The following is a 57,671-nucleotide window of genomic DNA, read 5'->3' as shown; positions in this document are numbered from 1 at the left end:
AGTATTGTGATCACAATCCTAATGTATGTAAGTATAATGTGATTATAGCTGCATATCTAACCTACACTAATAGTAAAGGTTTTGTACTATCTTTTAATGAGGAGAATGGCAGTTCTAAGAAAATATATTCTCCAGAAGAGCTAAAAGCTTTTATTGTCTACATGAACTTAAAAGGTAAGCATACAATTATTTCTATTGGTGGTAAGTATTCTCATATTGATTGGGAGACGATAAATTTAAATGAGCTTATTAAAATCGTTCAAGAGTTTGGTTTTAATGGTGTAAACTTTGACTTAAGTAGTTCTGATATACCTAAGAATGAGAAAACAGCAAAAATAGCTGCTGATAAAATAAATAAATTAATCGCAACATTAAGGCAAATTAACCGTGGTTTTTGGTTAACTTTCTCTCCTGAGTGGCACTATATAGTTGCGCCATTGGCCAAAAATGACAAAGATAATATTTATGTTAATCATAATTACATTGAATTACTAGAAAATATTGGCATTAATAAAATAAATTATATTTGGCTTAATACATATGCTGATAAACCTTCTGATGGAATTTTAAGTTTTTATAAGAATAAAAATGCAGAGCATATAAAAATTACTCCTGCTGATGGTTATGCTAAGTTTTTGGCAGCACTTGCTTGGGCTTTGACAACACAAGCTGGCTATGATGCAAATATGCCGAAATATGATGAAATTGATAAACCTTTGCATATACCAGCTAATAAATTAGTTTTAATGATTCCTGCAACCAAGGGTACTACTCATGGTGGTATGATGTATGTATTATCAGAAAAAGATATTAAAGAGGCGGTCTCTCTAATGAAAGAAAATAAAGCATCTTTTGCAGGTTTTGCAGTTTGGAGTATCGATTTTGATGCAACTAATATTAACAAAGGTGATTTAGGTAATGACTATAGCCATAAGCCTTGGAGTACAACAGCTGCAATTTTAGATATTAGTTTACCTCCTATAGTGTCACAGATAACTGATCAAACAAAACAAGAAACTAAATTTTTTCGACCAGGACAAGAACAACGTCAAAGTATAGATACTGGAGTTATCAATTATCCTGATAAAATAGGCTCTTATAATGCTGATACTGTCATAAGTTTTCAGGGTAAAAAATATAAGTGTAAATCTAACCTAGAAGTTAAATTTTGTAATGATAAAGGATATATTCCAAATGGTCTTTATGGTTATCTTGCTTGGGATGAGATCAACACTGCTAAACAGATTAAGATAAAATCTAAACAGCTTAAGCGTAAAATTGCTGATGGTGAAATAGTTAAATACCCGAATTTTATTGGGAATTATAAAACTGGACAAATAATTATTGCTGGTGACAGAAAGTTTGAATGTCAAAAACAACAGTTATGTAATGATAAATCATACCGACCTATAGGTAAAAGTGGTTATCTTGCTTGGAGTGATATAACTGATGATGTTGCTCACTTAGTAATTGAAGTTAAACAAATTAAACCAAGAGGTGCTGAGTATATTTATCCATATGGTATAGAGGATTATAAGGCAGGTACTACAGTTGCTGTTGGTCAAGAACTATATCGCTGTAATCTTGGTCCGGAGTCTAGTTTATGTACTAGTGAAGCATATAAACCAACCGGTAAGTATGGTACAGATGCTTGGACAATAATTAGGTAGTAAATAAAAATATTTATACTTTATTTATTTTACTTAACAGAATCAATTAGTTTTTTTAGTTCACCTGATTCATTCATTTCCATAATTATATCACAACCACCTATTAACTCACCTTTTACCCAAAGCTGAGGAAATGTTGGCCAGTCAGCATACTTAGGTAAAACAGCTCTTATATCGGGGTTTTCAAGGATGTTTACAAAAGCAAATGGTTTTCCGCATGATCTAATTGCTGTTGCCGCATGAGCAGAAAAACCACATTGTGGTAGGTTGGGTGAGCCTTTCATATATAAAATAATATCGTTTTCTTTGAGCTGTTTTTCAATTCTATCAATGACTTTTTGTTCTTCTTGAGTATACATTTTTGATTCCTTTTTATTTAAATTAAGCAGGTATGTTTAGAAATTTCACCTAAAAAATGATAACATATTATACCATAGGGGTATAGTATGAAGATACTATAAAGTTAATTCAACAGATTCAAGGAGAATAAGCAAATGAAATTTGAATTACCAAAACTACCTTACAATGTCGATGCATTAGAACCAATAATATCAAAAGAAACTATAGAGTACCACTATGGTAAACATCATCAAACATATGTAACTAATCTAAATAATTTAGTTGAAGGAACAGAGCATGCTGGCAAAAACCTAGAAGAAATCATAAAAATTTCTTCTGGCGGTATATTTAATAATGCCGCTCAAGTTTTTAATCATACCTTTTACTGGAATTGTTTGACTCCAAACAAAACTGAGGCTTCTAGTCAGTTAAAGGCAGCGCTAATTGAGGCATGTGGTTCTGTAGAAAATTTTAAAGAGCAATTCTCAAAAGCAGCTATCGCAACATTTGGTTCTGGTTGGGCTTGGCTAGTAAAAAATACTGACGGCAAGCTGGAAATTTTAACGACAAGTAATGCAGGTTGTCCGTTAACAGAGAACAAGAAACCATTACTAACATTTGATGTTTGGGAGCATGCTTACTATATCGATTATCGTAATGCTAGGCCTAAGTATGTTGAAGCATTATGGGATATCGTAAACTGGGAGTTTGTTTCTGAGCAATTTGCCGATTAGGATTTGCCTTGATGCCAAAAAATAAGACTTCTTTATTCTCTTTCGTAACCGGAGTTTTATCAATAGTAGTTGTAGTGTTTATAGCAATGTTATTTCCCGATTTGCAATTATCAACTACACTTAAGAATATAGTGTTGGTAATTCTTTTCTTGCCTTGGGTAATATTTATGCTATCTCTTTTATTTTCCGATAAAGATAATAAATAAGAATTAGTGTAAATTTGCCATTAATTTTATTCTTGTTCTAAAGATAAATATTAGTAGTGATATAAACATTCCAACTATAAAACTGAAGATAAACAATCCTTCCCATCTGTAGTGTGCTTGAATATATCCAGCTAAAGGTCCTACAAATACTCTTGCTAAGGAGTCTATTGAGCTTAAAATTGCAAATTGAGTAGCTGAGAACTTTACATTAACAAGACTCATGATCATTGCTACTAATATCGCTGTACCCATTGCACCACAAAAATATTCTACACTCACAGAACCCAACATTAGATAGTAGTTTTTGCCAACTATTGCCAGTACTACATAAGTTAAATTTGCACATGCCATAATAATACTGAAGTATAAGAAGCTTTTGTAAACGCCGATCTGTTTTGCAATCAAGCCTCCAACGATTAAGCCAACTAAAGATGCAAATAAAGATAAAGCCTTATATGAAACTGCAATAGTTGTTTTACTAAAACCAAGGTCGATAAAAAAGATTGAGTTCAATGAAAATGCTATTGCATCAGCAAGTTTATAGCTTATAAGAATAATTATTATAATTATTGCAGTATATAAGCCTTGGCGCCTAAAAAACTCAACAAAAGGTAGTACAAAAGCATCCCTGAAGCTTTTAGGAGCCTCTTGATACTGACTTTCTTTAATTATCAAAGTATAAAGAGGACAGATGATAAAAAACGGGATAATCATTAGCCAAGCAAGATTCCAGTTATTATTAAGTTTATCTACTATGATCAAAACTAGTGATCCTGTTACTAGCATACCAATACGATAACCCATGACTGCTATAGCATTTCCTAGTGCTCTTTCAGATTCTAGGAGAATTTCTGTTTGATAAGCGTTTATAGCAATATCTTGTGTTGCTGATACAAAGCATATTAAAAAACCAATAAGAGCAATTATAAAAGGTGAGTTTGCTGGTGAAAGTCGACTCATTATAGCAATGAGGATGATTAACAGCAATTGAGTTAGTAATATCCAGCCTTTCCTACGTCCTAATCTAGGTATTTTTATCTTGTCTAAGAAAGGAGCCCACAAATATTTAAATGTGTAAGGGATTGCGATAAGTGTTAAAAAACCAATATCTTTTGTTTCTATGCCGTTATCTTTATACCATAAAAATAATGAAGAGGCTGTAAGCATAAGGGGAAACCCTGATGCGTAACCTAGTATTAACATAGTAAACATTTTAGCTTCTTTAAAAGGAGCTGAAAGTTTCTCTATAAGCGTTGGCGAGCTAGTCATTTTAGTCATCTAGTGAGTTTTTTATATAAGTAAAATGCTAGTTGAAATAGATAAGAAAGTAAATAAAGAATAAAGCAGAGAAATGAAATTAGAAATTTCTGCTTGTTGCACCTGTATATAATTGTCTTGGACGACCAATCTTTTGTGCTGGATCATTAACCATTTCTAACCACTGAGATATCCATCCTGATGTTCTTGCTAAAGCAAATATGGCTGTAAACATATCTTCTGGAATGCCCATAGCTTTTAAGATAATTCCTGAATAGAAATCAACATTAGGGAAAAGCTTTCTCTCAATAAAGAATTCATCTTGTAAAGCAATTTCTTCTAGTCTTTTAGCTACTGTTAGAAGGGGATCGTCACTATGACCAAGCTTAGCAAGAATTTCTTCGCAGTTCTTTTTCATAGCTGTAGCTCTTGGATCAGTGTTTTTATAGACTCTATGTCCAAATCCCATTAGTCTAAATGGATCATCTTTATCTTTTGCTTTGGCAATGTACTTATCGATATTTTCAGTACTACCAATTTCAGATAGCATTTTAAGTACCGCTTCATTAGCACCACCATGAGCAGGACCCCAAAGTGCTGTAATACCTGCGATAATCGCAGCATAAGGAGAGTTACCAGTTGATCCTGATAATCTTACTGTTGAAGTTGAAGCATTTTGCTCGTGATCAGCGTGAAGCATAAATATTGTATCCATTGCTTTGACATGCAGCTCATCTGGTTTGTAGCTTTCATCTTCAGCAAACATCATATACAAGAAATTCTCAGCATAGCCATATTCCAATTTAGGTTCTAAGAACTTCTTACCCTGATTATGTCTATAAGCTATAGCCGCGATCGTTGCGATTTTTGCTACGATAATTTTAGCAATCTCATCTTGAGATTCTTTTTGTCCAGTGTGCACATGTTCTGCAGCTAGGACATTAACACCAGCTATTAGGCTAGACATAGGATGTGTATGCTGAGGCATTGCAGAAACTGCAGCTTTGATATGCTCGCACACAGGCATTTTAGCAATAATTTCTTGTCTAAAGTTTTTTACTTGCTCATCATTTGGTAGTTCTCCATAAATCAATGCATAGCAAAGAGTCCTATAGTTTGACTTTTGAGTCCATTCTTCGATCGGGTAGCCTCTATGTAAGAGTATACCCTTACCACCATCGATATATGTGATTTTGGATTCGCATGCAGCTGTAGACATGAATCCAGGGTCATAAGTAAAAATTCCATGTTTTACTAATGATGAAACATCTATGCAGTCATTACCTAAGCTAGGAGAATATACTGGTAATTCTATTTCAATATTCTTATCTGCATACTTAAGAGTTGCGTATTTACTCATTAATATGGCCTCCAAGTAAAGAGTTGATCAAAAATATAATGCAAAGTTGCAGTAAAAAGATACCTTTTCTTAAAAGCAAAACATTTGTTAGGTATCATTACTGGGCAATAATAAGCTAAAGAATTCTGTTTTGCAAATAAAAAAATCTCATATTTTATATATATTAATTTTATAATTATCACTAATTGATCGAGCTATTGTGTTTATCTATAGCGCAATTTAAAATCAAAAAATCACTTAAGTATTTGAATTTATTTGAGTAAAAATATATCATTAAGAGTTGTTGTATAACATTAGTTTAAATCCGATTTACTTCTCTACAAAAATTGCTTCGGAGGAATGTCGAGCATGAAAAAAATTACTAACATTGACTTGATGTCAATAAAATCGTATAACTTCCCGATTACAGCCATTAGTTCTATTATGCATCGCATATCAGGAGTGGTATTAATTATTGCAATACCAATTTGTGTAGTTGCAATGAACTATACTCTTGCAGGACCTGATGGCTATCAACAAACAGTTGCTGTATTAACTAAAAGTTGGTTTAGTGTGTTTTTTTGGCTTTTCTTATCATCGATAACTTACCATATTTATGCTGGTATCAGACATATGATTATGGATATGGGCTTTGGTGAGAGTATGAAAGTGGCTAGATTTACATCGTTATTAGTTATCGTTTTAGGTGTTTTATCAGCTATTTTATGGGGGTGCTACTTATGGCTGTAATTTCATTAACTTCTTCTGGAATTAAAGACTTTTTTGTACAAAGAGTTACAGCTGTAATTATTGCTGTATATTTTGGCTATCTTATCGTAGAAGCTTTGTACTTGTCGCATATAGGAGCTCTTAACTATGATAGTTGGAGAGGCTTGTTTACTGATGGTATGTTTTTTAGAGTTGCTACATTGATGGCTTACTTGGCGATGTTTTTTCATGCTTGGGTAGGTATCTGGATCATATGTGGTGATTATATTAAATGTGCATGGGCTTCTGCGCTTGTGATGCTGAGCTTTGTTTTGGTATATGTATTCTGCTTTTTTTGGTTATTTGCAGTTTTATTTTTCTATTAAGAGGTTGTTTTTATGAGTATAGCTACGCAAGAATTTGACGCTATTGTTATCGGTGCTGGTGGTGCAGGTTTAAGAGCTTCTTTCCAGTTATCACAGTCAGGTTTTAAAACTGCTGTTGTTTCTAAAGTTTTTCCAACAAGGTCACATACTGTTGCTGCTCAGGGTGGTATTGCTGCAGCACTTGGTAATATCAAATTTGAAGATGACCTGCCATCAGATGACTGGAGATGGCATATGTATGACACTGTTAAAGGTTCTGATTACATTGGTGACCAAGATGCTATCGAATACATGTGTGAACATGCACCTCAATCTATCATCGAGTTGGAGCATATGGGCATGCCTTTTTCGCGCCTAGAAAATGGCAAGATATATCAGCGTGCTTTTGGTGGTATGTCGAGAAATTATGATCCAGCTAATCAAGCTAAAAGAACATGTGCAGCATCTGATAGAACTGGCCATGCGCTTTTACATACACTTTATCAAGGTAATTTGGCACATAAGACTAATTTCTATACTGAGTGGTTTGCTGTTGATTTAGTCAAAGCAAACGATGGGAGCATTGCTGGTGTTATAGCTCTGTGTATTGAAACCGGAGAGACTGTTTTCTTAAAATCAAAAATTACAATACTTGCAACAGGTGGTGCAGGACGCATATATGAATCTAGTACTAATGCGTATATCAATACTGGTGACGGTATGGGTCTTGCGTTAAGAGCTGGTCTGCCGCTACAAGATATGGAGTTTTGGCAATTCCATCCAACTGGTATAGCTGGTGCTGGGGTGCTAGTTACAGAAGGTTGTCGTGGTGAGGGTGGTATTTTGCGTAACAAAGATGGCGAGAGGTTCATGGAAAGGTATGCGCCAAATGCTAAAGACCTCGCTTGTCGTGATGTTGTATCGCGTGCTTCGCAACAAGAAATTATGGAAGGACGTGGAGATACTTTTGCAGGTTCAAGCTGTGTATGGTTGGATTTGACTCATCTTGGTGAAGATGTTATTGATGAGAGATTGCCTACTGTTCGAGAGCTTGCTAGCACATTTGCAGGCATTGACCCTGTTGAGAAGCCAATTCCAGTGGTACCAACATGCCACTATCAAATGGGTGGGATTCCTACCAATAAGTTTGGCCAAGTAATTACTCAAGAGAATGGCCAGGATAAGATTATTGGTGGTTTATATGCCGTTGGTGAATGCGCTTCTGTGTCTGTACATGGAGCAAATAGACTGGGCAGTAACTCATTGTTGGATTTGGTTGTGTTTGGTAGAGCTGCGGGTATGCATGCTGAACGAAGCCTAAAAGAAGGCTTGGTGATCAAAAAAACTTCACAAGAGAATATTGAGAAAGCTACTGCTAGAATCAAAAAATGGGATACTTCAGAGCAGAGAGGTTGTAAAGAAAAAATTTCTGAATTAAGGAAAGAGCTGCAGCAAATAATGCAAAAATACTTCTCAGTATTTAGGCAAGAAAGTACGATGAAAGAGGGTCTTGATAAGTTGTTTAAACTTAGAGAGAGACTTGATAATGCTGTATTAGAGGATAACTCTAGAATCTTTAATATGATGAGAATTGAAGCACTAGAGCTAGATAACTTAATGCTAACAGCAGTTGCTACAGCAAAACTTGCTTTAGAGCGAAAGGAGTCTAGAGGAGCTCACTCTAGAGTTGATTATCCTGAAAGAGATGATAAGAATTGGATGAAGCATACGCTATACTTCCTAGATGGAGATAGAACATCATGGCGTGATGTGAATATGTCTCCTACTAAAGTAAAAGCTTTTCAACCAGCAGAACGTAAGTACTAATTACAAACAAGGATTTAATATAATGGAAGTAAGATTTAAAATTTATAGATATAATCCAGAAGTTGATAAAAAACCTTATTACGATGAGTATACGGTTGAGGTGGAAAATGAAGGTGTTAAGGTTTTAACAGCTCTTGAGCTAATTAAAGAGCAGGACCCTACACTAGCTTTAAGAAGGTCTTGCCGGGAAGGTGTTTGTGGTTCTGATGGTATGAATATCAATGGTAAGAATCGTTTGGCTTGTATTACTTCAGTTGGTGAGTTAAAACAGCCTATCAAAGTTAATCCTCTACCAGGTTTGCCTGTGATTAGAGATTTAATCGTTGATATGAAACAGTTTTATAGGAACTATGAGAAAGTTAAGCCATATCTTATCAATGATGATGAACCAGCTATTAAAGAAAGACTGCAATCACCAGAGGATAGAGCTAAGCTTGATGGTTTGTATGAGTGTATTTTATGTGCTTGTTGTACCTCATCATGCCCATCGTTCTGGTGGAATCCAGACAAATTTATAGGTCCTTCTGGTTTGCTACAAGCTTATAGATTTATTGCAGATTCAAGAGATACTGCTACAGAGCAAAGACTTGAAGATCTAAAAGATCCATTTAGTCTGTTTAGGTGTAGGACTATTATGAACTGTGTTTCTGTATGTCCAAAAGGACTTAACCCTACAGAAGCAATAGGTAAAATTAGATCAGCATTATTAAAGAAGAGTGTGTAAAAATTAAAACCTGATGTTTAGGTATTTATATGAAAAAAAAACAACCGGATTTTAGTCAATGGCTGGAGACTACCCAGTTCTTTGGAGGTAATCTAGAATATCTTGAGTCAATATATGACGACTATATAGCGGGCAACCATTACGAAATAGATCCTAAGTGGCTGTCCTTTTTTGATTCTATAGCAAGCTCAACTGATACAGTTCATCGAGACTTAGTCTATGAGTTTAAATATTTGGCTAAAAATAAAGCCAATACAACAACAGTTATCGGTGCTGAAGGTGATATCAACTTAAAAGCTAAAGCTCTAGTTAAAGCTTATCGTTCTTATGGTTATAAGTCAGCTAATATCGATCCACTTGGACTGACAAAGTATAAAAGAGACTCAGACTTAGAATTATCAGCACATGGATTAACTGAAAAAGATTTAACTGAGTTAGTTAATTTAGGAAGCTTTACTGATAATAAAGCAGTTCCTTTACAACAGGTTATCAATAAAGCCAAGGGAATTTATGAGTCTAATGTCGGCTATGAGTATAGATATATCGGTAACAAAGAAGAAAAGATTTGGCTTCAAGATAGAATAGAAAATATTACTGCTATTTCTGATGACAACAAAAAATGGATTTTACAGCAACTAGTAGCTGCTGAAGGTTTAGAGAAGTATCTTGCGTTAAGATATGTAGGTCAAAAAAGATTTGGTCTAGAAGGTGGGGAGTCGTTAATCCCGTCTTTACAACATATAGTTGAAAAATCTGTTTCTAAGCATTCAACCCGTTTTATTCAGTTGGGTATGGCACATAGGGGTCGTCTGAATGTATTAGTCAATGTGATGGGTAAAAATCCTAAAGATTTATTTGAAGAATTTGAAGGTAAACAGAGCGAAAAAAGCCTATCTGGTGATGTTAAGTATCATATGGGATATTCTAACTATAGAAGTGTCGATGGTAAAGAAGCTAAAATTGCATTAGCATTTAACCCGTCACATTTAGAAGCTGTTGACCCGGTTGTTGAAGGTGCTGCTAAAGCAATTCAAGACAAACTAAATGGCGATGTTTACAGTAAAGTTTTACCGATATTGATACATGGTGATTCAGCTTTTTGTGGTCAAGGTGTAGTAATGGAGACTTTTGGTTTCTCGCTTACAGAAGCATATGGTACAGGTGGTACAGTTCATCTTGTTGTAAACAACCAGGTTGGTTTCACTACAAGTAGTGCTTTTGGTATAAATAGAAGTAGTAATTATTCTACTGATGTGGCTAAAATGGTTGATGCACCGATATTTCATGTAAATGGTGATGATCCAGAAGCTGTGCTTAAAGTTACAGATATTGCTTTAGAATATCGTATGAAATTCAACAAAGATGTTGTTATTGATTTAGTATGTTACCGTAGAAATGGTCATAATGAGACTGATGAACCATCAGGAACACAGCCCCAGATGTATGAAGTGATTAAAAAACTTCCTTCAACATTGAAATTATATAGCGACAAGTTGATAAAAGAAGGTGTGGTTGATGCCGATTATTTTGTACGTATGAATGCTAATTATCGTAGCAAGCTAGATAATGGTAAGGTTACGATTGATATTCTTGATAGAAAGATAGTTAAAGATAAGCTAAATGTCTGTGATTGGCTTCCTTATCTTGGCAAGCAAGAATCAGATTATAATTATATGCCTATACCAGAAAAGACACTAAGAGAGTTAGCTCTAAAGATGAGTGAAGTCCCAGCTGAGATAGAAATGCAAATGCAAGTTAAAAAAGCTGTTACTGATAGAATCAAAATGGCTAATGGTGAACTTCCTCTAAATTGGGGATTTGCTGAATCACTTGCGTACGCTACATTACTTAAAGATGGGCATCAAGTAAGAATTTCTGGTGAAGATAGCGGTCGAGGAACTTTTTCACATCGTCATGCTGTAGTCAAAAATATGAATACTAAGTCACAGCTAAAAGAGTATGTGCCATTAAAACACATTAATGAAAATGCTAGATTTGATGTTATAGATTCGACTCTGTCAGAATATGGTGTATTAGGCTTTGAGTATGGATACAGCTGCTACAGTCCTGATGCTCTAGTTGTATGGGAAGCTCAATTTGGAGATTTTGTTAATACAGCACAAGTTGTAATTGATCAATTCCTTGTTGCAGCAGAAGAAAAATGGGGTATTCTATCAGGTTTAACTTTATTCTTACCTCACGGTCAAGAAGGTGCTGGAGCAGAACATTCATCTGCTAGATTAGAAAGGTTTTTAAGCTCTTGTGCTAATGATAACATGCAGGTTTGTACACCAACAACACCTGCACAAATTTACCATCTACTAAGACGTCAGGTTATTCGACCGCTTAGAAAGCCTTTGATTGTAATGACGCCTAAGAGTTTGTTAAGAAATCCTATGGCTGTGTCTTCATTACAAGAACTCGCTCACGGTAAATTTGAGGCAATAATTGATGATGCAAATGCCAAAGAAAATAAGGTTAAAAAACTTATACTATGTAATGGTAAGGTTTATTATGATCTTATGGCTAAGAAGCAAGATATTCATCAAGAAATAGCTGTAGTAAGGCTAGAGGAATTGTATCCTTTCCCACAACAACAACTTGCGCAAATATTTGCTAAATATAATAACGCAAATAAAGTAGTGTGGTTACAAGAAGAGCCTCAAAACAAAGGTGCTTGGTATAATATTAGACCTTTTATTGAGAAGTTGATAGGTAAAAACCAAGAGCTGCTATGTGTCGCAAGAGAGAGATCTTCAACCCCTGCAGTTGGATACCATGCTTTATATGTAAAACAACAAGAAGAAATTATTAACAGAGCTTTAGAAATATAAAATTAAATTATTACTAGGAGTAAAAGATGGTTGAATTAAAAGTACCTATGTTCCCAGAGTCTGTAGCAGATGGCACATTAGCTCAATGGAATAAAAGTGAAGGTGACTTTGTAAATGAGGGCGATATCTTAGCAGAGATTGAGACTGATAAAGTTGTCTTAGAAGTGCCTGCAACAGCTAGTGGTGTTTTAAAAGGAATAAAAAAACAGGCTGGTGATACAGTGCTTTCAGAAGAATCATTAGCGATTATTGATACAGCGGCTTCTACAACTGAACCTAAGCAACAAACTACTAATCAAGAAAATACTTCTCAAGCAACAGCTTCTGATCAAGAGATGGATGTTAAAGCTCCTGTATTCCCAGAATCTGTAGCAGATGGTACAGTTTCTGAGTGGCATAAGAAAGAGGGTGAAGCAGTTTCTGAAGGTGATATCTTAGCAGAGATTGAGACTGATAAAGTTGTTTTAGAGGTTCCAGCAACATCAAATGGGGTTTTAACAAAAATATTAAAGCCAGCTGGTGATACAGTACTATCTGCAGAGGTTATTGCTAAGATTACAACAGGAGCAGCTGCTCCTGCTGCAGCAAAGCCGGAAGCTGCAGTAGAAGCTTCTCAAACAAATAATGATCCACACCTAGTACCTTCAGCACGTAAGGCTTTTAATGCAAGTGGCTTAGATTCTGCTGTAAATATCGAAGGTACAGGTAAAAAAGGACGTATAACTTCTGAGGATGTGAAAAAAGCAGCTACATCAGTAAACAAACCTCAACAATTCACAGCACTGGTAAATCAAGGTGCTAGATATGAAAAAAGAGTTAAGATGACACGTCTACGCCAAACTATAGCGAATAGATTGGTTGAGGTTCAACATACTAATGCAATCTTAACTACTTTTAATGAAGTAGATATGAGTGCAGTTATGGAGCTTAGAAATAAATATAAGGATATGTTTGTCAAAGAACATGATACTAAGCTTGGTTTTATGTCTTTCTTTATCAAGGCAGCAACAGAAGCGCTTAAGAAATTCCCAGATGTAAATGCTTCTATTGATGGTGATGAGATTATTTATCATAATTACTTTGATATTGGTATTGCTGTAGGTACTGATAGGGGATTAGTAGTACCTGTATTGAGAGATACAGATACTAAATCTCTAGCTGAACTAGAAGCTGATGTTTTAGACAAAGCAATTAAGGGTCGTGATGGTAAGCTAGGTCTTGAAGATATGCAAGGTGGTACATTTACTATCACAAATGGCGGTACTTATGGTTCGATGTTGTCTACTCCTATTATTAATTCACCACAAAGCGCTATTTTAGGTATGCATAATATCGTTGAGCGTCCTGTAGTAGTTAAAGGTGAGATTAAGATACGTCCAATTATGTATTTAGCGCTATCTTATGACCATAGAATTATCGATGGTGGAACTTCAGTTAGATTCTTGAAGACGATCAAAGAATTAATCGAAGATCCAAATAGAATTCTTCTTCAAGTCTAGTTTTATTCTTTTAAAATTATCCTAAAGGTACTTTTCTATGAACTTAGATTTTATAAAAAGTAAGATCGCGGCTGTGCCTGGTTTTCCAAGACCAGGTATTATGTTTCGAGATATTACACCTTTACTTGCAGATCCACAAGGTCTCAGAAAAACTGCTGAGGCAATGGCACAAGAGCTAAAAAACAAAGGTATTGCCCCAACTGTTGTTGCTGGCACAGAAAGTAGAGGATTTATTTTTGGTGTTGCACTTGCTGAAGTATTAGGTCTAGGTTTTGTGCCAGTTAGAAAGCCTGGTAAACTGCCAAGAGAAACTTATAGTGTCAAATATGACTTAGAGTATGGTAGTGATAGCCTAGAAATACATAAAGATGCTTTTAAAGCTACAGATGAAGTATTGGTGGTTGATGATTTATTAGCAACTGGTGGTACTGCAAAAGCAACCGTACAGCTTATAGAAAAAACTCAAGCAAAGGTTGCAGGGCTTATATTTGTGATGGAACTTGATGGTTTAGGTGGTAGAGAAGTGCTTGCTGGATATAATGTTTCAGCATTGATAAAATTCTAGAGGTTAAATTATGGCAAAGTATTTTGGAACAGATGGTATCCGTGGTGAAGTTGCTAACTCAACAATAACAGCAGAGTTTACACAAAAATTAGGTAATGCGGTTGGCTCATTAATAAACCAAAAGAATTATCCAAAATTTGTGATTGTTGGTCAAGATATGCGTAGCTCAGGAGGGTTCTTAAAATTTGCTTTAGTTTCTGGTTTAAATGCTGCGGGAATTGATGTACTAGACTTAGGGGTCGTGCCAACTCCCGTAGTAGCATTTATGACCGTTAAGCATCAAGCTGCTGCTGGATTTGTAATTACAGCATCGCACAATAAATTTACTGATAATGGTATTAAATTATTTTCTTCTAATGGTTTTAAGCTAGATGATGCTTTAGAAGAAGAGGTTGAAGCTAAAATTGATAGTGATTTTGTTTATCAGCCACAATTCAAGTTTGGTAACTATAAGATATTAGCAAACGCTATAAACGAGTATATCGAGAGCATTTATAGCCGTTTTGGCAATCTAGTCAATTATAAAGGTAAAGTTGTTATTGATTGTGCTCATGGAGCAGCATCACATAATTTTGAGGCTTTGCTCGATAGATTTGGTATAGACTATATCTCTATAGCATCTAATCCTGATGGTTTAAATATAAATGTTGAGTGCGGTGCTACTTGCATTTCAAATATTAAAAAAGCTGTTAAAGAGCATAATGCTGATTTAGGTATTTCTCTGGACGGTGATGCAGATAGAATAATTATTGTTGATGAGAATGGTCAAGAAATTGATGGTGATGGAATACTAAATATTCTCGCTCAATATAGTGATATTTGTGGCGGTACTAAAGGTATTGTTGGCACACAAATGACAAATATGAGTTATGAGAATCACTATAAAGCTAACAATATTCCATTTATTCGTTCAAAAGTTGGTGATAGATATGTCTTAGAAGATTTAGTCAAGTATGGTTATAAAATTGGTGGCGAATCATCAGGGCATGTTATCAATCTAAACTTTGGTACTACTGGTGATGGTTTGTTTACAGCAATACAGCTATTGGCTGTTTTTTCCCAAGCTGATAAACCTGTATCTGAATTTAAACTGCAGGGTGAGTTAATGCAACAAGCATTAATCAATGTTCCGCTGAATAAGAAAGTAACATCTCAAGATTTAGAGAAGGTTGCTGGCGATGTTAATGATGTTGAGAGGCGCTTAGGTAACAGAGGAAGGGTTTTATTAAGGCCATCAGGTACTGAACCTGTTTTAAGGGTCATGGTTGAAGCAGATGATAAGAATCTTGCTACAAACGAAGCTGAGTATTTGGTTGGAAAGGTAAAACAAAAATTGGTGTAGATATGCAAAAATTAATAATGGGTAATTGGAAAATGAATGGCAGCTCTACAAGCATAAAAGAGCTTTGTGGCGGTATTTCACAAGCGAAGTATGATAGTTCAAAAGTAGCTGTTGCTGTTTTCCCATCAAGTGTTTATGTTAAAGAGGTAATTTCACAACTTCCAGAGAAAGTAGGTGTTGGTTTACAAAATATTACTTTTTATGATGATGGAGCATATACTGGCGAAATATCCGCTAGTATGTTACTTGATATCGGTTGTAACTATTTGCTGATTGGTCATTCTGAAAGAAGATCTTTATTTGCTGAATCAGATGTAGATGTTTTTAAAAAGCTTAACAAGGTCATAGACACTGCTATAACACCAGTAGTGTGTATAGGAGAATCTTTAGATGATAGACAAAGCGGCAGACTGGAAGAAGTTTTAGCAACACAACTAAGCTTAATCTTGGAGAATTTGTCTGCTGAGCAGTTAGCAAAAATAGTAATTGCATATGAGCCTGTGTGGGCAATAGGTACAGGGGTTGTGGCATCATTAGAGCAAATCCAAAAAACACATCAATTTATTCGTTTATTGCTAGCTAAAGTTGATGAAATGCTTGCTAAAAATATAAAAATAGTGTATGGTGGTAGCCTAAAAGCTGAAAATGCGAAAGATATATTAAGCTTGCCAGATGTTGATGGTGGTTTAATTGGTGGAGCATCTTTGAAAGCCACTGAGTTTAACGAAATAATAAATCAAGCAAACAAGATATGTACGGAATAATTTTAACTATTGATATTATCGCAGCTATTGCGATTGTAGTACTAGTGTTGCTACAGCAAGGTAAAGGCGCTAATATGGGTGTTTCCTTTGGTGCGGGTGCTTCAAATACTGTTTTTGGTAGTAAAGGAGCAGCTTCATTCTTATTTAAGATAACGGTATTTTTTACGGCAGTATTCTTTGTGTGTTGTCTTACTTTAGGGTACTTAGGTAAAAGCCAAGCGACAACAGCAAACACAAGTATCGCTAGTACTGATAGCTCAATTGCTAGTCAGTATGATCAGTACCAAAAAGAAGTTTCTCAAGCTGTTACAAACTCAAAAACAGCTTCTAAATAAGTTCTATTGCACTGGTGGTGGAATTGGTAGACACGCCATCTTGAGGGGGTGGTGTCCGTAGGACGTGCGAGTTCGAGCCTCGCTCAGTGCACCAAACTATTATAATGTTTCAAATATATTTTTTTGTTGATATTATAATTATAACGTATTAATTTTTTTCTATTCAAATTACATGAGTAACCTTATTAAAGAAGTCGTTGATAAAAATGTTATTGAAGGAACTAGGTATTTTATATCTTTGGTTGAATTAGGTTCATATACTGCTGTCAAGAATCTTTATTCTGTAGAGATAAATACAGTTAGAAGTAAGCTAGAGCTCTTAGAAAATTATTTAGGAGTTAAGCTAACACAACCAAATAGTAATAAAATAGAGATAACAAGAGATGGTAAAAAATATTATGCATCTTGTCATAGGCTATACACAGATTTAGAGAACAGTATCCTTACTAGCAAATATAAAGGCATAGATAATGGGCGTGTTGAAAACTAGCCATATATAGAATAATATTTGTTAAAATATAGTTATATTAATTTTCATATGCTTATCTGATGAATCAACTAGAGATGATAAGTCTTAATGACTTAGTACCGAGAAATCATATATATCGTAAGTTTGTATCGATTTGGAATTTTAAAAATGTTGCTAAGAAATTAAAGAAGTTTGAAAAAGATAACCCTTATAAAGGTTATGGAATGCTACGTTTATTTAAATGTTTACTATTACAATTTATGGAAGATCTTAGCGATAGAGAATTAGAGAAATATCTACAAGAGAATAACGCAGCAAAATGGTTTTGTGAATTTACATTATTAGAAAAAACTCCCGATCATAGTGTATTTTGTAAATTTAGAAAGAATATAGGTACTCGTTTTATATCGGAAATTTTTAATGATTTAAGAAAGCAATTAAAACAACAAGGATTTATCAATGAAGTCTTTAGTTTTGTTGATGCTAGTCACTTAATAGCTAAAGCTAATCTTTGGAAAGAAAGAGATAAAGCTATCAAAGAGAAATATGAAAAGTTAAATAATGAAATACTTCCTAAAGTAGCTATAGATAAGCAAGCACGTATAGGCTGTAAAGGTAAAGATAAATTTTGGTATGGTTATAAGAAACATACTAGTGTAGATATGCAGAGTGGACTGATTAATAAAGTAGCTGTGACACCTGCCAATGTTACAGACGCAAAGGGTATAAAATATGTTTGCCCTGATGGTGGTGCGATTTATGCTGATAAGGGATACTGTACAAAATATGCTAACAAAACTGCCAGGGATAACTGTTGTGACCTTAAAGCTATAAAGAAGAATAATATGCTTGGTAAAAATCATGATCAAGACAGTTGGTTTAGTGCTATACGTTCACCTTATGAAAGAGTGTTTGCTCATCAGGATAAACGTGTTAGATATAGAGGAGTTTCAAAAAATCACTTTGCTGAACTGATGAAATCTATTTGCTTCAATCTTAAGCGACTTGTAGTGCTTGACCCACTCAATTTGTGCTTGAACTAGGATACGTGTATCCAAATATCAGAAATATTAATAAAACATAAAGAAAAACTTTAGAATAGTGGCCTAAGATGCACAGCGTTAAAGAATTAAGCTTTAAACACACAAATTGGGTAAGCTTTCAACAGCCCCATAATCTTAAATATATTAGAATTTTTGGAACACGAGCGTTTATTGACTTTATCTCTCCAAAAATACATCAGGTTGATGAAAGTGGTAAATATACTTTTACATTTGATAGTTATTTTTTATATCAGGCGAATAATTATTTTTATCAGTTAAGCAACTATGATGTTGCAATAGTGACATCAAAAGACTTAGAGAAAATAGATCAAGATCGCTGGATTGTTGCTGCGACTATTGATGGAACAAGAATACCTTCAAAGATTTATGTTAACAAAGATATTTATATTGAATATAACCTAAAAAATGAGCCAAAAAATATATTTAATGTACCTTTTATAATTCGTAGAGATAGTAGTGACTACAACTTAACTATCAATATTGATGATAAGCAACTGACTCCTATATTAAAACATATAAGATACATCGTTGAAGATGATATTCACAAAGCTAAGCTTATTGAAAATGGTTTAGGTGCAGGATGTTTAGTTAATGGATATGAGCATATATTGAACCTAAATATCATTCCATTAGAGGGGGTTGCAGCGGAAACTCTTCTTTACCAGCGGACAGTTATAGTTTCAAAACATTTAGAAAATAAAACTAAATTAGTTAAATTTTTCCGAGAGCAAGCAGATGAATATATAAATACTGCTCTAGGTAAATAACTAACATATTACTACCGCTAAAGTATAATTGATGTTAGTATAACCACATGTTAGATTAATTAAGTGGGTTAGTTTTATATTTATTTTGGAGATTAAATATGAATAAAATAGCTACGTTAATTTCAGGACTTGCCCTAGCAGTAACTGTATTATCATCTAATGCATTTGCTGGTGATATTCCAAACTCGACAGCGCTACCATTAGCTAAAATTGTTAGTAATATCTACTCTCAAGGTTATAGTGGTATTAACAAAGTTGAATATGATGATGGTGTATACAAGGCAATAGTGATTAATAAAAATGGGCAAGAACAATATTTGTATATTGATCCTGATACAGCAGCAGTACCTGCACCAAAGCAAGCCGCTAAAGAGATTAATATGAGTCAGGCTATAGCAGCTATTCCTCAAGTTAGATGTAAGACTATTACAAGTGTAGAGAATTATAATGGCGCATATAAAGTAGAGTGTTTAGATAGTAATAATCATGAAGTTAAAGTTTTGGTCGATGCAGTTAGTGGTAAAATTTCACAAATAAGCTATGATGATTAGCTAAAAAGATTGATACAATCATTTAGAAACAAATAGCCTTTAATTGTTGATTTAACCTGATTATCCTTTAACATTAAAAAACCCTGGTCAATACCTAGTTGTATCTGCTTGCTAATAGTATCTCTTGATAATAAAGTTTGTTGTTCAAAGCTTCTAAGACTAAAACCGTTTTTTAATCTTAGGGCATTAAGCATAAATTCATATATAATTTCATTACTGGTAACTATGTTTGAGTCTTTGATAAATTTAACAGTTTGAGTATATATCTTAGGGTGTTTATGTTTCCAAACTCTTTTGATTTGTTTAGTTTCAAGATTAGTAATTTTACTGTGTGCTCCTGCACCTATACCTATATAATCGCCAAACATCCAGTAATTAGAATTATGAATAGATCTTAGAGTATTTTGAGCAAAAGCGGAAACTTCATATTGCTTAAAACCTGCGTGTGCTAGAGCCTCTTTGCCAGCTATTTCAATGCTCTCGAGAATTTCTTCAGCAGGGAGTTTTGGTGGTTTTGCTGCAAATAAGGTATTAGGCTCAATAGTAAGTTGATACCAGGAAATATGCGTTGGTTGCATTGCTATAGCTTGAGTTATATCAAAATACCCATCATCAAAGCTCTGATTTGGAAGCCCATGCATTATATCAATATTAAAATTTGAGATTTTTGAATTTTTGATTTCATCAATAGTTGTGTAGACATTTTCACAATTATGAATTCTACCCAAAATTCTTAGTTTATCATCTTGAAAACTTTGCACCCCAAGAGATATTCTATTAATACCAATATTTTGATAACTTAGTATTGTACCTCTCTCTACAGTTCCTGGATTCATTTCTAAAGTTATTTCGCAGTTAGTACTAATTTTTGCATTTTTAGTGATATATTGTAAAACCTTATCGAGATACTCAGCTTTAAAAAGCGAAGGAGTGCCTCCCCCAATGAAAATACTTATAATTTCTCTAGCTTGTAAATCATCAAGATGAGTGTCAAAATCAGCGATAAGTTTTTGATAATACTGTGCTGAAAGATAGCTATCATCTCTTATCGGATGAGAATTAAAATCACAGTATGGACATTTACGCACACACCAAGGAAAATGGATATAAATTCCAATTTGTTTGTTTATTTCAAACATTTTATGCCTTAAAGATTAAAAATTTACTTACAACAAAAGTATATATGGCAACTAGTCCCATAGTGATAAATAAAGCTAATAGGTATTGTATTTTTAGTATATGTAATAACACATAATAAATTGATTCATTTAGGCCAAGGCCTATCATAACATTTATAAAAAATTGTGTAGCAGCTTTTTTATGGGACTGAGTAGTTGTCGAAAATGTCAGAAACCGATGTCCAAAATAGCTAACATTAAATGCAATTAAAAAAGCAAAAAAGTTTGCAACTAATGGTCTGAAAATATCTAATTCAACAAGGACCCAAACGATAATAAAGTTAGTTATTGAAGCTAAGACGCCGACAATAATAAATAAAGAAAGTTGTTTTTTTAACATTGTTTATGGAGTTTTATTGCCGTTGTTTATATTATAACTGTTAAAGAGAGATTTATAAGGAAAAGTTAAGTGGAAATAATCAAATATCAACTAGGAATTGTTGAGAACTTGCCATCGTCAGCTGTATATATGATGTTTAATATTAAAAAAAATACTGATATTAAGTTTGGTCTAAAAATTTTGCAAAGATTTGTCGATGGTAAAAGTGTAGTTGCTGGCTTTGGCAATAATCTTCTTAAGATGTTTAAAATACCGGGTAATGAAAATTTTAAAAGAACTAAATTTAATAATCCAAGAATGTGCGATGATGATGGTTATGATTTGGTTCTTTGGTTAAGAGATGATGATAGAGGAGAATTATTTCACAAGGCAATAGCTATTAAAAAAGCTCTTGGAGATTATTTTGATAACGAAAAAGTCATTTCAAGCTATACGTACCGTGGTAAGTATGATTTATCAGGCTTCGAGGATGGTATTGAGAACCCTAAAGGTGTAGAAGTTGTGTCAGCTTCTATAGTACTTGAAGGTGAATTAGAGGGTTCTAGTTTTTGGGTACTGCAGCAGTGGCTTCATGACTTTGATTGGTTAAATAGTGCTAGTCAATCAGCAAAAGAAGAGTGTGTCGGTAGATCTTTGGATGATTCGCACCAGTTTGAGAATTTAAAAGACTTTGCACATATAAGAAGATCAGCAAAAGAAAATTTTGAACCAGAAGCACAAATCTTAAGAAAATCGATGCCATGGTCAGACGATCAATTAAATGGTGGTTTTATGTTTTCAGGATTTGCGCCATCTTTTAGATCTTTTAATTTACAAATGGGTAATATGCTTGGCGGCAGTGATGGCATTATCGATGGTGTCTTTAAATTTTCTAAAATTATCGAAACTAACTATTTATGGTGTCCACCGTTTAAGAAAGGTAAGCTTGACATTTCTCTACTAAGTTAGAACAAGCTACTTGAAATTCTATATTTTATATACAAATAGCCATTAACAGGTTAAAATATATGCGTGTTTTGCAAAAATTAATTAGTATCTACGGAGGTTAGAGCATGTCTGATATTAAAAATATCACTAAGCTGCAAATAGAGAATAAAGGAAAGAAGTATACTCTATATAGCTTAAAGAAACTTTCACAAGAGCTTGATAAAGATGTTACGCGTCTTCCTTATTCGATCAGGGTATTACTTGAAAACCAGCTTAGAAATATAGATGGTTATAAAGTAAAAGAAGATGATATGCACAAAGTTTTAGAATGGGATGCTAAAGCTAGTTCAAGAACTGAGATTCCACATATGCCTGCTAGGGTTGTGATGCAAGATTTCACAGGTGTTCCAGCAGTAGTTGATTTAGCTGCGATGAGAAAGGCGATCAAAGATGCTGGTGGTGATGCAGATAAAATTAATCCTCTTGTAGATACAGCTATGGTAATTGACCACTCAGTACAGGTCGATTTCTATGGAACAAAAACTGCTTTAGCTCAAAACGTAGCTAAGGAATTCGAAAGAAACGGTGAGAGATACAGCTTACTTAAGTGGGCACAAAAAGCATTTGATGATTTCATAGTTGTACCACCTGGAATGGGGATTATCCATCAAGTTAATTTAGAGTACCTTGCAAAAGGTGCTTTAGTTAAAAACATCAATGGTGAAGATATAATTTACCCAGATACTCTAGTAGGTACAGACTCGCATACTACTATGATCAATGGTGTTGGTGTAGTAGGCTGGGGTGTAGGTGGTATTGAAGCTGAAGCTGTAATGCTTGGTCAACCATATTACATGGTTTTACCTGATGTTGTTGGTGTGAAGCTTACTGGTAAATTAAAAACTGGTGTAACAGCTACTGATCTTGTACTTAAGATTACAGAAGTACTTAGAAAGCATGGTGTTGTTGGTAAGTTTGTAGAGTACTATGGCGAAGGTTTAGAAAGCTTATCTTTACCAGATAGAGCAACTATAGCAAATATGGCTCCAGAATATGGTGCAACTATTGGTTTTTTCCCGGTTGATGAATTAACTTTAGAGTTCTTTAACAACACTAATCGTAATGAGCTTGTAGACGCTGCGCGTGAAATGTATAAAGAGCAGTTATTATTTAGAGAAAATCCTGCAGAAGAGCCAGAATATTCTAGTATAGTAGAAATAGATCTAACGGAAGTTGAATCTAATCTTGCAGGTCCTAAGCGTCCACAAGATAGGGTAGCATTCCATGATATGAAAAAAGCTTTTGCAGAAGCTTTGGTACATGAGCAAGGATTACATGGTTTTGGCTTAACTCAAGAGCAATTACAAAATTCAGCTGAAGTAAAAGGTCTTGGTGAAAGAATTACTCACGGCTCACTTGCTATTGCTGCAATTACCTCTTGTACAAATACTTCTAACCCATCACTACTTTTAGGTGCTGGTTTATTAGCTAAGAAAGCAAATGCAAAAGGACTTAAGGTTAAACCTTATGTTAAAACATCTTTAGCTCCTGGATCTCAAGTCGTGACTCAATATCTTGAGAAGGCTAATTTGTTACCAGAGCTTGAGAACTTAGGTTTTAACCTAGTTGGTTATGGTTGTACTACTTGTATTGGTAACTCTGGTCCTCTTGATGAGCCTGTGGTTGAAGCTATTAATGAAGCTGACCTTGTGGTTGCTTCTGTAAGTTCAGGTAACCGTAACTTTGAAGGTCGTATTAATCCTCATGTTAAGGCTAATTACCTTGCATCGCCAATCCATGTAGTTGCTTATGCATTAGCTGGGACTGTTGATTTTGATCCAGTTGAAGATGCTATCGGTAAAGATGCAGAGGATAATGATGTTTACCTTGCAGATATTTGGCCAACCACAGAAGAGATTGCTGCTATACAAGCTGATGTGGTTAACTCAGACATGTTTAAAAAAGCTTATGCAACAGTTCTTGATGGTACTGAAGACTGGCAAAAACTTAAAGCTCCAGAAGGTAAGCTTTACGAGTTTGATGAATCTTCTACTTATATCCAATGCCCTAACTTCTTTGAGAAGTTTGCAGAGGGTAATGATGATTTAGATATCAAAGGCGCTAGAACTCTTCTAATGTTAGGTGATTCTGTAACTACAGACCATATTTCGCCTGCTGGCGCTATTCCAGAAGAGTATCCTGCTGGACAATATCTAAAATCTCATGGTGTTGAGAAGAAAGATTTTAACTCTTATGGCTCTCGTCGTGGCAACCATGAAGTTATGATGAGAGGTACTTTTGCTAATATCCGTATCCGTAACTTACTTTTAGATAATGTTGAGGGTGGCTTTACTAAGTATTATCTTGATGGTTCTCAACAGTATGTATTTGATGCTGCTATGAAATACAAAGAAAAAGGTATTCCATTAGTTATATTAGCGGGTAAAGAGTATGGTACAGGTTCGTCGCGTGACTGGGCAGCTAAGGGTACTTTCCTACTTGGCGTCAAAGCAGTTATTGCAGAGAGCTATGAAAGAATTCATAGGTCTAACCTGGTTGGTATGGGTGTATTACCGCTTGAATATGTTGATGGTCAGAATGCTAAGACTTTAGGTTTAGATGGTTCGGAAATGTTCAATATTAAGAACCTAAATAACATTAAGCCGCGTCAGAGAGTAGTTGTAGAAGCTGTTCATCCAGGTACTGCTCATATAACAACATTTGAGGCTTTAGCTCGCCTGGATGCTGATGTTGATGTCGATTACTTAAAGAATGGTGGTATCTTACAAACTGTTCTTAAAGTCATTATGGGGGATAAAAAAGAGTCTAAGGCTGCCGAATCATCAACTACTAGTAGTTGTGGTAGTACAGATGCTTCATCTGAGACATCTTGCCCATTTGCAAAAATCGCTAATTTCTTTAAGAAACTATTTAAATAATCAATCTCTAAAATTTCTTTAATTGACTATTTTTTTTATCGTTTAATAGCGATAAAGTTTTACTATCACAATTAATTTAAGTTTTATTCTTGATATGATAAGAAAATTATTAACTCTTTGTGTTCAAAAAAAAGCATCTGATTTGCATCTATCCTCTGGTTGTAAGTCTAAATATAGGATAGATGGCGATTTAATTGATATTGAATCATCACCTGTACTGAACGATAAGATGATTTCACAGATGCTTTTAGAAATCATGACAGATGATCAAAAAGATGAGCTGATAGAAACATACGAATGTGATTTCTCGATAGATGATAGGGATAATGATGCAAGATTTAGGGTAAATGCTTTTTTTCATAATCGTGGTTACGGTGCAGTATTTCGTCGCTTGGAAAATACTATACCAACCTTAGACCAGTTTGGTGCACCAAGAATTCTCAAGGATGTGCAAGCTAAAAAGGGCGGTTTGATCCTAGTGACAGGGCCTACAGGTTCTGGTAAGAGTAGTACATTGGCGGCATTAGTTAATGAGATTAATCAAAAAGAGGATTCACATATTTTGACTATTGAAGACCCTGTAGAATTTGTCCATACAAGTCAAAGATCATTGGTTAACCAACGTGAGGTTAAGAGGGATACAAAAAGTTTTAATGCGGCTCTAAAATCAGCACTAAGGGAGGATCCTGATTGTATTCTTGTTGGTGAAATGCGTGATTTAGAAACTATTAGATTAGCGCTAGAAGCAGCTGAAACAGGTCACTTAGTTCTAGGGACATTACATACAATGTCAGCTATAAAAACCGTCGATAGGGTTATATCTGTATTTCCACCTGCTGAGCAAGAGCTTGTGCGTAATATGTTAGCTGAGTCATTACAAATTGTTATATCACAGCGCTTACTGAAACGTAAGGGTGGTGGTCGTGTAGCAGCATATGAAGTTCTTATCTCAAATACTGGTATTAGAAATATGATTAAAGAAAACAAACTCTCGCAGATATATACAGCACTACAAACTGGTACAGCCAAAGGAATGGCAACAATGGAGCAGAGTATTGAGAACCTTCTTAAAGCTGGAACAATTACACCAGAAGAAGCAGCTAAATATATAGTTATCAGATAAAAGCTTAGTAGCTTAATTTTTCTTTAGTTTTTCCTCTGAAAATATAATACGCATAGCTAGTATAAAGCAATAATAAAGGAATCATTATAATTGCTGGGATTAAGGTAAATAGTAATGTTGTATCACTAGCTTGAGCTTGGGTATATGTTATTTGATAAGGGATGAGATATGGGAATATTAATGTTAACATACTTACATAAGTTAGTATGAATATTGCTACTGCTAGCCAGTAAGGTAGAGCATGATTTTTTGCTTCAATAACTTTGATAAGTATTAAGAAGCTAATTATAGTAAGTACAAATAATTCTATTAATATTACCATTTTATATAAGTTATCTAAAGGTAGTTTGACATATAAAGGAGTCATCCCACCAATTATTAGCATTAGAACAGCTAGGATAAGACAGCATACTTTAGCAAGTTGTTTAGATTTTGCAAATAACTCTCCTTCAGTCTTTAATATCAAGCGTGTTGCTCCAAGTAGGCTATAGCCAAATACTAATGTAATACCTGTGACAGCAGAGAAACCAATATTATAAAAGTGAGTATGAGGAAAGCCAACAATTAGTTCACCAACTATATAACCTTGAAGGAATGTAGCTACAAGTGATGAAATAAAGAATAACTTATCCCAATTTTTTATACCTTTTTGTGAAGATTTTAGCCTAAATTCAAAGCATATTCCTCTTAATAATATCATTACTACTAATAGTATTGCTGATAGGTAAATTTTGGGAAAGATATACGCAAAAGCTATTGGAAACATTCCATAGAAACATGCTAGTGCAAACACAAGCCATGTTTGGTTACCATCCCATGTTGGTAGTAATATACTTGTTGCTATATCTTTTTGGTGGTCATCTAAAAGTGGGAATAATACCCCCATTCCTAGTGCAAAACCATCCAAGATCACATATAGTAGTAGTGCAAAAGCAATTATTATTAGCCAAATTAATCCTAAATCCATAACTTACTCCTCTTCACCTGTGTTCTTTTCGACTGATTGGAAATATGAGTAAGGCATTCTTTCTTCTCCATCAGTGCTTGGCCCGCCATTAATAATTCTAAATAAATACTTGAAGTAGAAGTACCCAAATATAATAAAGTAGACAATAATTATTGAAAAGAGTGAGGCAAAAACTTGCCAAAAATTAAGATCACTAACTGAATATTGTGTTCTAAGAATGTTGTATACTACCCAAGGTTGTCTACCAAATTCAGCAGTGAACCAGCCGGTAATAATTGCGACAAACCCTAAAGGTGTGGTTAATGTACAAATTTTTAGAAACCACTTTGATGATTCTAATTTCTTTCTTGATAGCAACAAAGTTCCAAATAAGCCTATTAATATCATTAATATACCTATACCAACCATTATTCTAAAGCTATAAAACACTACAGCTACTACAGGCCTATCTTTCTCAGGTACTGATTTTAGTCCTATAAGCTTACCATTAAGTTCATGTGTATTAATTAAAGACGCTAATTTAGGGATTTCTATAGCAAACAAGTTCTTCTCTTGTGCTTCACTTGGGTAAGCAAAGATTACAAAAGGAGCACCTTTTTGGGTATCCCAAACACCTTCTATGGCAGCTGTTTTTAGTGGTTGGTTCTTATGAACTTCTCTACCAACATCATCACCGATTATAAGCTGGCTTACACTTAGTATAAGAATTAAAGTTACTGCAAATTTAATACAAATTTTGGCAAAAGCATGATATTTATTTTTGATAAGATAGTATGCACTAACCCCTAAGATTACCATTAAGGTACTTAGGTATGCCGCCATAAGCATATGGATAAATCTAGGTATCACTGAAGGATTAAATATGACATGGTACCAACTATAAACTTCAAATTTGCCATTTATATAATTCACACCATCTGGAGTTTGCATCCAAGAGTTTGCTGATAATATCCAGAAAGCTGAGAGTGTAACTCCAGCAAATATAGTAAAGTTAGCTAAGAAGTGAACATACTTGTTAATTCTTCCCCAACCAAAAAGCATTATCCCTAAGGCACCTGCCTCTATAAAGAATGCTGTTAATACCTCATAAGTGAATAATGAACCAAGCACAGGACCTACTTTTTCAGCAAATCCAGCCCAATTGGCACCAAACTGGAACTCCATCACAATTCCAGAGACAACACCCATACCAAATGTTAAAGCAAATACTTTTGTCCAAAATTTGACAATAGACAAATATTTATCATTTTTTGTAAATAGCCACAGAGCTTCAAAAATCATCAAAAATGTTGATAACCCGATACTAAATGCTGGGAATAAAATATGAAAGCTTACAGTGAACGCAAATTGTATTCTTGATAGAATCTCGACCCAGTACATATGAGAACCTCATTTATTCTTGAATAACCTTTTACGTAAAGATTGTCATAACTTAGAAATATTCTCAAGCTTACTCTAGTAATATTAATAAAATATAATGTTATTTAGGCTATTTTTATCAATATAATATAACTTATAAAGATTAGGCAAAAAATTTTGGAGAAGTGTTATGAGAATATTAATAGCGGGAGGCTCGGGTTTTATTGGTGGAGAGCTATCTAAATATTTAAGCAGTAGACATGAGTTAACACTATTAACTAGAATAGCAAAACAAAATTTAGGTGCCTACAAATATCTCATAACATGGCAGCAGTTGACACAAGAAAATATTGCTAATTATGATATTATCATAAACTTATGCGGCTATAATATTGGTAAGAAACGCTGGGGTAGAACGGTTAAAAACAAAATATTATCAAGCCGTATAGAACCAACAAATAAACTTATACAGCTGATAGGTGATAAAAATATCTGGTTAATAAATGCCAGCGCAATTGGCTACTATAACTTTTCTAAATTAGCACAAGATGAAGATAATCATGATAGAAGTTATGATGGGCTTAATTTTGGTCAAGAAGTTGTTGATCAATGGGAGAAGTGTTTAGTTGATTCTCAGTTACAAAGGTATACTATTCTGCGCTTTGGGGTTGTCATTGGTAATGGTGGGGTGCTTGGGAAAATGGCACTACCAGCTAAGTTTGGCTTTTTAATTATGTTTGGCGATGGCCATAACTATATGAGTTGGGTAAGTGCGTATGATTTATCACGAGCTATTGAATTTATCATCGATAAGAAACTAGACGGTAAAGGAGTATTTAACTTAACTGCACCAAACGCATCTCAGCATAAGCTCTTAGTTGAACTTCTAAGAAAATATCTAGCTAAAAAGCGTATTATCAAAATACCCGCAGCTATAGTAAAGCTTATATTTGGCCAAATGGGTGAAGAGTTACTTCTTTCAAACCAAAATATCAAGCCTACAAAATTACAATCTTTGGGGTTTATTTTTGAAGATTCACAGCTACAGCAAGCTTTAGAAAGGTATATTTAATCTTCGTGCCTATGATCTATAGGGATTTTGACAGTGACAGTTATACCTTTTTGGCAAATATTGTTTTTAGCAAAAATACTGCCATTATGAAGTCTAACAATTTCTGAAACAATTGCTAAGCCTAGGCCACTACCTTCTTCTCCAGTGCCTGTCTCACGATAGAATCTATCAAAAATGCGCTCAATATTTGCTGGAGGTACACCAATTCCATTATCTTTTATTTCAACGATTATATTATTTTCTTCTTGGTATGAGCTAATTTCAATAAGACCGCCTTTTTGTGTATATTTGATAGCGTTTGAGATTAGATTTTTAAATAGTATTCCAAGTAGATAATCGTTACTATAACAATGTAAAAGCTGTTGTGATGGATAAAAGACTATTTCAATATTCTTCTCTATAGCTTTGATAGCGTTCTCAGCAATAAAAGTCTCGAGAACTTTATTTATCATAAGCTTTTTGCCAAATGTAATCTGTTCATTAGGTTGAATTCTACTTAATGTCAATAGCTGGTCAATAATATGAGAATATCTATTTGTTGAGTTTTTGATCCGTTCAAGCTTTTGTTTGATTTCATCTATATCATTTGATGCCAGAGCTATTTCAACAAGCGTTTTGACTCCAGCTATTGGAGTTTTAAGCTCATGAGCTGCATCGCCTGAGAAACGTTTTTCTCTTTCAAGAGTCTCGTGGAACTTTTCTATTAGCGAATTAATTTGGTCAACAATAGATTTTATCTCATATGGTATAACATCTTCATCGAGCTTTTCATTTTTACGAGGATTTATTTTAGCAACACGTTTATTTATACGCTCTAGCGGGTGAAGAGCTGTCTTTAGGATATAGTAGATAAATCCAATAAGTACGATATAAGTTGATGCTAAAAGTATCGCAAATTTAAAGATTATTTGGCGTGATATTCTGTCTTTGATAGTGTTATTAGCAAAAACTGTAATAAGGTTACCATTATCAGTCTTTAGAGTATAGGTATACCAATTTTTCTGTCTTTCTTCACCTTCAGTATATACCCATTCAAACCCTGTTGTAGATGTTATACCATCATAGTTTTTATGAAACCTTGGTAAATTAGAAGTTTTTAGTAAGAGTTTTTTGTGTTTACGATCGTATATAATAAAACCGACACTTTTATTATAGTTTTTTATATTTAAGAAAGAATGTGAGATTCTATTCATTATCATATGAGTAGTATTTTCATCATCTTCTAGAGGATAGATCTTTAGTATAGTTTCAATAACTTCAGCAGCAGTTTTTAGCTGATAATCAAATAGTGAATCATTTTGGTGCTTAACTTGGTAGAAGCTAAAAATTGATATAACCAGCATAAACACAGCAAAAAAGCTTGCGAACGAAACGACAAGAAAACTTAGTATCGAGCTTTCTTTTTTGTTTTTAAAAAACATATTTAACTAAAACAATTTACATTTAGCACAATTATAATCAATTTTGAATTTTATTATTAGTTTTATAATTGCTATAATTAAACATAATTATTTATAAATTATAAGAAGTATAGTTTTTGTTAAATCGTGTGAATATGATAACCAAACCCTTTTATACAAAATACTATGAATGTGCAGCTTTATATTTCTATACCCAAGAAAATCTAAGGTTTGATGTGGTTATCACATGCCCTCATGCCGAGCTTGGTAGGAGTTTTGTTGAGTTTGATTTTCCTGCTATTGGACAGCTTGTTAAGCTTAGCAAGGAGGATTTTAATGATTTTTTGGCGATAGAGTATGATTTTGGTACTCACTCACTTAGCCATGCGATAGCCGAAAAACTCTATGTAAAATATGGCTTATATACCTTAGTTGCTGAACCTTCTTTTCCTCGTTCAATATTAGATGCTGGAAGATTGTTTCCTAACTGCTTAAGAAATATTATCGATTATGATCAGCATCCAGAATTAAAACAAGCACTTATCAAGCTATATGATCAATATATGCAAAAATTATGTCATATTGTAGCCGTGGCAAAAAGCTACAATGCTATTTCGATAGATTTGCATACAATGTCTAGCTATTCTCCAAATGTAATACAAGAAAGATATTCTGAAGCAGTTATAGAAACACCACATACACTAAATGAGTATATACAGTTATATAAAAATGCTCATAAAGAGGGTGAAAAAAGAGTCACAGAGCTTTTTACTGGAGATGCACGTAATGGCATATTTGCCTCTAAAGGATTACTGGAGAATTTATCATATGAGCTTCAACAAATTGGTATTGAGGTAGAGTACGATAAACCGTATATTCTCGCAGAGCATTTAGTAGCACATTATCTTGTTTGTGAATTAGAGACTGTCTGTATTGATATACCTAAGGATCTTTTGTCTAAAACAACAACAGATGATGAGTACTATGATATAGCTAATCTAGAAATAGATCAAAATAAGTTAATTCTGATAGCGGAAGCTTTTGCTAAAGCTATTGTGAGTATGCAAAAACAAAAAAATTAAAAGGTGCATAGTACAATGACAAAAAAGACAACAAACGCTATTTCTGAGAGAATTTGGGGCAAAAAAGCTATCCATATACCAAATACTACCGATATATATGGTGCTGACCTTGTAAGCTCATTTGTAAATAAATATGTTACGCGTACATTATGTCTTTTAGCGAAAGATCATAAGATAATATTGCCTAAAAAAACACAGCCTGAAGTTGAAAAAATTATTAGCTATTTTAATGATATTGGCCTTAGTTATATAACTATGGATAATTTCATCTTTTTGGATAAGTTAATGGAGCACTATAGATTATCAACTATAGTAATGAATTACGCAGATCAGATACAAGAGTTTAGTGATTCTGAATATACGCATTTAGTCCCATTTACTGCAGCAACAGCTATTGAACTACTTGGTATAAAATACAATAAAAATTATGGCTTGCCTGAAGCATTATCACAGTTTTTAAATGATAAGTCTTTTCTTAGACAGATGCTTCATGATAAGGGGATACTAGTTCCTAGTGTTAATATAGTATCTACAGTCAGTGATGATGATTACGTTAAAAAAGCTCTAGAAATATATCGTGAGTATGAAAATAAAGGAATCTATGAGTGTGCAGTAATTATGCCACGAGCATGTTCTGGGTACGGTATTCATAGGTTTGAGAGTGAAAAAGAGCTAAGGGATATTTTAAAGCTTATGCGCAGAGTCGAAGTATTTATGATAGATCCCTGGCTTGATAACCTTGGTTCACCAGCCTTTCAAGTAAGTATTGCCGATATAAAAGAAGATGATATTTGTTTGGGTTTAAGTGATCAGATGCTTGATGGTCAAACTCATCTAGGTAATAAATACAAGTCCAAGTTTAGTCAAGAACCTACTGTGATTGAGTTGTGTGCACAGATGACAGAAATATTGCGTGATATGGGCGTCAGAGGTATAGTGGGAGTTGATCTTCTTATACGAGAAATTAATGGTCAAATAGTTCCTTATGTACTTGAGGTAAATGCAAGACAAACAGGGGCAATATATGCAGGGTTCTTAGCTTATGAGTTGCGTAACGGTGAGCATAAGCCTTGGGTAGGACATAATAATGTCTTAGTACCTAAAGGCTCAACTATTGATGATTATCATCAATATCTTAAAGCTAATGGTGTTGATTATAACTATGGTGACAGTGAAGGGGTCATTATTACTTGTATTGGTAATCTTGATTTAAATAATAAGGTTATGATCCTAGTTATAGCAGATACTGACGAGCGTCTTGATGAAATTCTTAATATTGCGACATCTTTCAAATAAATCTCTTTATTAACTTACTAACTGATTTATAAACTAATTAATAGTATTAATGTAAAGAGCTTTGGATAAAATACTAGCAAATCTAGGCACAGTATACACATTTATCTTCAAGGCTGATGGACTTTTTGCTAGAGCACAGTATGACCCACACTTAACAATTGAAGATGATGGCAAACTAACTGATAAGAATTTGCTTGGTCATTTTTTACGTAACTCCAGTTACTTAACCAACAAAGTTACTTAAATCCATACCTTGAAAGTTTGAAATATATACAGGATTAAATATTTTTTAGTGATCAAGGTCAGCTTGTATTTGTTTAGGTATAAGCATAGCAATTGGTAGACACACTAACAAGAATATTATTACCATATCCAGAGCATTTTGATAACTTGTGATGGTATATATAGTCTTTGAGTTTGCTATAAATGTGCCAAAGTGAGTAAGGATGTATCCAACAAGTGGTAGTAAAATAATTGGTACAAAGTTGTTTATCATATTTACACCTGCTGTTGCCGAGCCAGTAGTTCCTTTGGGAGAGATTATTTTAGCTATTCCAAATGTTACAGCTTGAGGACCAGCTGCAGCTCCAAGTAAGAAATACAATACTGTAAACATCGATAAATTCATTGGTACATAAAGTATAATAGCTAAAATGACAGCAAGCGAGACTATACTTAAAACTAGCATGAGGCGATATCTATTTGTCAGTGAAGCAATAATTGCAGCAATTGTAAAGCCTACAGCAGCTCCTATAAATAGCACGCCATTAAAATGTGATGCAAGTTCTTGGCTTAGACCAAATTTAGCTTGAATTAGCCCTACACCCCATAAAGAGCCTAAAACATTAATTGGAATAAACAGTACTGCACCAATAATACTTGCTGCCCAGAATTTTAGTTTACAGAAGATTTTTACTACTTTAACTATAGTTTCTTTAAAATTAGCTTCACTTAAATGCGTAAATTTCACAACATGTTTAGGATTATCACGAATAAATATAATGATAAGCAATAATATACCAATACCAATATATGTAAATACAGCGTTACCATCTCTCCAGCCAAGCTCAGAAACTAAGCTAGAAAGCATCATATCCGTGACTAAACCTCCTAGTATACCAACAACTGTTGCAAAGCCTATAAACGTGGAAAAAAACTTCTCCGGAAGCCACATTCCAGCCATTTTTGCAGCTCCTATAAAGCCAAATGCAGAACCTGCTCCCATCAGTATTCTACCTGTGAATGCTATTTCATAGTAGTTAGTAGCTGAAAATAAGTAGTTCCCTAACACACAAAAAGCAGTAGCAAAACTAATCACTAATGTACGATTATATTTGTCGAGTATAACTCCTGCTGGTATTTGCATGATTGTATAAGATACAAAGTATGCTGATGATAGCATACCTAATTCTGTATGGCTAATCCCGAAATCACTAATTAAATCATTACCCATAACGCTTGGAGCAGCACGAATAAAAAAGTCATAACTGTAATTAAGCGTTGCAATTAGGCATATTATCCAAGCCAAAGTGACCAAGGTTTTTGTATTTGGTAAATGTGATTTATTCATAATTTGCTTTAGATTGATGTCTTAACATTATTAAGGATACCAAAGAGTTATTAATTATCCAAGTAATAAGATAATTATGCTTTGGTTTTTCATCTAATATTTTATAGTTAAGAAATAGATAATTAGAGTAGTGAATTATTTTATTTGATCAATTATTTTTTGCTGTTCAGCGTCAGTTTTGACTGATTTAGATTTATCACTAGCTATATACATATATACTACAGGTAGTACGAATAATGAGAATATCGCACCAATAACTAGACCACTTGAAATAACTACACCAATACAGTTTCTACTGATAGCACCAGCTCCAGATGAGGTTACAAGAGGTATTACACCAACTACCATTGCTGATACAGTCATTAATATTGGTCTTAGACGTTGAGAAGATGATGTAACAATTGCATCATATTTGTTCATTCCTTCATGTTTTTGTAGGTGGTTGGCAAACTCAACGACCATGATACCTTGCTTTGATATTAAGCCTATTAAAGTAACCAGACCTAGCTGAGTATATATATTTAAAGACGCCCAATCAGCTCCTAAATATTGTCCAACATAGAGTGGAATTAACGCTCCAGAAATTGCCATTGGAATAGTAACTAGGATTACCAATGAGTCTCTAAAGCTTTCAAATTGTGCTGATAATGCCAAGAATATAAGTACAATCGCAAATGCAAATGCGACCATCATCGTATTACCATTTTCGATATATTGACGCGCTGAACCTGAGAAGTTATACGAGAAACCTTCTGGTAACATGCTTCTAACGACACTTTGAACATATTCAATAGCTTGTCCTTGAGTTACGCCGGGAGCCATAACAGCTGAAATTGTTGATGCGTTTAACTGTTGGAAAGTATTTAGAGTAAGAGGCTGTCCTTCTGTTTTGAAAGTTATTAAAGCTGATAATGGCACCTCAGAGTCAAATAAATTACCGATCTCATCGGAACGAATATAGATATTACTAAGTTGTTCTTGAGTAAGCATTTCATTCCTAGCTAATTGCGGAATAACTTGGAAACTATAACCTTTTAAGAAGAAGTAGTTAATATAACCTCCAGCATATGAGTAACCTAGAGTTTTAGCAATATCAGACATTGTAATGCCTAAAATTCCGGCTTTATCACGATCGATATTAATATCAACAACTGGATTATCGAACTTAAGGTCGCTTTGAGCAAATACAAACAAGCCACTTTTCATCATTTTATCAATGATTTTATTGGTAATTTCATCAATAGCTTCATAGTCATTAACACTTTGTACAACTAATGAAAGTGGAGCCCCACGTGGGATACCTGGTAAAGCAGGTGTTTGGTATGTATATGTTTGAATACCAGGTAATTCGGTAACTTTTGCTTGAGCAATATTTGCAGCTTGCTGTTGTGATACTTTTCGCTCATCCCAAGGCTTCATAATAAAGCCGCCAAAAATTATATTAGAACCCATTACACCATTAAGAATGAAGGTATTTTGTCTGCCTGGAACATCATCAAGTGTGCTTGCTAATTTTTTACCAAAAGTTTCTAAATAGTTGATGTTTGCTGATGAAGGTGCTTGTCCCATAATTCCTAAAAAGCCCATATCTTCATTTGGAGCTAATTCAGATTTGATACCTTTACCCATTATAAAGCAACTAGCTAAAACTATAACTCCAACGATTGCTATAGCTGGTTTGATATCTAAAACAAACTTCAGTAAAGACTTATACTTTGCTGCGAGTTTACTAAAAACATTATCAATAACTTTAACTAACTTATTACTCATCATTTCCCGGTTAAGAACTTTTGAGCACATCATTGGTGAGAGTGTATAAGCAACCACACCAGAGATAAGCACAGCACCAGCAAGTGAGTAAGCAAACTCTGTGAAAAGTTGCCCAGTAAAACCACCCATCATACCAATAGGAGCATATACGACTATTAATGTTAATGTCATTAGTATAACTGGATTGGCAATTTCTCGCGCACCTTTAATTGCAGCAGCAAAAGGCTCCATGCCTTCTTCAATATGACGGTAAATATTCTCTAGAACAACAATTGCATCATCAACCACTAATCCTATAGCTAGAATCATCGCTAATAATGTAAGTAGATTAATTGAGAATCCCATAATACTCATAAGGAAAAAGGAGCCTATAATTGATAAGGGAATAGCAATTATTGGTACAATAATAGCTCTTAATGATCCTAAAAATAGGAACATTACTACTGATACGATAATTACAGCCTCAAGAAGTGTATGTAAAACTTCATCAATCGAACTTTCAATATATAAAGTACTATTGTAAGCAACATTAACATCTAAGCCATTAGGTAGAGAGGCTTTAATATCTGGGAGACTTTTAACCAACCGATCGACAACTTCTAGAGGATTATCTTCAGGTGAAACAACAGCACCAGCAAGTACTGCATTTTTACCATCAAAGTATACCGAAGAGTTATAGTTTTGCGCACCTAGTTCTACTTTAGCAACATCTTTAAGGCGGACTATTTGATTATCACTTTTCTTAATAATCAGATTTCTATATTCTTGAGCAGTAGACATGCTGGTCTCAGGATTTAGCGTATAGTTCAGGTATGGTCCTTGGATTTGTCCACCTGCTGAGACTAAACTATTTGAGCCTATAGCTGTAGCTAGTTCAGTGGGTGTTATACCATATTCAGCCATACGAGTCTTATTTGGATAAATACGCATTGCATATGGCATATTACCCCATACATTAATTTCTGATAAACCACCTTGAGCAAGTAGTTTTGGAGTAAGTTCGGAGTTGATATATGCAGAAATTTCTGAGGTATTCATGGTTTTGCTAGTGAAAGCTAAAATCAAAGAAGGGAAATTATCTGCAGGATTTAGTTTGATAGCGGGAGAGTATGCATCTTGTGGTAGCTGATTGAGTACAGAGTTAACATTTTGTACCACTTCTGAAAGTACATCATTTGTATTGTATCCAAGTTTTACATATACAGTGATTGTACTAGTCCCTAGCGCAGACTCAGAAGTCATATAGTCAATACCTTTTGATGAACCAACTGCAGCTTCTAAAGGTCTAGTGACAAACGCTTGAATAGTTGCGGGGTTTGCTCCAGGATATGATGTTGTAACTGTAATTGTTGCACTATCCATGTAAGGATACTGTCTAACCTGAAGTTTAAAAAATGAACCAACCCCAACAACAATAATCATAAAGCTTATTGAAAGGGATAATACTGGCCTTCTGATAAAAAGATCAATCAGACGCATTACTAAATTCCTTGCTTATATATGTTGTTGTCAATTTCTACACTATTATTTAAAATAGCATTCATTCCTTTATGCACTTTATTTTGACCGGATGTGACAATAGTTGTGTCTGGCTCTAGACCTTTAACTAAAGCTAAATTATTTCTTGTCTCAAGTACTTCAATATTTACTTGTCCTACTTTATATAGTGTTTTATCAGTATTGATAGTTTTCATACCACCATCAGCGGTAGATGTATAAGACGCTTTTACTGGCTGACCATCTTTTATTTCAGGTTCTAAGGTAAATACTGATTGACCGTAGAGACTATATGAAATAGCATTGCGAGGTATCACGATAGAGTCCTTTCTCACCGGTAAGCTAACATGAACAGTTAAAAACATTCCAGGGACAATCTTATGATGAGAGTTTGCATAAGTTGCTTGGACAGTAATTGATCTGTTAGAGTCATTAATAAAAGAGTTAATTGCAGTTATTTTTCCAGTAAAAGTTTCACCAGGGTAAGAGTCAGAGTAGAAATTTATCTCCTGGCCAACATTTATCATACTTACTTTATTTTGAGGTACTGGGAATGTAATAAAAATAGGGTCAATTGTAGTAAGTGTTGCAGCGTTATCACCATTGTTGAAATATTGTCCTAAACTAATATTTCTAATACCGATCTTACCATCAAAAGGCGCTCTAACTTCTTTAAAGCCTATTTGTGACTCTATATTCTCTACTTGGGCTAGTGCAGATAAATAATCAGCATTAGCTTTATCTGCTGACTCTTTGGAAGTTGCTCTTTGCTCAACGAGCTTGTTGTAACGATCTTTAGTTATTTTTGCTAATTTGAGTTTTGATAAAGCTTCTTCAAGGTTAGCTTTAAGCTGGCTGGTATCTAGTTTAAAGAGTAGATCGCCTTTTTTAACTTCTTGACCACTCTTAAAATGAATTTCGCTAACAATACCACCAGACTGAGAAGATATTCCTGTAGATTGAACTGCTTGAGCTTCACCGATAGTGTTAATAATCTGTTTCCAGTCAGTTTTCTCAACTACTGATGATGTTACTGCAACAGGTTGAGGTACATATGCTGCCATGCCTTTTTTAATCATGCTTTGAATAAATTCAGCAAAACCAAAAATACCACCAAAAAGTATTAGTGTTGCAACTACAACGGCAATTGATGCAATTCTCTTATTTTTGAGTTTAGAGAGTTTGTTTTTAACATAGTTGATTTGGAAGATGAAATACACAATTGCTAAAGATATTCCAAGCTTTCCAAGCACAAGCCAGGCTAGTATTATAGTTGCTGCGACAAAAATAAAATAGTTTCTTTTGCTTGAGTTGATTTTTTGTCTAATGTCTAAAAAAGCTTTCTTAAAATCCACAGTTTTATCCCACTATTTTTTTAATATTCTAACTAAAAAGTCTATACAATTTATGATTAATAATGATACAAAAAATATAAAACTATATACAGCTAAACTAATGCCAGATATTTTTTCAGAAATATCAGTGCAACTATTGATTGTTCCTGTTATCGATTTGGTAGCATCGAGTAAAAATGCGTTACTAATAGCCTCACAACTAGCATTATTATTAGTTGTGTCTGTCAAGAAATACTGCATATAAGCTTGATCAGCGGCAATATAAGCACCTAATACTATTAATATAATAGTTGCTAGTTGTATAACTGTAGAAAAGCTATTGAAATTTTTTATTGCTAATGCTGATAAACTAAGTATCATAATGCAAAATACACATAATTGCTGTAGTAGACACATAGGACATGGTTTCCAATCTAAAACAGTAATGGTAAAAAAAACTATTCCTAAAGCTACAAGGCAAACTAAAGTATTAAGTATAAATATATAGTTACCTAATTTTTTCATTAATATTCTACAATGTAAAAATAATTTTCGTAATTGTATCATAGTTTTAAATGCTTTTTTATAATATCTGTATATAGCTTATCTAGAGTTTTTTTGAGTTTATCTTTAGGTGTTTTTGCTATTAACTTATCAATATTTGTGCTATTTATAATCTTAATGGCAGTTTGTAATAGCTGATAATTCCTAGGTGGGGTTTTAAGGCTGCGTATGCTTAGGTATTTTTTGTAGACATTTAAACTAACCTCAAATAAATTTTTATCGCGTAAAATATTTGAACTTTTGATTAGTTGAAATATATCTTTAGCAGTTATGGTTTTATCTTCGAGTATTTTGCTGATAGTAATGCTTGCTTTTAAAAGTTTGTACTGCTTATTTGTTAACAAAAGCTCTTTCTTAATAGTATCTAATACTTGCTGTGGAACCTGAAGCAAGCAGAGGCTTATTTTCTCATCGACGTTAGAGTCTTGGTAGTTAGTATTTTCAAAAAAAGATCTACCAGGTATTGATGGTAAAATTTTACTAATGTTTGGAAATATTATTTTTAAAGCTTCTAATTCAGCTAAGGTGGCAAAGAAAATATTAGGATTATTAAGAGCTTTAGTAAACTCTATATGTAATCTTTCTCGCGTTAGATGATTTAATTCACCTGATTTAACTAATTCTCTTGCAAGTGTGAGCGTTTCTTGAGCTATTAAGAAGTTAAAATCACTAAGTTGAGCCTTAAAACGAGCCAGCCTAACTACACGCAGTGGATCTTCAATAAAAGCTTCAGATGTATGGCGTAAAATTCTATTTTGGATATCTATCTGGCCATGAAAAGGATCAATAATGTTATTATTTCTATCAATCGCTATCGAGTTGATTGTAAGATCTCTACGCTTTAGATCATCCTCTAGGGTTATTTCCTTTGAGAGATTGACTTCAAATCCATGGTAGCCTGTAGCTATTTTGTTTTCTGACCTGGCTAGAGCATACTCTTGTTTGGTTTGTGGATGTATAAAAACAGGAAAGTTAGCAGGTATTTTTATAAAGCCATTTGCTATCATTTGGGCTTCTGTTGCACCAACAACTACCCAATCCTTATCTTTAGGTTTTATGCCTAATAACATATCTCTAACAGCACCGCCGACTAAATAAAATTTCATTGTTAAATAAGTTAAACATCTCTTTGATTACTTTATGTTAGCAGAAAAAAGTGTATAATTATTTGTTATTCGTGTCTCTTTTAAAACAACTTTTTAAATTTTATGGCTAATATGATTGATAAAATAGATCTTAATTCTCCAGAATCTAGTAATCTAAGTGGAGAAATGACAAATAAGCAAAAAGTGGGCACTCTTTATAAAAGGTTATTACTCCAAGTTAAACATTTATGGCATTTTCTAGTTTTGGCTGCTATCGGAAGTATATTCTTCTCAGCTGCTGATGCCTCAATGATATATCTTATTAATCCGATATTAAACTATGGTTTTGGTCCCGGTGGTGGTATTACAAAACAAAGTGCTTCGATACTGATGCTTATGGGGGTCGGTATGGTTGGTTTATTAGCACTCAGATCAGTCGGTTCATTTGTGTCACAGTATTTTATAGGTTCTTTAGGTCAAAAAGTTGTCTATAAGTTTAGAAAAGACATCTACAAAAGATTTATGGATCTGCCGGCTAGTTTTTTTGATAAGCATTCAACAGGACAGATCATCTCAAGGTTACTATACAATGTTGATCAAGTTACAGAGGCTACCTCAACAGCAATTATAACAGTTGCCCAAGATGGAACTTTTGTTATCGGTCTAATTATCGTAATGTTTGTCTCAAGCTGGCAATTATCATTATTTTTGATAGTTATAGGACCATTCTTGGGATTATTTATATCGATTATTAACAAAAAGTTTAGATCTTTAAGTAGAAATACTCAATCATCAATGGGTAATGTTACACATACAGCTGAAGAGACGATTAGAAACTATAAAGAAATAAGAATTTTTGGTGCGCAACAGAAACAACAAAATAAATTCTTTAAAAATCTTGATTATACATATTCGCAGCAAATTAGAACGATAGCTCTAGATGCGTTAACATCTCCAGTGATACAGATTATTGCATCATTGGTTCTGGCTTTCTCATTATTCACGATAGCTATATTTGGTACTAATGAAGGTGGTGGCTCATCTTGGTTAACAGCTGGCTCTTTTGCTTCATTCTTTGCAGCAGCAGCAGCTATCTTAAAACCGATTAAGAACATTACTAAGGTAAATGTTGTTATCCAAAAAGCTGTAGCTGCAACTGAAGATATATTTTATATTCTTGATTATCCTGCAGAGAAAGAGACTGGCAACAAACAGCTAGGTAAAGTTGATGGTAATGTGACTATAAAAGATTTAAGTTTTGCATTTGGTGGTCATAAAGTTCTTAGTGGTGTCAGTATTGATATCCAAGCTGGTCAAACTGTAGCATTTGTTGGTAAGTCAGGAAGTGGTAAAACTACCTTGACTAGTATTATTTCAAGGTTTTATACTCAGCGCGAAGGCGAGATTCTTCTTGATGGAGTCGATACAAGAGAATTAACTTTAGAGAATCTAAGGTCACACTTGTCAATAGTTTCTCAGAACGTTCATTTATTTGATGATACAGTCTACAATAATATAGCGTTTGGTCTTTCAAGAGAGGTTTCAGAGCAAGAAGTAATCGATGCGCTAACAAGAGCTAATGCATATGAGTTTGTCCAAGACTTATCAGAAGGAATTAATACTAATATAGGCAATAATGGCTCAAAACTATCAGGAGGTCAGCGTCAAAGGCTATCAATAGCAAGAGCTTTGTTAAAAAATGCTCCAGTACTGATATTTGATGAAGCAACTAGTGCTCTTGATAATGAGTCCGAGAGAGTAGTACAACAAGCACTGGAAAGTTTGACTAAATCATGTACTACTATAGTAATAGCGCACAGACTTAGTACAGTTGAAAATGCTGATAAGATTGTTGTTATGGATGGTGGTAAAGTTGTTGAAAGTGGTAAGCATCAAGAATTACTAGAGAAAGGCGGGCTTTACACGAGGTTGTATCAATCAGGACTTCAATAGCACTTATGTTAGATAAAATTTGGTACAAATCTAAGCCAAGTTTAATTAGTTGTTTGCTAAGGCCAATATCTTTGGTTTTTACAAAATTTGCAAATAAACGTAAAATAAAACAGCAACTCAATCAGTATAAATCAAAAATTCCTATAATAGTGGTTGGTAATATTTCTATTGGCGGTACAGGTAAGACTCCAGTGGTTAGAATGTTAGCTCAGCACTATTTAGTGCAAGGTAAAAAACCGGCTATAATCAGTCGTGGTTATGGTGCAAAGGCAGATAATTATCCTTTTGAGGTAACAAGTAGCACTTTGGCAAATCAATGTGGAGATGAGCCTGCAATGTTGTTTGATGCTTTACAAGCAAAGGTTCCAATAGTTATCGCACCACAGAGAGTTGAGGCTGTTAAGTATATCGAAAAGAATTTCCCAGATACAGATATAATTATATCTGATGATGGCTTGCAACACTATAAATTAGCTCGAGACAAAGAGATCGCAGTTGTAGATGCTAGTAGAATGTTTGGTAATAAGTTATGTTTGCCTGCTGGTCCGCTTAGAGAACCGATTGAGAGACTCAAAAAGGTTGATCAAATTATAGTTATAGGTAACTGCTCAGATAAAGATAAGCAGCTGCTTGCAAGCTATAATAATGTAAGTTATGCAAAAGTAGTAGCTACTGAATTTGTTAATTTGCTTACTGCTGAAAAAGTTTCTATGACTAAGTTTTATAATAAACATGTAATTGCTATAGCAGGTATTGGTAATCCAACAAAATTTTTTGAGACTTTAGAAAATAACGCAATAACTATAACAGCTAGGAAAGTTTTTAAAGATCACCATAAATTTACTCAGAGCGATTTTGATGATATTGATAACACTCAAGCTGTAGTGATGACATACAAAGATGCTATTAAATGTAAAACTTTTGCTAAAGTTAATTGGTGGTATCTAGATATAGCCTTAGATGTTGATGTTTAAAAATCTTCTCAATCACAACAAGCATTACAACAAATGAATTTGCTATCCTAAGGCATATATATTACTATTAAGATGATAAAAAAAAGCAATAAGATCTATGAAAAAAATTGTTTTAGTCGATGGCTCTTCATACCTTTTTAGAGCCTATCATGCCTTACCACATCTTACTAATAGCCAAGGTGAGCCTACAGGAGCAATTATTGGTGTTATCAATATGCTCAAAAAATTGCCAATAATGTATGATACGGAATATGTTGCAGTTGTATTTGATGCAAAAGGTAAGAATTTTCGTCATCAATTATATCCACAATATAAAGCACACCGTAAAGATATGGATGATGAGCTAAGAGCTCAAATTCAACCGTTGCATCAGATTATTGAGAAAATGGGTTTCCCTGTTATTGTCGAAGATGGTGTCGAGGCTGATGATGTAATAGGCACTCTAGCGCAAAACCTTCAAAAACAAGGTTATCAAATTATCATCTCTACTGGTGATAAAGATATGGCTCAGTTAGTTACAGATAATATAGTTTTATATGATTCAATGAAAAATATCACCACAGATGTTGCAGGAGTATTAGAAAAATATCAAATTAGCCCACACCAGATGATAGATTATCTAGCATTAATGGGAGATTCAACAGACAATATTCCAGGTATTCCAAAAGTTGGACCTAAGACTGCTGTTAAATGGTTGCAAGAATACCAAAATATTGAGGGCATAATTGCAAATCAGGCGCAAATTAAAGGGAAAGTTGGCGAGAACTTACGTAATAATATTGATTTGCTGAAACTATCTTACCAGTTAGCAACAATTAAATGTGATCTTGAGTTTGATTTAGCTGTAGAAGATTTAAAATGTAAAGCAGCTGATAAAGCATATCTTATTAAAGCTTATACAAGATATGAGTTTAAATCTTTATTAAAAGACTTAGATGACGGCGCTATTAAGTTAGTATCTAGTCAAGCGCAAGCCGCTGATATTACTATTGAATATATTACTGTTACCACACAACACCAGCTAGAGCATCTAATCGCAGAACTAAATAAATCTGATGGCTTTGCTTTTGATACTGAAACTGATTCTTTAAATACCTATGAAGCAAACCTAATAGGTTTATCTTTTTGCGCTAAAGAGGGGCAAGCTTTTTATATCCCGTTACAACATAGATATTTAGGAGTACCACAGCAGCTAGAACTAGGTTTTGTTGTGGATAGACTAAAGCCACTATTTGCAGATCCTGAGAAAGCAAAAGTGGCACATAACTTTAAATTTGATGAAAAAGTGCTATCAAAATATGCAGTTGAGATAGACGGTCAAGTCAATGATACGATGATTATGGCGTATGTGCTAAAAAGTAGTGGTAAGCATGATATGGATAGTCTTTCTAAAGAACATCTTGGTATAGAGCCAATTGCGTATACTGCAATAGCCGGTACTGGTAAACAACAACAAACTTTGGATCAGATAGATATCGAGGTTGTTGCTAAATATGCTGCTGAAGATGCTGATATCACATTTAGGCTTTTTAACTATTTTAGAACTTTATTAAAGCAAGATGAAGTTCTTTATAAACTTTATTCTGAGATTGAGATGCCTTTGACTATTATTCTTAATCAGATGGAAAAGTTAGGTGTAAAGATAGATGCTACTAAGCTTATACAGCAGAGTGCTAGTCTTGCAATATCTATCAAAGAGCTTGAAAGCAAATGTTATAATCTTGCTGGGCAAGAGTTTAATTTATCTTCGCCATTACAATTAAGAGAAATTCTTTTCGGGAAGCTGGGACTTCCTCCAGTTAAAAAAACAGCAAAGGGACAAGTATCAACTTCTGAGGAGGTGTTAGTTCAACTAGCTGAAGATTATGAAATCGCAGCTTTGTTAATGAAATATCGACATTTATCAAAACTTAAAAATACATATACAGATAAGCTACCTAAGATGTTAGATGCAAACGGTCGTGTGCATACTTCATATAACCAAACAGGTACGGTAACAGGTAGATTATCTTCTTCTGATCCTAATTTACAAAATATACCTATAAAAAGTCCTGAAGGGCGTAAAATTAGAGAGGCTTTTATAGCCGAAGATGATTATTGTATAGTCGCTGCAGATTATTCGCAAATTGAGCTTAGAATCATGGCACATCTATCAAAAGATAACAATCTTCTCAAAGCTTTTAATCAAGGTTTAGATATCCATAGTGCAACAGCTGCTGAGGTTTTAGGTATTAGTATAGATGAGGTTAGCAGTGAACAAAGAAGAAGAGCTAAAGCAATAAACTTTGGTCTTATCTATGGGATGAGTGCTTTTGGATTAGCTAAACAGTTGGAAATACCTCGAGCAGAAGCACAAGAATATATTGATATATATTTTAATCGTTATCCAAGTGTTAAAGAGTATATGTTTTCAGCAAAAGAGTTTGCTAAGCAAAAAGGCTATGTTGAAACTATACTAGGTAGAAGATTGTATCTGCCAGAAATTAACTCAAAAAATGTAATGCAGCGTAACGCTGCAGAGCGAGCAGCAATTAATGCACCGATGCAGGGCACAGCTGCGGATATTATCAAAAAAGCTATGATAGAAGTTAATACGATGATTTCCCAGGAATATAATAACGAGGTTAAGATGGTGATGCAGGTACATGATGAGCTTGTTTTTGAAGTTAAAAGAACTAAGCTTGAAAAGGTTGCTGCAAAGATAAAAGTTATAATGGAGGCGGCTGTAAAGCTTAGTGTGCCTTTAGAAGTAAATGTTGATGCTGGTGAAAACTGGGATCAAGCTCATTAATTAATTTATAGGATAATTTATGTTATTAGTAATGGATGTGGGTAATTCTCATATACATATTGGTGTGTTTGAGGGTGAGAAAATGGTTTCTCAAATTAGGTATGCAACTTCGTCTGTAGACTCAACCTCAGACCAGATAGGCGTATTTCTTAGGCAGGCGCTAAGAGAAAATTTAGTAGATTTAAGTAAAATTGATGGCTGTGCAATATCCTCTGTAGTACCACACTTAAATTACTCTCTTGGATCAGCTGTTATCAAATATTTTGATATAAAGCCATTTTTCATAAGTATGGACACTACCGAATTAGATATGTCTGCAGTGGAAGCACATCAAGTTGGAGCTGATAGAATAGCTAGTTGCATTGGTGCGATAGCTGATCACCCTAACAAAGATTTATTGATAATAGATTTAGGTACAGCAACTACTTTTGATTTGGTAACTAAGAATAAAAAATATCTGAGTGGTTCAATCATGCCAGGAGTGAAACTCTCTTTGAATGCTTTGTGCCAAGGTGCTTCGCAACTATCATCAGTAACTATTGTCAAACCAGAAGTTGCTATTGGTTATGACACTAAAACAAATATCCGTTCTGGGTTATATTATGGTCATCTAGGCGCATTAAGAGAGCTTAAAAGAAAAAGTATCGAAGAGTTCGGTAGTCCTGTTTATACTATAGCTACAGGTGGTTTTGCTGGATTATTTAAAGAAGAAGGTATTTTTGATGAGATTTCGCCTGATTTGATATTGCGTGGCATTAGAATTGCATTTTTAGAAAATAACAAGAAAGGTATTTAGTAATATGTTAAAAAATAAAAAAGTTGTTATTTTACTCTTTGATTCATTTGGTATTGGACAAGCTCCTGACGCTGTTGATTTTGGCGATGAGGGATCTGATACCTTAGGCCACATCATTGATTATTTTACTAAAAATGGTATGAGTATTAGACTGCCAAATTTATCAAAAAAAGGTCTTAAAAAAGCTGCAGAATATAATAGATGCAAAGAGTTTAGCCAAGATATCACACAATCTCAGCAAGTTGAAAACGCAAAATATGGTTATTGTGCAGAAATGAGTAAGGGTAAGGATACTCCAAGTGGTCACTGGGAGCTTGCTGGAGTGCCGATTATGTTTGATTGGTATTATTTTACAAAAAAACAAGACCAGAGTTGCTTTGATAAAGAGTTTATTGATAAATGGGTTGAGAGGGCTGGAATTACAGATGGCTTTATTGATGCAGGACATGCTTCTGGTACTGAGGTGCTAAAAGTGCATGGCTGTGAAAGCTGCGTGACTAAAAAACCGATTGTTTATACATCTGCTGATAGCGTTTTTCAGGTTGCTGCTCACGAGGATTATTATGGTTTAGATAAACTTTTGAAAATTTGCCAAATAGCTAGAGAAGTACTAGATGAAATGGGTATGAAGGTTGGTAGAGTTATTGCTCGTCCATTTATTGGTGAATCAGCTGATGAGTATGTACGTACTGGTAATCGTAGAGATTTTTCAATCTTACCTCCAGCACCAACTCTACTTGATAAGTTAGCTAAGACAGGAGGAGAAGTTATCTCAATAGGTAAGATTGCTGATATTTATGCAAATCAAGGTATTACCAAGAAAGTTAAGGCAACAGGTTTAGAAGAGTTATTTGATAAGACTATACATGAATATAATTTAGCAAAACAAAATACAATAATATTTACAAACTTTGTTGATTTAGACTCACTTTTTGGTCATCGTAGAGATCCAAAAGGCTATGGAAAAGCATTAGAATATTTAGATTCAAGAATACCTGATTTAGATGCTAAATTAGATGATGATACTATTGTTGTTTTAGCAGCTGACCATGGTTGCGATCCAACTGCTCCAGGTTCGGACCATACTAGAGAGTGTGTACCATTTTTACTTTGGGGTAAAAATATCAAGTCAGAATTTATTGGTGCAAGAGATACTTTTGCAGATATTGGACAAACTATAGCTGACTTTATGGGTATCGAGGCTCTAGAATATGGTAAATCAATCTTTGGAGCTAGTTATGATAACTAAGCAAAAAATAGTATCCTTGATAGATTTAACACAACTTGGAGATAATGATACACAAGCAGATATCATTAGTCTTTGTGCTAAAGCAAGAAACCCTCTTGGTGAAGTTGCAGCAATCTGTGTTTATAAGCAGTTTATTCCTATAGTAAAAAAACAGCTTGGTAATAACTTTAAAGTTGCGACTGTAGTTAATTTCCCAAATGGAGAGAACACCATTGAGGATGTGGTTACAGAAGTTAAGCAAGCTTTGTCTTTAGGTGCTAATGAGATAGATTTAGTTATAGATTACAAAGAGTATCTTGAACAAGGTTTTTCTGAAAAGTCTTGTCAAATGATGGTTGAAGTTAAAAAACTGTGTAAAGATAAAACTCTTAAAGTAATAATCGAGTCTGGCGAGCTTAAATTACAAAGTTTGATTGCCAAAGTTTGCCAAGATGTGATAGAGGCTGGAGCAGACTTTATCAAAACATCAACAGGTAAAACTTCTGAGGGTGCAACATTGACAGCTGCAGAGTTGATACTCAATACTATCAAGCATGGTGGTAAAAAAATTGGTTTTAAAGCATCTGGTGGGATAAGAAATTATTCTCAAGCAGTTGCATATACCAAATTAGCTGCTAATATACTCTCTAATAATTTTGTAAACCCGCAAACCTTTAGGTTTGGTGTAAGTGGTCTTTTAGATAACTTGCTTAACGAGCAACAAGAGCAAATAGATGGTTATTAAATCGCTATACTTTATATTAGGTCTTATCGTTATTTATTTTTTAGCTTATATTTGGAGTAATAATCGTAAAAATATTAGATATAAAAATCTTATAATTATTCTAATAGTTCAGCTTATTTTAGCCAAGTTTATGCTAAGTACTTCAATAGGTATAGATATTATCAATTATGTTAATAAATGCTTTGAGGTATTACTTGATAGTACTCATATTGGCGTGACATTTGTTTTTGGTAATTTAGCTAATACAAAAGAGTTTATATTCTTTTTTAATGCTGCTATGCCAATTGTAGTAATGTCGGCAGTAATAGGGATTTTGCAATATTTTAGAATATTGCAGTTTCTTGTGGTTGCTATAGGAAGTATTTTAACGAAAGTAACAGGTATGGGTAAACTAGAGTCATTCAATGCTTTAAGCTCATTAAGTGTTGGTCAGTCTGAGAATTTTCTATACTACAAAAAGATAATTAAGTATTTGCCTTCAAATGTCTTATATACAATGGCTGCAACAGCTATGTCAACTGTTTCGATAGGTACGGCAGCAGCATATATGACAATTATAGATCCAACATATGTTTGTGTCGCTATTGTGATGAATATGTTTGGCGCATTTTTTGTGTTAAATATAATTAACCCTTATGAAAAAACCAAGGAAGTTACATATGAGTTTTTAACTGACCAAGTTGAGGATTATGAGAGACAAAGATTTTTTGAAATGTTATCTGAATATATCCTTGATGGCTTTAAGGTTGCTATTATTGTATGTGTTATGATAATGGGATATATTGCCTTTCTTAATTTAGCTGATGGTGTTTTCTCAAGTTTAGTAGGGATATCATTACGAGATATTCTTGGTTATATTTTTTATCCTATCGCTTGGATTTTAAATATCCATGGCAGTGAAATATTTTTATCAAGTCAAATAATGGGGACAAAGATTGTTACTAATGAATTTGTTGCGATGCAAGAGTTAGCTAAGTATTCTACGCAGCTTTCTCAGCATACAAAAGCGGTTGTCTCAGTATTTTTAGTATCGTTTGCAAATTTTGCCTCCATAGGAATTATCATTGGAGCCATTCAAGCTTTGAGTAAAGAAGCATCAGTCAAAGTTGCAAGATTTAGTTTAAAAATTCTCTATGGCGCAGTTTTAGTGAGTTTTTTATCCGCTAATATTGTTGGTTTTATTATATAAATATTTAGGAAAGTAAGTGTGTTTGTAAAGATTTTATATTTTTTGTTAGGATTAGCGACAGTCTTTATACTAGCTTTTATTTGGAGCAGTAATAGAAAAAAAATCAAATATAAGCAGTTAGTTGTCATTTTATTTTTTCAGCTATTAGTTTGTTTTTTTATATTACAATCTAGTGAAGGAATAAAGCTTGTTTCTCTTATATCTATTGGTTTTGATAAGATATTACAACATGCTCATGAAGGTACTACATTTGTTTTTGGCAGCCTTGCTGATACTAATAAAAATGGTTTTGTTTTCTTTTTCAATGTTGGTATGCCAATAGTGCTTATATCTGGAATAATAGGCGTACTTCAATACTTTAGAATACTACCTCTTATTATTAGAGGAGTTGGCTTTATTCTAACTAAAATCACAGGAATGGGTAAGCTAGAGTCATTTAATGCAGTAAGCTCTTTAACAGTCGGGCAGCAGGAAAATTTTCTTATTTACAAAAAAATAATTGGTCATTTACCAGCAAATGTATTATATACAATGGCTGCAACAGCAATGTCTACAGTGTCATTGGCAATAGCAGGCTCGTATATGTCTATAATCGAACCTAAGTATGTATGTACAGCTATTGTATTAAATATGCTAAGTACATTTTTTGTCTTACATGTAATAAATCCATACGATAAGGATCCTAGTTTAAACTATGATACTCTGCATGCTGATTATGAAACAGGTAGACAGAGTTTTTTTGAAATGTTATCAGAATATCTTTTAGATGGTTTTAAAATAGCGGTAATCGTTTGTGCGATGCTTATAGGTTTTATCGCACTATTAAATCTCGTTGATGGTATTTTTCAGGAAGTATTCGGTATTACGTTTAGACAAATTCTTGGCTATATTTTTTATCCTATCGCATGGGTTTTAAATATTCATGGTAGTGAGATATTTTTATCAAGTCAAATAATGGGAACAAAGATTGTCACAAATGAATTTGTCGCAATGCAAGAGTTAGCTAAACATTCGCAACAGCTTTCAGAACATACAAAGGCGGTTGTTTCGGTATTTTTAGTATCGTTTGCAAATTTTAGTTCAATAGGCATAATAGTCGGAGCAGTACAAGCTTTAAACAAAGAGGCATCAATCAAAGTTGCAAGATTTAGTCTAAAAATCCTCTATGGCGCAGTTTTAGTTAGTATACTATCTGCATGTGTTGTAGGACTTATTGTTTAGCAAGCGAAGAAAATGCAAAGTAAATTTATTGTAATAGAAGGTCTTGATGGTGCTGGTAAAAGTACAGCTATTAGCTTTGTTAGGAAATATTTAGAACAAAATAACCTAGCAGCAATTTATACTCGTGAACCAGGTGGAACTAAAATAGCTGAAGAGTTAAGAAACCTAGTTCTACATAATAAATATGATGAAGAAATTCATTCAGATAGTGAGCTACTAATGATTTATGCCGGAAGAGTACAGCATTATAGAAATCTTATTGCACCAACTTTAGCAAAGGGTATTAATGTAGTCTCAGATAGATTTTACTGGTCAAGTATGGCATATCAAGGTGGTGGCCGTGGAGTTGAGCTAAAGAAAATTAGAGCCTTAAATGATAATTTTCTTAATGGTTGTGAGCCAGATTTAGTAATCTATCTTGATATTGATCCGAGATTGGGTTTACAAAGAGCTCAAAAAGTCGGTAGTCCTGATAGGATTGAAAAGGCCGGATTAGAATTCTTCATCAGGACACGTAAGGTTTTCAAAGATCTTGCCAAAGAGTCAGAGAATGCTATTGAAATTGATGCTGCACAGCCTATCCAAGAAGTTGAAAAGCAAATATATCTGTCATTAGATAAGCATTTTAATTTTCAAAATTAATCTATTTCTAGTAAACTTCTCTTCATTAAATATTATCTTCAAACAGCTAGAAAGAATTATTATGAGTGAATATCTACACCAAATTGCTAAGCGTAGGACTTTTGCAATTATTTCCCACCCAGATGCTGGTAAAACAACGATTACAGAGAAAATGCTACTTTTTGGTAATGCTATCAAAACAGCAGGTACTGTTAAAGCCAAAAAAAGTGGTATACATGCGACATCTGACTGGATGGAAATGGAGAAACAAAGAGGAATTTCAATCACAACCTCAGTGATGCAATTTCCATATAATGGTCGTATTATAAATCTACTTGATACTCCAGGGCATGAGGATTTCTCCGAAGATACCTATAGAACACTTACTGCGGTGGATTCGGCACTAATGGTTGTTGATGCGGTTAAGGGTGTTGAGGATAGGACTATTAAACTGATGAATGTTTGTCGCCTAAGAGATACTCCTATTGTAACTTTTATGAATAAGTTTGATCGAGATACTCGTGACCCTCTAGAGCTTTTAGATGAAGTTGAGAATATCCTTAAGATAAAATGTGCACCGATGAATTGGCCAATTGGTATGGGTAAATATTTCAAGGGAGTTTATGATTTGTATAATGATGAGGTTACTTTATTTGAAACAGGTCATGGTCATGAGATATATCCATATAAGAAGATCAAAGGTTTAGAAAATGCTAAAGATGCGATAGGCATAGATCTCTATGAAGATCTTGAGATGGAAATTGATTTAGTGCGTGGTGCAAGTCATGAATTTGATGAGCAGGAATTTCTAGAGGGCAATCTTACGCCAGTATATTTTGGTACAGCACTAAGTAATTTTGGTGTTAAAGAAATGATGGATGGTTTTACAAGATATGCTCCAGCACCGCAACATCGCGAAGCTGATCAAAGAGTTGTCGCTGCTGATGAGCAAAAGCTGACAGGTTTTGTATTTAAAATACAGGCGAATATGGATGAAAAACATCGTGATAGAATCGCATTTTTTAGAATTTGTTCTGGTAAGTATGAAAAGGGTATGAAAATCTTTCATGAAAGAACTAGTAAAATGATGCAAATCTCAAAAGCACTAACTTTTATGGCAGGTGAAAGAGAGCAGGTTGAAGAGGGCTATGCTGGAGATATTATTGGTTTGCATAATCATGGTAGTATCCAGATTGGCGATAGCTTTACTCAAGGAGAAAAACTAAAATTCAAAGGAATACCAAATTTTGCTCCTGAGATTTTCAAAAGAGTTAAATTAAATGATCCATTAAAAATGAAAGCTTTACAAAAAGGTTTGGTACAGCTATCAGAAGAAGGAGCTACACAAGTTTTTAAACCTTTTATATCTAATGATTTGGTACTTGGGGCTGTTGGTGTTTTGCAGTTTGATGTGGTTGCTCAGCGTTTGGCATCAGAATACAATGTCAAGTGTTCTTATGAAGGAGTAAATGTTACTTTAGCACGTTGGATTTTTTGCAATGATGAGAAAAAACTTAATGATTTTAAGAAAAAGTATGAGGTAAATTTAGCTTATGACGGAGCAGGATATCTTACATATCTTGCGTCAACAGGGGTTAATTTACAGCTAGCGCAAGAAAAAAATCCAGATATCATATTTAGTGCAACAAGAGAGCATTAAAATCATATACTTTTTAACTAGAAAAAATATGCTATAATTTTTTAGTCTTTGTTTATAATTTATTAGGGTGCTAAATGTTAAAAGGTATCAGTAAAGTTCTTGTAGCTGGGTTTGCTTTAGCGATGGTAACTCCGGTTTTCTCAATGGAAATATATACTGTTAAGTCAAATGATTATCTATATAAAATAGCAAAAAATCACGCAGTAATAGGTGTAAGTACAACTGAGCTAACAGATGCTATTAAAGGTATCAATAAGTCTGAAATACCAGGGATTATTGATAATAGGATAAAAATTGGTGATAAGCTTGCTATCCCAACTACTAAGGCTGAGGTTGAGGATGGCTTAACACTGATGAGAAATCAGATAATTCAAAGTTCATACCAACAACCTAGTAGTGATACAACGTCACAACAAACTAGTTCATCTAATGCTGAGCTTAGTGATAATACTGCAGTTGCTAACGATACTGATGATAGCTCAATTCCAAGTGTGGTAAGTCAAGATAAAATTCCAGTACTAATTCCTACTGATGATAACAATCCTCCAGAGACCTATAAAAGTAATTTAGATACTCAAATAAGCTCGGATAATATTCAAGAAACAGCCTCCTATGAACAGCGGTCAACGCAATCTTCAGGAGCTTTGGGGTCATTATTTAGATTTATTATCTATATCTTAATATTAGCGGTAGTTATTATCGTTGGTAAAAGATTTTGGGAAACTAGGAATTCAAGAAAAGAACAAGAGCTTGAGCTTATTTCAAAAAAGAAAAGAGATCATCTGATGTCGCGAATATCCCCGGTTGTTTCGGATAACGAATTTTACAAATCTGATAAGGTTAATAATAGCCCGCAAGAAGAGTTTGATTTCTTTGGAACCACAAAAGTATCCAAACCACAAACAACTACAAGCGCTGAGCAGGCTCAGTCATATCAAGAATTTGACGATGTTTTTGAGCAGTCTTCTCAGAGTGAGCAAGATTTATTCGCTGAGAGAGATAAAAATATTATTGTTAAAACTGATAAGGGTGTGGTTTTTGAGACAAACACAGATGACACACTTGTCAACTCTACAGATGATGATAGTAAAGTTGAAGAAATTGATTCACATCAGCAAGCAGAGCAAGAGCTACAATATGTAAATGAACTTATTGAGCAATTCTTAGATAGTGAGAAGTATGTTGAGGCTAGTATCACTATCCAAGATTCATTAGAAAAAGATCCAAATAATATTGATTTACGTTATAAGCTTTTAGAAGTCTATGCTCGTGCAGGTGATGAGATAGCTTTTGAAGGCGAAGTTCATTTTATTAAGTCTAAAAATATTGTCAGCATGTTTGATCCATTACATCAAAAAATTGCTAAACTTAGAGATAAATATTTTGAGTGATTATTTGCTTAAATAAATTTTTTAGAGAGAAAGATGTTTTTCAAGAAAAAAAAGAATACAGAAGTTGAGACAGTTATAGAAAGAGTACAAGAACAAGAGAATAAAAAAGGATTATTTTCTCGGCTTCAAGCTGGTCTATCAAAAACAGCAAATAAGTTTGGTAGTGGTTTAAGTACTATACTTATGGGCCAAAAAATTGTCGATGAAGAGCTTTTAGAAGATATCGAGATGCAACTATTGACAGCAGATGTGGGTGTTGAAGCAACTGATGAGATAGTTACCTACTTGCGTGGCAAAGTTGCTAGAAATGAGCTGCAAACAGCTGATAAACTTAATCAGATAATCCAAGGGAAACTTACAGAAATAATTTTACCTTGTGAGAAGCCACTACAAGTTGATACGCAAAAATCACCATTTGTGATATTGGTTGTAGGGGTTAATGGTGTTGGTAAAACTACAACTATAGGTAAACTCACAAAGAAACTACAATCACAGGGTAAATCAGTAATTTTAGCTGCTGGAGATACTTTTAGGGCTGCTGCAGTGGAGCAGCTTCGCGAATGGGGGAATAGGAATAATACTCAAGTTGTTTATCAGCATGAGGGAGCAGATAGCGCTTCGGTTATTTATGATGCTATAAGCTCAGCTAAGTCAAAAGGGATTGATGTGGTGATTGCTGATACCGCAGGTAGACTACACAACAAAGATAATCTTATGCAGGAACTTAAAAAAGTCGTCAAAGTTATCAAAAAAACTGATGAGTCAGCACCGCATGAAATTATGCTTGTTGTTGATGCAACAACTGGGGGCAATGCGTTAAGCCAAGCAGAGGCATTTAATCAAATTGTCAACTTAACTGGTATAACAATTACTAAGCTTGATGGCACAGCAAAAGGTGGTATTGTATTTTCAATTGCTAAAAAACTTGGTTTACCACTTAGATTTATAGGGGTAGGTGAAAAAATTGATGACCTACAAGTCTTTAATGCTAGAGATTTCACTAGTGCATTGTTTAACTTTAATGATTAACGCTATACAAACTAATTTCTGAAACTTAGCACTATCTGAAAATTTTTTGTTAAAATACTATTTATCTAGTTATATAAATATAAATTTCTAATGTCTAGTTATGACTTTCTCTTAGGCTTAAATCCACAACAGCAAAAAGCAACATTACTAGAGGATCGTAATGCGTTGATTCTTGCAGGTGCTGGTAGTGGTAAAACAAAAGTTCTGACATCACGAATAGCACATCTTTGTCGTGATAAAGGTGTATCTGTTGAGAATATTCTTGCTGTAACATTTACCAATAAAGCAGCAAAGGAGATTCAGCAGCGCGTTGAAAAGATGCTTGGGATTTCTACATTTGGTATGTGGATAGGTACTTTTCATGGTATCGCACATAGGTTATTGCGTAAGCATGCCCATGAACTTGGTTTGGATAAAAATTTTAGAATACTTGATCAAGATGAGCAAGCCCAGTTGATTAAAAAAGTAATTAATAGCCTAGATCTTGATGATAAAAAGTATCCCCCTAAATTATTGCAGAATTTTATCAATAAACAAAAAGATAAAGCTATCCTTAGTAATAAGCTTGCTAAGCAATATGATACTAATTTTGCTCATATTTATACTGCTTATGAACAAAGACTCCAGCTTGATAATGCTTTGGATTTTGCAGACTTGCTTTTACATCTTTATGAACTTTTTTCTCTTAACCAGCAGCATAGAGAATATTATCAAAACAAATTTAAATATATTTTGATCGATGAGTTTCAAGACACTAACCATGTTCAATACATGTGGCTAAAGCTACTTGTAACTGATAATAACTATATGATGGCGGTTGGAGACGATGATCAGTCAATATATGGTTGGCGTGGTGCTGTCGTAGATAATATCCATAACTATGTAAAAGATCTCAAAAACGTTGAGATTATAAAACTAGAGCAAAACTATCGTTCAACAAAAAATATCCTAAAAGTAGCTAATTCAGTAATCAAGAATAATGATAATAGAATGTCAAAAGAGCTGTGGTCAGCAGCTGAAGATGGCGAAAAGGTAGAGCTTTATTGTGCTGTTAATGAACGTGATGAGGCAAAATATATTATAGATAAAATTCGCCAGTTACATAAAGACGGTGTTGATTATAGTGATATGGCTATTTTATATCGTTCAAACTACTTATCGCGTGTCTTAGAGGAAAGTTGTATTTATGCAAGTATTCCATATAGGATTTA

At 34.0% G+C, this 57,671-nt stretch carries 49 protein-coding genes, 1 tRNA gene and 1 pseudogene (2 of these 51 cut by a window edge); 38 read left to right on the top strand and 13 right to left on the bottom strand.

Annotated elements, in window-relative coordinates; genetic code table 11:
* A protein-coding gene (locus CGC45_RS08205) for a glycosyl hydrolase family 18 protein (protein WP_071629801.1) crosses the window boundary here: on the top strand, window positions 1-1,670 show its 3' portion. Its footprint begins 1,180 nt before the window's first position; the window shows 1,670 of its 2,850 coding nt (coding positions 1,181-2,850); its start codon lies off the left edge, out of view; it ends in the stop codon at window positions 1,668-1,670.
* Window positions 1,671-1,699: 29 nt separating this feature from the next.
* Here the strand turns inward: CGC45_RS08205 and grxD are convergent, their stop codons facing one another.
* Window positions 1,700-2,029, bottom strand: a complete 330-nt coding sequence (gene grxD, locus CGC45_RS08200; RefSeq protein ID WP_071629800.1) for a Grx4 family monothiol glutaredoxin — start codon at window positions 2,027-2,029, stop codon at window positions 1,700-1,702.
* A 135-nt stretch (window positions 2,030-2,164) separates the two neighbouring features.
* Between grxD and CGC45_RS08195 the strand changes: the two genes are divergently transcribed.
* Complete coding sequence (locus CGC45_RS08195; protein WP_071629799.1) at window positions 2,165-2,743, top strand: superoxide dismutase; 579 nt, start codon at window positions 2,165-2,167, stop codon at window positions 2,741-2,743.
* Window positions 2,744-2,754: 11 nt separating this feature from the next.
* A complete protein-coding gene (locus tag CGC45_RS09040; RefSeq protein WP_071629798.1) occupies window positions 2,755-2,949 on the top strand; it encodes a hypothetical protein in 195 nt (64 codons plus the stop codon).
* 3 nt (window positions 2,950-2,952) lie between these two features.
* On the opposite strand, the gene CGC45_RS08185 is transcribed toward CGC45_RS09040, so the two are convergent.
* Window positions 2,953-4,218: an AmpG family muropeptide MFS transporter gene (locus CGC45_RS08185; protein WP_071629990.1), complete on the bottom strand. Its 1,266-nt coding sequence runs from the start codon at window positions 4,216-4,218 to the stop codon at window positions 2,953-2,955.
* 88 nt (window positions 4,219-4,306) lie between these two features.
* A complete protein-coding gene (locus tag CGC45_RS08180; protein WP_071629797.1) occupies window positions 4,307-5,566 on the bottom strand; it encodes a citrate synthase in 1,260 nt (419 codons plus the stop codon).
* Between the two features lie 348 nt (window positions 5,567-5,914).
* On the opposite strand from CGC45_RS08180, the gene sdhC reads away from it, so the two are divergent.
* The 15 genes and pseudogenes from sdhC to CGC45_RS08100 all read left to right on the top strand — a co-directional run bounded on the left by sdhC (window position 5,915) and on the right by CGC45_RS08100 (window position 19,359).
* Window positions 5,915-6,295 carry a succinate dehydrogenase, cytochrome b556 subunit gene (gene sdhC, locus CGC45_RS08175; protein ID WP_071629796.1) on the top strand — a complete coding sequence of 127 codons (381 nt, stop codon included), beginning with the start codon at window positions 5,915-5,917 and terminating at the stop codon, window positions 6,293-6,295.
* Window positions 6,271-6,639, top strand: a complete 369-nt coding sequence (gene sdhD / locus CGC45_RS08170) for a succinate dehydrogenase, hydrophobic membrane anchor protein (protein WP_114702124.1) — start codon at window positions 6,271-6,273, stop codon at window positions 6,637-6,639. Before sdhC ends, sdhD begins: the two co-directional genes overlap by 25 nt.
* A gap of 12 nt (window positions 6,640-6,651) precedes the next feature.
* Window positions 6,652-8,445 carry a succinate dehydrogenase flavoprotein subunit gene (gene sdhA, locus CGC45_RS08165; RefSeq protein ID WP_071629795.1) on the top strand — a complete coding sequence of 598 codons (1,794 nt, stop codon included), beginning with the start codon at window positions 6,652-6,654 and terminating at the stop codon, window positions 8,443-8,445.
* A gap of 22 nt (window positions 8,446-8,467) precedes the next feature.
* Window positions 8,468-9,169: a succinate dehydrogenase iron-sulfur subunit gene (locus tag CGC45_RS08160; RefSeq protein WP_071629794.1), complete on the top strand. Its 702-nt coding sequence runs from the start codon at window positions 8,468-8,470 to the stop codon at window positions 9,167-9,169.
* A gap of 29 nt (window positions 9,170-9,198) precedes the next feature.
* Window positions 9,199-12,003 carry a 2-oxoglutarate dehydrogenase E1 component gene (locus CGC45_RS08155; RefSeq protein WP_071629793.1) on the top strand — a complete coding sequence of 935 codons (2,805 nt, stop codon included), beginning with the start codon at window positions 9,199-9,201 and terminating at the stop codon, window positions 12,001-12,003.
* A gap of 26 nt (window positions 12,004-12,029) precedes the next feature.
* The gene (gene odhB, locus CGC45_RS08150; protein ID WP_071629792.1) at window positions 12,030-13,502 is read left to right on the top strand and encodes a 2-oxoglutarate dehydrogenase complex dihydrolipoyllysine-residue succinyltransferase; all 1,473 of its coding nucleotides are present in this window, start codon (window positions 12,030-12,032) and stop codon (window positions 13,500-13,502) included.
* Between the two features lie 37 nt (window positions 13,503-13,539).
* Window positions 13,540-14,067, top strand: coding sequence for an adenine phosphoribosyltransferase (locus CGC45_RS08145; RefSeq protein WP_071629791.1), 528 nt, complete (start codon window positions 13,540-13,542; stop codon window positions 14,065-14,067).
* A 10-nt stretch (window positions 14,068-14,077) separates the two neighbouring features.
* Window positions 14,078-15,409 carry a phosphoglucosamine mutase gene (glmM, locus tag CGC45_RS08140; RefSeq protein ID WP_071629790.1) on the top strand — a complete coding sequence of 444 codons (1,332 nt, stop codon included), beginning with the start codon at window positions 14,078-14,080 and terminating at the stop codon, window positions 15,407-15,409.
* Window positions 15,410-15,411: 2 nt separating this feature from the next.
* On the top strand, window positions 15,412-16,173 hold the full coding sequence (tpiA, locus tag CGC45_RS08135) for a triose-phosphate isomerase (RefSeq protein ID WP_071629789.1): 762 nt from the start codon (window positions 15,412-15,414) through the stop codon (window positions 16,171-16,173).
* Window positions 16,161-16,508, top strand: a complete 348-nt coding sequence (gene secG / locus CGC45_RS08130) for a preprotein translocase subunit SecG (RefSeq protein ID WP_071629788.1) — start codon at window positions 16,161-16,163, stop codon at window positions 16,506-16,508. The genes tpiA and secG overlap by 13 nt, the downstream gene beginning before the upstream one ends.
* A gap of 8 nt (window positions 16,509-16,516) precedes the next feature.
* Window positions 16,517-16,602: transfer RNA gene (locus CGC45_RS08125), tRNA-Leu, on the top strand.
* A 78-nt stretch (window positions 16,603-16,680) separates the two neighbouring features.
* Window positions 16,681-16,980: pseudogene (locus tag CGC45_RS08120) on the top strand (LysR family transcriptional regulator); the annotation flags it as partial.
* A 77-nt stretch (window positions 16,981-17,057) separates the two neighbouring features.
* Complete coding sequence (locus CGC45_RS08115) at window positions 17,058-18,020, top strand: transposase (RefSeq protein ID WP_071628504.1); 963 nt, start codon at window positions 17,058-17,060, stop codon at window positions 18,018-18,020.
* Between the two features lie 68 nt (window positions 18,021-18,088).
* Window positions 18,089-18,808 (top strand): hypothetical protein, encoded by a 720-nt coding sequence (locus CGC45_RS09395; protein WP_257211278.1) that lies wholly within the window; start codon window positions 18,089-18,091, stop codon window positions 18,806-18,808.
* 98 nt (window positions 18,809-18,906) lie between these two features.
* Window positions 18,907-19,359, top strand: a complete 453-nt coding sequence (locus tag CGC45_RS08100) for a PepSY domain-containing protein (protein ID WP_071629786.1) — start codon at window positions 18,907-18,909, stop codon at window positions 19,357-19,359.
* Here the strand turns inward: CGC45_RS08100 and hemW are convergent.
* Together hemW and CGC45_RS08090 are read right to left on the bottom strand one after the other, a co-directional pair.
* Complete coding sequence (hemW, locus tag CGC45_RS08095; protein WP_071629785.1) at window positions 19,356-20,498, bottom strand: radical SAM family heme chaperone HemW; 1,143 nt, start codon at window positions 20,496-20,498, stop codon at window positions 19,356-19,358. The genes CGC45_RS08100 and hemW overlap by 4 nt on opposite strands.
* Before the next feature lies 1 nt (window position 20,499).
* Window positions 20,500-20,877, bottom strand: a complete 378-nt coding sequence (locus CGC45_RS08090) for a GtrA family protein (RefSeq protein WP_071629784.1) — start codon at window positions 20,875-20,877, stop codon at window positions 20,500-20,502.
* Window positions 20,878-20,946: 69 nt separating this feature from the next.
* Here CGC45_RS08090 and CGC45_RS08085 point away from each other — a divergent pair, with 69 nt between their 5' ends.
* The 3 genes from CGC45_RS08085 (at window position 20,947) to CGC45_RS08075 (ending at window position 25,866) form a co-directional block, all read left to right on the top strand.
* A complete protein-coding gene (locus tag CGC45_RS08085) occupies window positions 20,947-21,825 on the top strand; it encodes a Dyp-type peroxidase (RefSeq protein ID WP_071629783.1) in 879 nt (292 codons plus the stop codon).
* A gap of 104 nt (window positions 21,826-21,929) precedes the next feature.
* On the top strand, window positions 21,930-24,743 hold the full coding sequence (gene acnA / locus CGC45_RS08080) for an aconitate hydratase AcnA (protein ID WP_071629782.1): 2,814 nt from the start codon (window positions 21,930-21,932) through the stop codon (window positions 24,741-24,743).
* 94 nt (window positions 24,744-24,837) lie between these two features.
* Window positions 24,838-25,866, top strand: coding sequence for a type IV pilus twitching motility protein PilT (locus CGC45_RS08075; RefSeq protein ID WP_071629781.1), 1,029 nt, complete (start codon window positions 24,838-24,840; stop codon window positions 25,864-25,866).
* A 4-nt stretch (window positions 25,867-25,870) separates the two neighbouring features.
* Here CGC45_RS08075 and CGC45_RS08070 read toward each other — a convergent pair whose 3' ends face one another.
* Window positions 25,871-26,833, bottom strand: coding sequence for a cytochrome d ubiquinol oxidase subunit II (locus CGC45_RS08070; protein ID WP_071629780.1), 963 nt, complete (start codon window positions 26,831-26,833; stop codon window positions 25,871-25,873).
* 3 nt (window positions 26,834-26,836) lie between these two features.
* Window positions 26,837-28,213, bottom strand: a complete 1,377-nt coding sequence (locus tag CGC45_RS08065) for a cytochrome ubiquinol oxidase subunit I (RefSeq protein WP_071629779.1) — start codon at window positions 28,211-28,213, stop codon at window positions 26,837-26,839.
* A 169-nt stretch (window positions 28,214-28,382) separates the two neighbouring features.
* On the opposite strand from CGC45_RS08065, the gene CGC45_RS08060 reads away from it, so the two are divergent.
* Complete coding sequence (locus CGC45_RS08060) at window positions 28,383-29,264, top strand: TIGR01777 family oxidoreductase (protein ID WP_071629778.1); 882 nt, start codon at window positions 28,383-28,385, stop codon at window positions 29,262-29,264.
* Here the strand turns inward: CGC45_RS08060 and CGC45_RS08055 are convergent.
* The gene (locus tag CGC45_RS08055) at window positions 29,261-30,685 is read right to left on the bottom strand and encodes a sensor histidine kinase (protein ID WP_071629777.1); all 1,425 of its coding nucleotides are present in this window, start codon (window positions 30,683-30,685) and stop codon (window positions 29,261-29,263) included. The genes CGC45_RS08060 and CGC45_RS08055 overlap by 4 nt on opposite strands.
* Window positions 30,686-30,801: 116 nt before the next feature.
* Between CGC45_RS08055 and CGC45_RS08050 the strand changes: the two genes are divergently transcribed.
* From CGC45_RS08050 to CGC45_RS08035, 3 genes are all read left to right on the top strand, one after another.
* Window positions 30,802-31,746 carry a hypothetical protein gene (locus CGC45_RS08050; protein WP_084387455.1) on the top strand — a complete coding sequence of 315 codons (945 nt, stop codon included), beginning with the start codon at window positions 30,802-30,804 and terminating at the stop codon, window positions 31,744-31,746.
* Between the two features lie 15 nt (window positions 31,747-31,761).
* On the top strand, window positions 31,762-33,042 hold the full coding sequence (locus CGC45_RS08040) for an ATP-grasp domain-containing protein (protein WP_071629776.1): 1,281 nt from the start codon (window positions 31,762-31,764) through the stop codon (window positions 33,040-33,042).
* 61 nt (window positions 33,043-33,103) lie between these two features.
* The gene (locus CGC45_RS08035; RefSeq protein WP_071629775.1) at window positions 33,104-33,286 is read left to right on the top strand and encodes a hypothetical protein; all 183 of its coding nucleotides are present in this window, start codon (window positions 33,104-33,106) and stop codon (window positions 33,284-33,286) included.
* A gap of 45 nt (window positions 33,287-33,331) precedes the next feature.
* Here the strand turns inward: CGC45_RS08035 and CGC45_RS08030 are convergent, their stop codons facing one another.
* From CGC45_RS08030 to CGC45_RS08010, 5 genes are all read right to left on the bottom strand, one after another.
* Window positions 33,332-34,612: an MFS transporter gene (locus CGC45_RS08030; RefSeq protein ID WP_071629774.1), complete on the bottom strand. Its 1,281-nt coding sequence runs from the start codon at window positions 34,610-34,612 to the stop codon at window positions 33,332-33,334.
* A 135-nt stretch (window positions 34,613-34,747) separates the two neighbouring features.
* Window positions 34,748-37,861, bottom strand: coding sequence for an efflux RND transporter permease subunit (locus tag CGC45_RS08025; RefSeq protein ID WP_071629773.1), 3,114 nt, complete (start codon window positions 37,859-37,861; stop codon window positions 34,748-34,750).
* Between the two features lie 2 nt (window positions 37,862-37,863).
* A complete protein-coding gene (locus CGC45_RS08020) occupies window positions 37,864-39,234 on the bottom strand; it encodes an efflux RND transporter periplasmic adaptor subunit (RefSeq protein WP_071629772.1) in 1,371 nt (456 codons plus the stop codon).
* Window positions 39,235-39,246: 12 nt separating this feature from the next.
* Entirely contained in the window at window positions 39,247-39,738 is a 492-nt protein-coding gene (locus CGC45_RS08015; protein WP_071629989.1) for a disulfide bond formation protein B, read from the bottom strand.
* A gap of 38 nt (window positions 39,739-39,776) precedes the next feature.
* On the bottom strand, window positions 39,777-40,883 hold the full coding sequence (locus CGC45_RS08010; RefSeq protein ID WP_071629771.1) for a CCA tRNA nucleotidyltransferase: 1,107 nt from the start codon (window positions 40,881-40,883) through the stop codon (window positions 39,777-39,779).
* A 102-nt stretch (window positions 40,884-40,985) separates the two neighbouring features.
* Here CGC45_RS08010 and msbA point away from each other — a divergent pair, with 102 nt between their 5' ends.
* The 13 genes from msbA to CGC45_RS07945 form a co-directional block, all read left to right on the top strand.
* Window positions 40,986-42,815 (top strand): lipid A export permease/ATP-binding protein MsbA, encoded by a 1,830-nt coding sequence (gene msbA / locus CGC45_RS08005; protein ID WP_071629770.1) that lies wholly within the window; start codon window positions 40,986-40,988, stop codon window positions 42,813-42,815.
* A gap of 5 nt (window positions 42,816-42,820) precedes the next feature.
* Complete coding sequence (gene lpxK / locus CGC45_RS08000; protein ID WP_071629769.1) at window positions 42,821-43,789, top strand: tetraacyldisaccharide 4'-kinase; 969 nt, start codon at window positions 42,821-42,823, stop codon at window positions 43,787-43,789.
* Window positions 43,790-43,886: 97 nt separating this feature from the next.
* Window positions 43,887-46,580 carry a DNA polymerase I gene (polA, locus tag CGC45_RS07995; protein ID WP_071629768.1) on the top strand — a complete coding sequence of 898 codons (2,694 nt, stop codon included), beginning with the start codon at window positions 43,887-43,889 and terminating at the stop codon, window positions 46,578-46,580.
* Between the two features lie 19 nt (window positions 46,581-46,599).
* Window positions 46,600-47,376 (top strand): type III pantothenate kinase, encoded by a 777-nt coding sequence (locus tag CGC45_RS07990; RefSeq protein WP_071629767.1) that lies wholly within the window; start codon window positions 46,600-46,602, stop codon window positions 47,374-47,376.
* 4 nt (window positions 47,377-47,380) lie between these two features.
* On the top strand, window positions 47,381-48,625 hold the full coding sequence (locus CGC45_RS07985) for a phosphopentomutase (protein ID WP_071629766.1): 1,245 nt from the start codon (window positions 47,381-47,383) through the stop codon (window positions 48,623-48,625).
* Complete coding sequence (gene deoC, locus CGC45_RS07980; protein ID WP_084387454.1) at window positions 48,588-49,349, top strand: deoxyribose-phosphate aldolase; 762 nt, start codon at window positions 48,588-48,590, stop codon at window positions 49,347-49,349. The genes CGC45_RS07985 and deoC overlap by 38 nt, the downstream gene beginning before the upstream one ends.
* Window positions 49,339-50,538, top strand: coding sequence for a NupC/NupG family nucleoside CNT transporter (locus CGC45_RS07975; protein ID WP_071629764.1), 1,200 nt, complete (start codon window positions 49,339-49,341; stop codon window positions 50,536-50,538). The genes deoC and CGC45_RS07975 overlap by 11 nt, the downstream gene beginning before the upstream one ends.
* Before the next feature lie 18 nt (window positions 50,539-50,556).
* The gene (locus CGC45_RS07970) at window positions 50,557-51,759 is read left to right on the top strand and encodes a NupC/NupG family nucleoside CNT transporter (RefSeq protein WP_071629763.1); all 1,203 of its coding nucleotides are present in this window, start codon (window positions 50,557-50,559) and stop codon (window positions 51,757-51,759) included.
* A gap of 12 nt (window positions 51,760-51,771) precedes the next feature.
* Window positions 51,772-52,401, top strand: coding sequence for a dTMP kinase (gene tmk / locus CGC45_RS07965; protein WP_071629762.1), 630 nt, complete (start codon window positions 51,772-51,774; stop codon window positions 52,399-52,401).
* A gap of 61 nt (window positions 52,402-52,462) precedes the next feature.
* The gene (locus CGC45_RS07960) at window positions 52,463-54,040 is read left to right on the top strand and encodes a peptide chain release factor 3 (RefSeq protein ID WP_071629761.1); all 1,578 of its coding nucleotides are present in this window, start codon (window positions 52,463-52,465) and stop codon (window positions 54,038-54,040) included.
* A gap of 74 nt (window positions 54,041-54,114) precedes the next feature.
* Complete coding sequence (locus CGC45_RS07955) at window positions 54,115-55,431, top strand: LysM peptidoglycan-binding domain-containing protein (RefSeq protein ID WP_071629760.1); 1,317 nt, start codon at window positions 54,115-54,117, stop codon at window positions 55,429-55,431.
* Window positions 55,432-55,464: 33 nt separating this feature from the next.
* On the top strand, window positions 55,465-56,460 hold the full coding sequence (gene ftsY / locus CGC45_RS07950; protein ID WP_071629759.1) for a signal recognition particle-docking protein FtsY: 996 nt from the start codon (window positions 55,465-55,467) through the stop codon (window positions 56,458-56,460).
* A 90-nt stretch (window positions 56,461-56,550) separates the two neighbouring features.
* Window positions 56,551-57,671, top strand: partial view of a UvrD-helicase domain-containing protein gene (locus CGC45_RS07945; RefSeq protein WP_071629758.1) — the 5' portion only. It continues 1,102 nt past the right edge of the window; 1,121 of the gene's 2,223 nt are visible here — the first part of the coding sequence; its start codon is at window positions 56,551-56,553; the stop codon falls past the right edge of the window.

The sequence above is a fragment of the Francisella opportunistica genome (assembly GCF_003347135.1).
Lineage (GTDB): Bacteria > Pseudomonadota > Gammaproteobacteria > Francisellales > Francisellaceae > Francisella > Francisella opportunistica.
Note: the sequence above shows the minus strand (reverse complement) of the source record. Positions and strands in the feature narration are given on the sequence as shown.

What these genes read in the sequence shown, in the direction of transcription:
- CGC45_RS08010 (WP_071629771.1), bottom strand. Translation starts at nt 40,883, where the DNA reads ATGAAATTTTATTTAGTCGGCGGTGCTGTTAGAGATATGTTATTAGGC.
- CGC45_RS07955 (WP_071629760.1), top strand. Translation starts at nt 54,115, where the DNA reads ATGTTAAAAGGTATCAGTAAAGTTCTTGTAGCTGGGTTTGCTTTAGCG.
- acnA (WP_071629782.1), top strand. Translation starts at nt 21,930, where the DNA reads ATGTCTGATATTAAAAATATCACTAAGCTGCAAATAGAGAATAAAGGA.
- msbA (WP_071629770.1), top strand. Translation starts at nt 40,986, where the DNA reads ATGGCTAATATGATTGATAAAATAGATCTTAATTCTCCAGAATCTAGT.
- secG (WP_071629788.1), top strand. Translation starts at nt 16,161, where the DNA reads ATGTACGGAATAATTTTAACTATTGATATTATCGCAGCTATTGCGATT.
- polA (WP_071629768.1), top strand. Translation starts at nt 43,887, where the DNA reads ATGAAAAAAATTGTTTTAGTCGATGGCTCTTCATACCTTTTTAGAGCC.
- CGC45_RS08185 (WP_071629990.1), bottom strand. Translation starts at nt 4,218, where the DNA reads ATGACTAGCTCGCCAACGCTTATAGAGAAACTTTCAGCTCCTTTTAAA.
- CGC45_RS08040 (WP_071629776.1), top strand. Translation starts at nt 31,762, where the DNA reads ATGACAAAAAAGACAACAAACGCTATTTCTGAGAGAATTTGGGGCAAA.
- lpxK (WP_071629769.1), top strand. Translation starts at nt 42,821, where the DNA reads ATGTTAGATAAAATTTGGTACAAATCTAAGCCAAGTTTAATTAGTTGT.
- CGC45_RS08090 (WP_071629784.1), bottom strand. Translation starts at nt 20,877, where the DNA reads ATGTTAAAAAAACAACTTTCTTTATTTATTATTGTCGGCGTCTTAGCT.
- CGC45_RS08100 (WP_071629786.1), top strand. Translation starts at nt 18,907, where the DNA reads ATGAATAAAATAGCTACGTTAATTTCAGGACTTGCCCTAGCAGTAACT.
- sdhC (WP_071629796.1), top strand. Translation starts at nt 5,915, where the DNA reads ATGAAAAAAATTACTAACATTGACTTGATGTCAATAAAATCGTATAAC.
- CGC45_RS09395 (WP_257211278.1), top strand. Translation starts at nt 18,089, where the DNA reads ATGCACAGCGTTAAAGAATTAAGCTTTAAACACACAAATTGGGTAAGC.
- CGC45_RS08025 (WP_071629773.1), bottom strand. Translation starts at nt 37,861, where the DNA reads ATGCGTCTGATTGATCTTTTTATCAGAAGGCCAGTATTATCCCTTTCA.
- hemW (WP_071629785.1), bottom strand. Translation starts at nt 20,498, where the DNA reads ATGTTTGAAATAAACAAACAAATTGGAATTTATATCCATTTTCCTTGG.
- CGC45_RS08160 (WP_071629794.1), top strand. Translation starts at nt 8,468, where the DNA reads ATGGAAGTAAGATTTAAAATTTATAGATATAATCCAGAAGTTGATAAA.
- CGC45_RS08070 (WP_071629780.1), bottom strand. Translation starts at nt 26,833, where the DNA reads ATGGATTTAGGATTAATTTGGCTAATAATAATTGCTTTTGCACTACTA.
- CGC45_RS08180 (WP_071629797.1), bottom strand. Translation starts at nt 5,566, where the DNA reads ATGAGTAAATACGCAACTCTTAAGTATGCAGATAAGAATATTGAAATA.
- odhB (WP_071629792.1), top strand. Translation starts at nt 12,030, where the DNA reads ATGGTTGAATTAAAAGTACCTATGTTCCCAGAGTCTGTAGCAGATGGC.
- CGC45_RS08195 (WP_071629799.1), top strand. Translation starts at nt 2,165, where the DNA reads ATGAAATTTGAATTACCAAAACTACCTTACAATGTCGATGCATTAGAA.
- CGC45_RS08155 (WP_071629793.1), top strand. Translation starts at nt 9,199, where the DNA reads ATGAAAAAAAAACAACCGGATTTTAGTCAATGGCTGGAGACTACCCAG.
- CGC45_RS07990 (WP_071629767.1), top strand. Translation starts at nt 46,600, where the DNA reads ATGTTATTAGTAATGGATGTGGGTAATTCTCATATACATATTGGTGTG.
- CGC45_RS07985 (WP_071629766.1), top strand. Translation starts at nt 47,381, where the DNA reads ATGTTAAAAAATAAAAAAGTTGTTATTTTACTCTTTGATTCATTTGGT.
- CGC45_RS08145 (WP_071629791.1), top strand. Translation starts at nt 13,540, where the DNA reads ATGAACTTAGATTTTATAAAAAGTAAGATCGCGGCTGTGCCTGGTTTT.
- CGC45_RS09040 (WP_071629798.1), top strand. Translation starts at nt 2,755, where the DNA reads ATGCCAAAAAATAAGACTTCTTTATTCTCTTTCGTAACCGGAGTTTTA.
- CGC45_RS08065 (WP_071629779.1), bottom strand. Translation starts at nt 28,213, where the DNA reads ATGTACTGGGTCGAGATTCTATCAAGAATACAATTTGCGTTCACTGTA.
- CGC45_RS08060 (WP_071629778.1), top strand. Translation starts at nt 28,383, where the DNA reads ATGAGAATATTAATAGCGGGAGGCTCGGGTTTTATTGGTGGAGAGCTA.
- tmk (WP_071629762.1), top strand. Translation starts at nt 51,772, where the DNA reads ATGCAAAGTAAATTTATTGTAATAGAAGGTCTTGATGGTGCTGGTAAA.
- CGC45_RS08030 (WP_071629774.1), bottom strand. Translation starts at nt 34,612, where the DNA reads ATGAATAAATCACATTTACCAAATACAAAAACCTTGGTCACTTTGGCT.
- CGC45_RS08075 (WP_071629781.1), top strand. Translation starts at nt 24,838, where the DNA reads ATGATAAGAAAATTATTAACTCTTTGTGTTCAAAAAAAAGCATCTGAT.
- ftsY (WP_071629759.1), top strand. Translation starts at nt 55,465, where the DNA reads ATGTTTTTCAAGAAAAAAAAGAATACAGAAGTTGAGACAGTTATAGAA.
- CGC45_RS08115 (WP_071628504.1), top strand. Translation starts at nt 17,058, where the DNA reads ATGAATCAACTAGAGATGATAAGTCTTAATGACTTAGTACCGAGAAAT.
- glmM (WP_071629790.1), top strand. Translation starts at nt 14,078, where the DNA reads ATGGCAAAGTATTTTGGAACAGATGGTATCCGTGGTGAAGTTGCTAAC.
- CGC45_RS07975 (WP_071629764.1), top strand. Translation starts at nt 49,339, where the DNA reads ATGGTTATTAAATCGCTATACTTTATATTAGGTCTTATCGTTATTTAT.
- sdhD (WP_114702124.1), top strand. Translation starts at nt 6,271, where the DNA reads ATGGGGGTGCTACTTATGGCTGTAATTTCATTAACTTCTTCTGGAATT.
- CGC45_RS08055 (WP_071629777.1), bottom strand. Translation starts at nt 30,685, where the DNA reads ATGTTTTTTAAAAACAAAAAAGAAAGCTCGATACTAAGTTTTCTTGTC.
- tpiA (WP_071629789.1), top strand. Translation starts at nt 15,412, where the DNA reads ATGCAAAAATTAATAATGGGTAATTGGAAAATGAATGGCAGCTCTACA.
- CGC45_RS07960 (WP_071629761.1), top strand. Translation starts at nt 52,463, where the DNA reads ATGAGTGAATATCTACACCAAATTGCTAAGCGTAGGACTTTTGCAATT.
- sdhA (WP_071629795.1), top strand. Translation starts at nt 6,652, where the DNA reads ATGAGTATAGCTACGCAAGAATTTGACGCTATTGTTATCGGTGCTGGT.
- grxD (WP_071629800.1), bottom strand. Translation starts at nt 2,029, where the DNA reads ATGTATACTCAAGAAGAACAAAAAGTCATTGATAGAATTGAAAAACAG.
- CGC45_RS08015 (WP_071629989.1), bottom strand. Translation starts at nt 39,738, where the DNA reads ATGAAAAAATTAGGTAACTATATATTTATACTTAATACTTTAGTTTGC.
- deoC (WP_084387454.1), top strand. Translation starts at nt 48,588, where the DNA reads ATGGTAAATCAATCTTTGGAGCTAGTTATGATAACTAAGCAAAAAATA.